Genomic DNA, 57671 nt, shown 5'->3' with positions numbered 1-57671 from the left:
TTGAATACTTCCGACTCCCGTAAATAAAGGTTTTCGGCTGTGTTTTTATAAGTAACCCCACTCATGTTACCCGCAATTCGAACCACCACACCGCCAGAGGAAGCCGAAGTAGGTCCACCATCCAGACTTTCCACTTCTTTCCAGACCGACTCGGTCAGGTTAAACTTGAGCTCGTATTCTTTCTGAAATTGCTTTTTTAATTGCTCCTTTAGCTTGGCTTCCATATCGGGGCTGGCACCCTCCAGTTTAACCCCGAAACCGTCCATCTTTCTAGACGACTGATAAGTGGCGTAGCCCTGGAAATTCTGAGCAAAAGCAGAAGTGCTCAGAAAAAACAGCATAGCAAAAAATAGATAAAGTGTTTTTATAGTCTTTTTCATAATACTTGAGTTTATCACTCTACAAATGAAGATAGACGCTGTAAAACATTGAGTTAAGCAGTGTTAACGTGTGTTAAGCTCAAAATTGAAAGTGAGTTCTGTGTGTATATTTGCCTTGTGAACGCTCTGAAACTCAAACGTATAATTTATCTCATTACGGCCACAGCCATAATTACCATTGCTACGCAGGTGTATCGGAATGTTCAGAACTATGACCTGAACAAAGAGCGGTTTATTCAAGATATGCAACGGGCTCTGGATGTGAGCATAGACAGCTATTTTGCCGATCTGGTTCGGCAAGATATAATGTATAGGCGACTGGATCCTAACGATACCCTTATGCCGGGCATCGTTTTTCGCGGAGCATGGACATCTTCGTCAGACTCGGTTAGAAAAACCACCGACTGGTCTGTTTTTCTGGATTCCCTAAGTCTCCAGAAAGGCAAGCTCTCAAAAGTAGAGTTAGACTCACCCGTTAAGAAATTTGGTGTCTGGCAAAACATGGCCCATTCTTCTGTGGCTATCTCCGATAGTATTTTGTTTAGTCAATCGCATACAGGCAATGTAGAAATCAAGGTTACTGATAGTCTGGAGCAGATTAAGGGCTTTGCCAAAAAAATAATCATATCGTTAACCAATAGCAATTTGAATCTCGAAGCTCTGAAAAGCCACCTGCAAGACGAGTTGAACCGAAGAAATCTAAGGGTAAACCATGTGATGGTGCTTTACAAATCAGTGCCGATAGGGCTAGAGGTGGTTGAAAGCAGTAATAAAAATGGGGCGATTACATTCAATAGGCCTAAGGTTGACACACTACTATCAGAGCCTGTCGATGATCTGGAAAATTACCCGCTCGATGTGTTTTCCAAAAGCACATTTCTAACTAAAAATCAGCGGCTGCAATTGAGGTTCGAAAATGCCTCTCTGGCTATTCTTAAAAGGGGAGGGCTGGATTTACTCATTTCACTGGTTATCTCTTTTATGGTTATTGGCTCCCTGCTGTATCTCTACAGGGTGATCAGCGAGCAAAAGGAGTTGGCCGAGATAAAGAACGACCTGATTAGCAATATTACTCATGAGTTTAAAACCCCAATTGCTACTATTTCTACCGCTCTGGAAGGTATTTCGAATTTCAATGAAGCCAACGATCCGGTGAAAACCTCCAAGTATCTGGATATTTCAAAAGATCAGCTCGGCAAGCTGAATGGTATGGTAGAAAAACTACTGGAAACGGCTTCCTTGGATTCCGATGATCTTGAAATTTCGCTAGAGGAAGTAGAGGTTGTGCCATTTACCCGGCAAATCTATGAACGCTATTACCTTATAAAAGGAGATAAAAAGCTGAGCTTTAAAACCGATTTGCTTGGCGAAACGGCTTTTCTGGATGTGTTTCATATGGAAAATGCTATTGGCAACCTATTGGACAATGCCATTAAGTATGGAGGTAATCAGATAGAGTTGGAACTTTCGGCCAGTACCGATAAAATAACCTGGCGAGTGACAGACAACGGGGGGCACATTGGTAAGCAGGAGCAACAGCGCATATTCGATAAATTTTATCGTATACCCACGGGCAATGTTCACAACGTAAAAGGTTTTGGAATTGGTCTTTTCTATACCAAAAGCCTGGTAGAAAAACATAGCGGAGAGGTAACACTTAGTGTGCAGCCCGGTAAAACCACTTTTATAGTAGAAGTACCCTATGGCAAAGCATAAGATACTTTTGGCAGAAGATGAGGTAGCCCTGGGCACCATAGTGAAAGAAAGCCTCGAAACCAGAGGCTATGATGTAATCTATTGTGCCGATGGCGAAGAGGCCAGGCTCAAATATGAGCAAACCGGTCCGGAACTATTGGTGCTAGACGTAATGATGCCCAAAAAAGACGGATTTTCTCTGGTCAGGGAAATCAGGAAAAAGAACGACCGCATTCCCATTATTTTTCTAACCGCCAAGAGCCGTACAGAAGATGTGGTGGAGGGGTTTGGCTATGGGGCCAATGACTACCTAAAGAAGCCATTTTCTATGGAAGAGCTAATTGTTCGCATAAAGGCACTGCTCAGCCGACACGCAGGAGGCCAACCCTCAGAAGACGTATCCATAGGGCAGTACACTTTTAACTTTTCGAGACAAACACTGCGTTTTCAAGATCAGGAAGAGCAATTGACGCACCGCGAAGCCCAACTGCTCCATGAATTATACCTGCATAAAAACGACCTGACAGAAAGGACCCTAATACTCAACACCCTGTGGGGGAGTGATGACTTTTTTAATGCCCGAAGCATGGATGTGTTCATAACCAAGCTCCGGAAAAAGCTTAGCCAAGATACTTCCATTCAGATTCTAAACGTAAGAGGCTATGGATACAAGCTCATTTGCTGAGCTGCCCATTACAGTAATAAAGTGCCTCCTGTCACTCTCTGCTTATCAAATCAGTTATTCTTTCTTAGATTGTAAGCCTGTAAAATGGCTACTCGAACCAGACAGTTTATTTCTGTAGCACTGCTCATGTGTTTTCTTGCCCCATTAGGGCTTAGCTATGCCATGCTTAAGCTCAAACAGTGGAAGTTGAGAGAAGACATTGAACATCAGATTCTGCTTGGGGTAGACAAAGGGGAGCTCATTCAGCTTACATTTACAGCTGAGCAGGCTGCTACGTTGAAATGGGAGCATGAGCGGGAGTTCGAATACCAGGGCCAGAGCTACGATGTAGTGGAAAAAGAAGAATTTGAAGGGAAAATTATCTACCACGTTTGGTGGGATAAGGCAGAAACCAAAATTAAGTACCAACTCGATCGCCTGGTGGCCATGGCCATGAAGCACGATCCTGATCAACAGCATAATCAGGTGCAAATAGAACGTTTTCTCAAAGGCCTATATCATTCGGTTATAGTTTCAGACCTACCCATCGGCTTTGGTTTTCATATCCATGAAGCCATGCAAGCTCCGGTTTTTTATCGGTCAATCTGTTGGAGTCCTCCCGTTCCACCACCCATCTATTGTTAAGCATTTCGGGTTTTTAAGACAACCTCACAAAGAGGCTTGTTTTATCAGTCGGCAAGACTGAACATGTTTAACAATTCACTTTTTAATCATGAAGAAAACTATTCTTCTGGGCTGGCTGTGCCTGCTTTGTTGCGTAGCCAAAGCCCAGGTTTTAACCGTGGTAGACCAGGAAAGCGGTCTGCCATTGGAGCTGGCTGTTATTGTCAGCGAAAAGGACAATACCGTTCTCACCACCAATGCCAAAGGCCAGGCAGATATTGCCGCACTGGAGGGGGCAGAACTTATACAGATACGCATTTTAGGTTATGCCACAGCAGAGTATAGCTTCGAACAGTTGGAAGCTATGGGTTTTCAGCTAGGCCTTCGTCCTACTAGTCTTTCGCTCGATCAGTTTGTTGTTTCTGCTACCCGATGGAGTCAGTCTTCTGCAGAAGTGCCTCAAAAAGTAATTACTGTCACTCCAAGAGAGGTGGCTTTTCAGAACCCTCAAACAGCGGCCGATTTGCTTTCGGTTTCCGGCCAAATATATGTGCAAAAGAGCCAGCAGGGAGGAGGCAGCCCCATGATTCGTGGCTTTGCTACTAACCGCCTGCTCTACACGGTAGATGGTGTGCGAATGAATACCGCAATTTTTAGAAGTGGGAATATTCAAAATGTAATTTCGCTAGACCCGTTTGCCATAGAAAGTGCCGAAATTGCTTTTGGCCCTGGTTCGGTTATTTATGGTAGCGATGCCATTGGGGGAGTAATGAGTTTTCAGACACTCACCCCACAGTTATCTTTAACCGGTACCCCACAGGTTAGCGGAAAAGCAGTTTTACGTTATGCTTCGGCCAACAACGAAATGACTGGCCATGTAGGCTTTATGTTGGGACTCAAAAAGTGGGCCTTTGCCACTAGCCTTAGTGCCAATGATTTCGATGACCTGAAAATGGGAAGTAACGGGCCTGACGATTACCTCAAAACCTACACGGTAGAAAGGAGAGGCAATGAGGATGTGGTGCTTACCAACTCCGACCCAAGGGTACAAAACCCGAGTGGTTATTCTCAGTTCAACATCACTCAAAAGGTAAGGTATAAACCCAGCCAATATTGGGACTTTCAATATGGGTTCCACTACTCAGAAACATCTGATTATGGCCGGTATGACCGGCACTTGAGAACACGCAATGGGGCGCCACGCTATGGAGAGTGGAGTTACGGGCCGCAAATCTGGATGATGAATAACCTAAGTGCCAGTCATCAGAGAAAATCCGGTTTGTATGATGCCGTTACGCTTAGACTCGCCTACCAGCATTTTGAAGAAAGCCGCAGAGACAGAAGCCTGAACAGTAATCAGCGATCGGTACGCGTAGAAAAAGTAGATGCTTATTCGGTAAATATTGACGCCAACAAGCGATTGAGTGACAAAAGTAAGCTGTTCTACGGGGTAGAGTGGGTGCTTAATGAAGTGAACTCTACCGGTTATGAGCAGAATATACAAGATGGCACTTCAACGGAAGGACCCTCGCGGTACCCTCAGGCCGAATGGACATCGTATGCGGCATACATTACTCAGGAATACAGTCCTACGGATTACCTGACCTTTCAGGCAGGCCTGCGCTATAATCGTTTTGGAATAGATGCAGCTTTCGATACCCGGTTCTATCCCTTCCCTTTCACGGAGGCCTCGCTGAACGAAGGGGCGTTGACAGGGAGTTTAGGAGCCATATTGCGTCCAGATGCTACTTGGGTAGTTAGTGCCAACATGGCTTCTGGCTTCAGGTCGCCTAATGTAGACGATATGGGTAAAATATTCGATTCGGAGCCGGGAGCAGTGGTTGTGCCCAATCCTGACCTGAAGGCTGAGACTGCATACAATGCCGATATAGGCATTGCTAAAATATTCTCAGGAGTACTGAAGGTAGATGTAACGGCCTTTTATACCTACCTGGACAATGCGCTGGTCAGAAGAGATTTTACTCTCAATGGAATGACTGAAATAATGTATGATGGAGAGATGAGCAGGGTGCAGGCCATTCAAAACGCTGCCGCTGCTGAGGTCTACGGTTTTCAGTTGGGAGCAGAAGTAAAACTACCGGTAGGTTTTAGTTTTAATACCATGTATAATTTTCAGCAAGGAGAGGAGGAATTAGATGATGGCTCCAAAAGTCCATTGCGGCATGCAGCACCCGCTTTTGGCGTGAGCAGACTCAATTATCTGGGCAACAAATGGAGGCTTAGCCTCTATGCCAACTACCACGAGGAAGTGTCTTTCCATGAAATGCCCGAAGATGAGAAAGGCAAAACAGAAATATATGCTGCCGATGAAAATGGTAACCCTTACGCACCGGCATGGTACACGCTCAATTTTAAAGCGCAATACAGTTTCAACGATGTGCTAACGGTAACTACAGGTGTAGAAAACATTACAGACCAACGTTACAGGCCATATAGTTCAGGTATTTCAGCTCCCGGCCGAAACTTTATGATTTCATTGCGGGCAAATTTTTAATACCCATGCCACATGGCATTGTCCAATGGGCGAGCAAGGATGTTTACACAAACCCTTGCTTGCCCATTTTTGCTTTTTGGACTGCAGTTTTTAAGAATCAGGGTGTTATATGGTCTTATTATCAGTGAGTTATGGGTGGATGACTCCTGGTTTTATCCAAAATTCCGACTAGCTGGTAAAAGCCTCTAATGGGATGGTTATCGTTTCAAATGTGGATTTATTGTCCGTGAGGGTGTTTTTTTGCACTCAGAACTTCGTAAGTGGCTACCAAAAAAAATCTTTTCACACTCAAAACCGCCATTTATAATAGAAATCGGCCGAAAATCTTTGCGTATTTCACCTATAAACTACTTATATTTGAAATACCTAACACCGTAAGAACTAACTTATTTTGACTACGTGTAATCCCAGATATAGGAGATTTCTCTCCTTTGTGGTATGCGCTAGCTGTATGCTCTTATTAATGCTTCAGACAAGTGTCGTAGCCCAAGAGAGAACAGCGAGTGGTCTCACTTTACAGTTCTTAAAATCCCAAACAAGCGGTTCTGTTGATGAAGTAGCCTCCAATGTGCTCAAGGTGGTGAACAGAACAGGTCGTACCTCAGTATTTAAAATAGAAATTGCTACTCCACCTAATTGGTCTCGCGTAAGGGCTGAAGACCGAGTTTATAACGTAGCTAACAACGACAGTCTCTTCATCCCCATTCGGGTGGTGCCTGAAAAATCGGCTACAGGCAATGTGAATTACTTTATTAATGCTACTGCACTTACCACCAACGGAATTCCATTGGCTTCCACGCCCTGGTCTATGCAAGTGGTAAAAGTGTCGCGTTGGTTCGCTTCAATCGTAAAGTCGGAGGTGTTTTTTCCGGCCGATAAAAAGGAGGCACAATTCCAGGTGAACTTAAAGAACAATGGCAACTCTGCAGAAGATGTGATGATTCTGTTCAATCCGGATGTGAAGGTGAAAATTCTGGACATGCAGGGAAATCCTTTTGCAGACAATTCGCTACCGCTTAAGCTCCCGGTTGATATTGATACCACCCTTACCTTTACTGCTCAGTTGGACGAAGAGGCCAAAAAAGAGAATTTCTTCACGGCTGGAGCCATAGATTCTGAGCAGACCGATCAGTCTGAGTATAAGGTCAATATTCAGGTAAAAGATGTAGCGGGTAACCGTGCAAGCTGGGGCGGAAGAGTAGATTTCAAGAAGCTAAATCAGGAACACAAGTTTAAAACAGCGTATGGTTCATCCACCATTCCAATCAACCTGGAGTTCAACACTTACAATGTGTTGTCGCAGTTCACGAATTTCAGTCTGGATCTTAGCGGGGAAGCCGATCTTGGAGAAGATCGCTTCCTTCGCTATTATTATCAGACCATCATATCCAGCAATAGCCTTGCCGGAACCCAGTTTTTAGGCTCCTATCGATTTGCTGAATATCGCACACCTAAATATTCTGTATCTGCCGGAGACATAGGGCAGAACATGGAGCTGTTGCTTAATGGAACTGGTGTAAAAGGCTCCTACTATTTCGATAAGGTGGGTGTTTCGGCCATTTATGTTACCCGGCCACAAAACGGCAATGTGCAAAACAACCTGAATAGCATGGGAGCATCAGTTCGGTACAGAGTTTTTCAAGGGCTCAATGCCACGGCCGAATTGGTAAATCAAGACGATCAGTTCAACCAGGTAAACCGCAACCTTGCTACACTCAGAGCAAACTATCGTTTACCCAACCAGAGCATTGTGGATGTTAAAGTAGGGTACTCTACAGAACTGCATGAGGGGGCCAGCGGAACCTTCTCTGTCCCGGGTTTTGGGGCTACGGCTCGCTACACCGGAAGAATACAGGGCGTTAGTCTTTCTGCACAAGGGCGGTACAACAGCCCCAACTATTCCTCGCAGTTCAGGGGTTCTGTAGATTTCAATACCAATGCCAGGTATAATTTGGGAGAAACTACTTATGTGGGCTTACGAGTGAATATGAACAGCCGTAATCCTGAGATATACAGCAAGGGTATTCTGTTTCCCAGAAGAGAATTTGTGCGCAATACCTTTGAAGGGCAGTATGGTTGGGCCACAGAGAACGGCAATTTTATGGTATATCCGCGCTATACCTATGAGGAAGTGTTGGACCTTAGAACATCGACCACCGGTATGGGATTAAGCTTTAGCACCAACAAAAGTTCAGATGCCCGCTTGTTTACCCGTTTCTTTTCTGGCTTTACCAAAGCACTCGACTATAACATGAAGCCATATCTGGTGTCTCGCTGGGAAAACACTTTGCGTTATAAAAACCTCAACGTTTCGGCCCGCTATTATTATGGCCCCTTTAATGTGCTGGACAACCTAAGGGTTGTGGAAGATGGCATAAATCCACAATCCTTGTTTTTGAGTGCTTTTGCTCAGCTAAATTTTACAAAGGCACGAATTTCTGTTCGTCCCATGTTCACTATGGCCTATGAGTCAGTTTTGGCCCGGTGGAGAGCCAATATGGCACCGCAAGTCACTTACTTCTCGAAGAGCGGCCTGGAGTTTAATATGACGGTTGAATATTTCAGTATCAAACAAGGAGAAAGCCCACTGGCCAATGTTTCTGAGTTTGGCACTCAGGCATTTAACCCGTTCAGCCAGTCCAATGCATTTCTTCGCTTTGGAATAAAAAAACAATTCAACCTGAAAAAGCCGGGCAAAAAAGCACATGACCTTGAGGTGGTGGTATTTAAAGACTTAAATGGAAACAACCTGAGAGACCAGGGGGAAGAGTTTGAGCGAAATGTGATTGTAAGAGTAAACGGGCAGGCGCTTATGACAAACCAGGATGGTGTGGTTTACTTTAGAAACCTACCGGAAGGGAAATATTTTGTAGAGACTGAGTTGCTGACCAATTCAGAGGGCTGGTTCAAATCTAAAGGCGTGGAGGTAGATGTAAACTCCAGTCAGGCAGTGTACATACCCCTGAAGCGAGGAGTGCAGATAATGGGGAATATCATTCTGCAAAAAGCACAGTACTCGGCACTAGGTGAGGGAGGAATGAAGCTTAACGGCATTCGGGTAACGGCTACAGACGCTACTGGCGAAAGCTACTCTACACTAACCGATTTGCAAGGTAGCTTTAGGCTCTATGTGCCTTTTGGCCAATATACTATTAAGGTGAATGAGCAGGCGGTAGATAGCCAGTTTGAGTTTGCCCAGTCTAGTTACACTTTAGACATCAACAACTTAGGAGGTAATTACCAACTGGCCTTTTACCTCATTGAGAAAAGAAGGCAACTGAACATTAAACGATTTGACAACAACTAACAATCAACATATGAGATCATTTTATCAACACAGTCGAACGCGGTGGGCAGCGCTGGTAGTAATGCTGCTTTGCCTTACATTTTTTGATGCTTTCGGTCAGAAAATCTCCACTTCTCCGACAAGGTTGAACTACAAGGTTAGCCCTGGTGGGTCATCAACAGGACTTATAACTGTGACCAACAATGCCGACCGTAGACAAACCTTTACTGTAGATTTTGGAGACTTTGATGCTTCACGTGCGGGTAAGAGTAAGTTCATGGAAAAAGGAACCTTGCCTCGCTCTTGTGCAGATTGGTTGAGCGCGACTCCCGCACTTTTTGAATTAGATCCGGGAGAATCGCAGCAAATCAGAGTAGTGATGGACGTGCCACAAGATTCCAGTGCATTGGTTGCACGATGGGCAGTGGCCTACATCCGGTTGAGTGAAGAAAAACAATCGACTCAGGAAAACAGCGATGGGCTAATCGTTAACCTAAACCAGGCCTATCGTTTTGGGGTGTACATTTTCCAAACTCCTCCAAATGCTGTTTTCGCTAAAGGAGAGTTGATCGACTTTACTCAGCAAGAAGACCAATTGGTGCTTCGACTAAGAAATGTGGGAGAGACTTTTCTCAAATGCAATTCTTATGCGGAGTTTACCAACCTGCAAACGGGTGAGATAACGCGCCTTAAACCACGCAACTTTACGGTACTACCCGCTAGCAATCGCGATGTCACATTTATTATTCCTAAAGATTATCCTCCGGGCAGGTATTCTGTTTTGGGTGTGTTGGATTATGGCAATAGGGATGAAGTGGCAGCCGCAGAAATTGAAATAGAAATTAAAGAAAAAAGTAAAGAATAGATGGGCGCCCTCAAAGCTCTCACATGGCAGAACTCTACGGCTTCGCTTACCGAAGCGGTAAAAAAAGTTGAGAAATTTTTGAGGGATATTTGTATATATGAATATAAGTCCATATATTCACATGTCTAAACTTTTAACCTAAACATTAATACTCATGAAAAGATTAGTAAACTTTAAGGCATTTGTCGTAGCGGCAGTTTTTGCCTTAGCTCTCGGAAACCAGGCAAATGCTCAGGTTTTACCAGACGACAATGAATTCGTGTATGTAGCTATGGACTTGCAAGGTGTTTTGGACCTTACGCTGGCTACAGACCCTAACGTAGAATTCACCTTTAATACCATTCCTAGCTACGTAAACGGTATCATCAAGCCAAACGTAACTGAACTTCGTGTTGAGTCTACTGTGCCTTGGGATCTTTACGTACAGGCCGAAACTGCTAACTGGTCTCAGTTGCAGGCATTCTCAAGCGCAGGTACTTCAACAATTCCTTCTACTTTGTTAGAGGTAAGAATTATAGATGGTGCCGGAAACTCTGCTTTGAACAACTTTACTTCTTTGACAGATACTCGCTTGGACATTGTAGGTACTGTAGCTGCCGGTGACGGTATTGCTGCTGGTTCTTACCTAACAACTCCTGACACTCACTTCTTCAGAGTAGACTACAGAATTATCCCTACTCTGACAGCACAATATCAGGCTGGTTACTATGGTTTGAACGTGATCTACACTTTGGCAGAAGACCTTTAAGAAATTAAGAAATACAGTTTTACTAAGACGTAGTAAATAAGTTAGTTCGATTTATGTTGATTGGTAAAAGGGGTAACAGTTCATGTTACCTCTTTTTGTATTACTTTATTCCATATTTTTGTATATGAGCAGAAGGGTAACCTTTCTGATTGTTTTTCACCTAATTGCCTCTTATTGTTTTGCCCAGACCCTGGACATTTCTATTACAAGAGGTACCGATATCGATTTTACCTTTAATACCATACGTCAATACACCAATGGTATTATTCGTCCCAACGCCACAGAGTTTAGAATTGAGTCTACTGCCGAGTGGGATTTGTATGTAGGCACCCAAACTACCACACCCGGTCAGTGGGATTTGCTCACCTCATACTCCAGTGCAGGTTCCTCTACAGTACCAGTCTCAATTTTAGAAATAAGGGCAGTTAGCCCAGGTGGAACTTCTCAGCAAAATACCTTCTTTCAGTTACAGGATGTGTCCAACCCGGTTTACTTAATAGGTTCGGCAGCCGATGATGCTCGGGTAAACTCCGGAGTAGGCACCAATGCGCCTGGTGATGGCTCAAACGATCCTTTTACCCACCGTTTCCGAATTGACTATAAATTAACTCCCGGTATGGGATATAGACCGGGCGTTTACTCGCTCACCGTTGTGTTTACCCTGGCCGAAGACCTTTAGCGGTCTTTCTGTATTCTATTTTTCCTTCCTCTTTTATTCCCCTTTCTCAAGCTTTATATTCGACCAAAAATTGAATCGATATGTCTATTAACGTTGACCTACTAAAGCGAATTTGTGAAGTAGCTGGTGCTCCTGGGTTCGAAAAGCGCGTACGCGAGATGGTTATTGAAGAAGTGAAGAACCATGTAGACGAGTGGAGGGTAGATAATATGGGCAATGTAATCACGGTAAAAAAGGGTAAGAATAACCCGGAAGGAAAGAAAGCCATGGTAGCTGCCCATATGGATGAAATTGGCTTTATAGTTACTCATATCGATGACAATGGCTTTGTGCGCTTTCATACGCTGGGGGGCTTCGACCCTAAAACACTAACTGCTCAGCGAGTGATTATTCATGGCCGGAAAGATGTGGTGGGGGTTATGGGAAGTAAGCCCATACATGTAATGAGTCAGGAAGAACGAGGTAAAGTGGCTAAAACTTCTGACTACTTTATTGACCTTGGAATGAAGAAAGAAGAGGTAGAAAAGTGGGTGGCTATAGGAGACCCCATTACCAGAGAGCGTGAACTAATTGAGATGGGCAACTGTGTAAACTGCAAGTCTATCGACAATCGGGTTTCGGTTTTTATTCTCATAGAAGCGCTGAAACAACTTCAAAACCATCCGTATGATGTTTATGGTGTGTTTACCGTTCAGGAAGAGGTAGGCTTGAGAGGTGCCAATGTTTCGGCACACACTATTAATCCCGATTTTGGCTTTGGTTTAGATACTACCATTGCCTACGATTTGCCGGGAGCCCAACCTCACGAAATGGTAACAAAGTTGGGAGAAGGGGTGGCCATTAAAATTATGGATGCTTCCACCATTTGCGATTATCGCATGGTAGATTTCATGAAGAAAACGGCCACATCGGCCCAAATTAAATGGCAACCTGAGGTGTTGACTGCGGGAGGTACCGATACGGCCGGAGTGCAGCGAATGGGTAAGGAAGGAGCTATTTCAGGCGCTATTTCCATTCCAACCAGACACTTGCATCAGGTGATTGAAATGGCCGACAAAGACGATATTCAAGGTGCTATTGATTTGCTAATTGCTTGTTTAGAGGGGTTGGATGGCTATGATTGGAGTCATTAGCCCCCAATACACTCAAGGAGATTGTTTACAAGCATGTTCAGATCATGTTGCCAGCTTGCCACAGTCCGATTAGGGGGACGTAATGATTGAGCGACCTGATTTTCTAGTTCCCTGGTAGAATGGTTCTGTATTCCCTGTCAAATAAGACTTATGAAGGTAGTTATTAGTCTCCTCTTCTTTGGTGGAGGCTTTATTCAAACTTAATGTTCCAACTATTTCGAAAAGCTTCTTGTTTTGGGACCACACATGAGTTTTTAGGGTTGCTATTCGAGACAAATACGGGGATTAAGTCACCTGGTTGGTTATTCACGAAGGACAAGTCGTCTGTTTTTGACTCACCTACCATTCTCTGGCCATTGATTTCATATTCGTAGAGCACAGAAACACTCCGGCCAATATTTGAAAACGGTAGACCTCTTTTTTGAATGGATGATATAAGTCTACCCTGCATCAAATTTCCATGTTTGTATAGCTTTATCTCTTTCAATAGGTGATACACAGAGTACGCTAGGAATGGTGCTCCAACAACTAGAAAGGGGAATAGGATGAGTAAGAAGAAGCCTTTCTCTAATTTGTATGGCTTTAGCCCGAGTATTATACTACTTCCCTGATATAGTTTAATATCAATTTCGGTTCCTACTCCGAAGTCTTGAATTTTTCGATCTTCAAGAACACGGTATTTAGACACTCTGTCCTATCCATTGTCATTGTAACTGTAGTGTATTATTGTTGGATGAACGCCATTAATTGATATATTATATTGAGTTTCAATATCAATGATTCGTGCAGTTTTGTCTACGCCTTTAGCGTGTATCAGGTCTAAGTCAACTTTCGGTACATCGTTATCAATAGAAGAAAATACAATCATCAAGATAATCACTACAAAACCCGGAATTAATATGGGTAGAATTCCCAAGACGGCTGATATTGGTCTCTTTTTTAGAATGTTGAGAACTGTAGAAAACCTCAAACTTCTAGATGCACTGCTCACGGAATAATCTTGACTTATTGATTTTGACAATAATATAAGTTTTAATCTCATCGATCGAGACGTGAAAGATAAAAATAGTCAGCTTGGTATGGCTGTATCAAGATCTATTCCTCTATGCTGACCTAATTGATCCAGGATTTTTGAGTTCATGATTTCCCATAAAAGAATAGAGCATTCCTTTGTAAGGAAACATTCTTGAGCAGCTGAAATTTCTTAATTCATCTTAGCATATGTTTTCTGAAATGCAGAACCTGTTACTTCTAAGGTCTTTTCAAGCTCTATATAGCCGAAAAGATAAGTCTAAGGGTGCAATTAAGATATCTTCCCCAGCTTATACCCTAAATAGGCTAGAGTCATGCCCACCACCACACTTAACCCAACATATAGAATAGCCTGAAGAGGTTTTTCTCCTAGCATAAGCTCATTGCTTTGCATAGCAAAAGTAGAGAAGGTAGTGAAACCACCGCAAAAACCGGAAATGAGTAGCAGATTGGTGTCTTCGGAAAGGTACTTTTCACTTTGTGCCCAGCCCATAAACAGGCCAATAAGAAAACAGCCCACTATATTAACCACAAAGGTGCCGTATGGAGCAAAGCCTTCTAGCTGCTTGTGCAATCCTTCTTGAATAAAGTAGCGCAAGGCACTGCCTACTCCACCACCTAAGGCCACTAAGAGCAGGTTTTTAATCATTCTTTCACTTCTTTTTTGGGAGCTTTTTTCTTCACGTATTTATATACCTTGTCATAGTCGCTATTTTCCTGGTTTGTAATTTTTACAAACCCTTTGTTCATAAAAACCAGCTTTAGCTCTCTAAATTCAGTTTTATTCGTTTCAATAATAGTTTCTTGCCAGGCACCAAGGTCTTTGATGGGCTGAACCGTTTTAAAGAAGCGAAAGGGGTAATAAATATGCACCAGATCGTGGCTTATTTTAATGACCTTATAATTGAATAGCAGCTTGTATATAAGAATGGAGGTACACAACAACAATATACCCAGTACTATATATCTCCACACGCCATCGGGTTCGGCTAATACTTGGCGCATAAAATAGAGCGACCCAAAACCGCAGATAAGGGTGGACACTCCCAGGGCAAAAATGGTGTTCCTTTTAGGACGGGAAACGATCATAGCTTCGAATTAATCAAATCTTGCCTGAATTGGGAAATGTGCTCCCTTATTTCAGTAAAGAATTCACGAAATTCTGTTTCAAAAACGGAGTAGTGCTCGGTAAGATCCTGGATGGCAAGCTCAAGTTTCGAGTTGAATTTGGTTCTACGGGAAAGGCCGGTGAGCGACCTGTGTAAACCTTCTTTGCGGGCATAATTGGTCAGCCAATCGCCTTTGATCATGTAGGGTAGCATGTGTTGGCCGCGTGGAGGAATGAACTCGTAGTTGGCCTGAAGAAGCTCGTATTTTTCCTGAGCAAAGGCCCATAGTGGTTGGCTAGAGTATTCATTGAAGTTTTTGGCCAGAAAATGGTCATAATACATGTCCACGATCACTCCTGCATAATGCCTATACTTTAACCGGAGTTTATCCTTGCTAAGACCAACGATTGGATGGTGGTCTGTGTAGTGGTCTATTTCGCGGTGCAGTATCACGCCCTTTGCCACCATCTCCGGCAAATGGCCCAATTGGCTTCCTTTCACAAAGTCACCCATAAAGTTGCCGACAGTTAACTGTGCGTTGGGGCCTGAAAGATAGAGGTGCGCTAAAAAGTTAATAGGTTTTACGTTTGTTAAGACTTTCTGAAAATATTCTTGATTTTAAGATAGTCAACAAAATACACCATACGAATAGTTATTGTGTCAAAGTTGGGCGCGGAAAGCGTATTACCAAAGTTATCGAAGAAGTCGAGTTGAGTGTTCAGGTCGTCTGTACCAATAGATCGTTTCCAGATTACCCGCACTTCACTACCTGGCAAAAACTGCCAGTTGTATTCCATGTCTATGTTAAACTGGTTGAAGTTGCGGTTGTGGAGTGGCTCTCCTGTAGTAGAGTCGGTTCCGGTATAATCAATGTCTTGCAGTCTATCGTCTTCTGTAAGTTCAAGGAAATCGTTGTACTCAACCCGGCTCCAGTAGTGTCTCATTCTAAAGGTGATTCCCATGCGATTGGTAAAGATGTAGCTAGAGGATAGTGTATTAGTGAGGTTTCTCACATTTCTAATTCCAAATACCACATGCTCCAGTGCTCCGCTGTTGTCATAGATTCTTCTCACATAGCCTCTTTCATTTTCACGGAACGAATAGTCTACATTGTGGTTAATTTCTACTCTCGTACCCATTCGCAGGCGAGCGCCAATATTGGCAGAATTGTCTACCTGATCCCAGTCGGGTCGTTTCCAAAACCTTAAACGTCCGGAGAGTCGAAAGTTCTTTCGGCTATCGGTGTTTAGGCGGGCTCCAAATGAGTAACTTTCCGGCCGCTTGAAAATGTAGCCCGGTACACGAGCTTCAAAGTAGTCGTTGCTCTCTACCGGGTTGGTGTTGGCATCTACAGAGAAACCCCAGAAGTTTCTAAAACTACCTCCAAAGTTTGCACTTACCTGAAATTCTGAGAACATGTTGGGGTTGTACAGTTTGTTGTGTTCGAGACGAACTCCGTAGCGATAGTCGTTGAATATGCCTTTGGGTTCAAACTGTAAATAGGAGAGGTTTAGCTCATGGTCTATTCGGTTGGCTCTTCTTAAAAAGCCCAGGTCGTTAATGTCGTAGTCGTCTGTTTCTACATTTCGGTTAACACCAAATTGAAAATTGCCACGGGTTTTAGAAAAGCCTATGTTGTATTTATACCCGGTCTTTCTGTCAATGTTGTTGTTTTCGATATTATGCGATGCAATCTGGCTATAGGCATAAAAACCCCGAACACGCCAGGTGAGCGATTCGTCATTGAGGTTGAAATTTAAGCCCGTTACGTTGGCATCGTCAGCATTTTTTCCTCGCAGAACGTTGGTGTTGGTTAGTGTAAGGCTGGAGTTGTTTTTAAGGTTTTGATCCAGCACAATTACATTAAAGTTTGTGAGCGGATCGGCTTCTACCTCCCGAACAGCTCCCGTTTCAGTATCCTGAACAGTAATGAAGGTGCGCTCGGTTAAGGCATTAAAGAAGCCAATGCCAAGACCGCTGTTGGTTCTTCCTGTAATTTTAGAGGCATTGATAAGCTGAGCGGCCTGCGGTCTTACTATTATAGTTTCATTGTCGTTCAATTCTTCGGTAAGGTTCCCAAATGTGCTACCAATTCTTCTGGAATAGAAAAGGCCCGCTTTGTTAAATAGCTCCACACCTTCAGTGAAAAACTGGCGGTTTTCATCGAACCGAACTTCGAAGGGCGAGAGGTTGAGCACCTGATTATCTGACCGCACTCCACTAAAATCGGGAATTAGAGTTGCATCCAGGGTAAAGGCATCGTTTATACCATACTTAATGTCCATTCCCCCATTGAATTGAGGCTCTACAAAGCCAGTAGCCGTAGAGCGGCTTACTACTGTAGACACATAAGGGTAAAAGAACAACCTGGTGGGTGTTTCTATGTTTCTAAGGTTTTTTACCACTCCGGCCTGGTTTAGAAAACCATCAATTTGAGGATCAATAGGGTTCCAGAACGAGTCTTCATTGAGAGCGGTAGATTTTCTGAAGAAGTTAATACCCCACTCCTGCACCTCTCTGGAATTAAAGCGAAGTACAGCATAAGGAATCTTAAACTCGGCCGTCCAGTGATCGTCATTTATTTTGGTGTCCGACAACCATACTGCATTCCAGTCGTTGTCGTTGCGCCATATTCTTTCATTACCACCATTAGAATAAAGGGCATCGTACTGAACGCCCGCCACGGTTACAAATAGGCCTACTCCATTGAGACCGGCCTTAAAAGGGTCTATAGCAACACCAAAGTAGTCGGAGTTGCCTATGTTATCTCGGTTAGTGAGTATATTGAAAACCTGGTCCCGATCTTCATAAATCTTTGCCGCTATATAAACAGCTTCGTCATCATACATTAGCCGTACTTCTGTTTTGCGCTGAGAGGGAGCTCCCGGGTTTGGTCTGCGTTGTACAAAGTCTGTAAGCACAGGAGCCTCCTGCCAGGAAGCTTCATCGAACACCCCATCTATTTTTATCTTTTCGGTAGTACGAACAGCATTGAAGGATTTTGGTTGAACTTGCGCAACACCAAAATTTAGCGAAGTGAGTAGTAGCAGTAAAAGAATCGACCTTTTCATGTCTGGCAATAGCATTCCAATGTATGAACATGTAAAAGTCGCGATTGTTAATTGGGGGCTATATCAGAATTATCCAAATCGGTCTATTTTGGGTTTGAATGGTTACCGCTCATGTAACTATCTGTTCTACTGATATTTATTGAATTTTTTACTTTCTCCCCATGGCATTTTTTCCGTAAGGTTATGTTTGTGAATGCGGGTTTTCTGTTCGGTTATTCTTGCTAATTACCGAAGAAAGTTCGGTAGTGCATTGTGGTAAGGGGCTGCAGGGCACAACGATATTTTGGCTAAGTTTGCCGGAGCACATGAAAACACCTTACGATAGCGCCCTGAGCGATTTTTTCTCTGGTAACGAAGAGCATAAACTACTTCTTCACAACACTTATGGTCCGGCCGAAGAAATGCCATTGTGGTATTTTTTCAGGAGTTATGAAGAAATGCCTGATCTGGAAAAAATGGCCCTCTCCGTGTGCGAAGGTCGTGTGCTCGATGTAGGTGCAGGCACAGGTTGCCATGCCCTGGTGTTGCAACATTGGGGGCATGAGGTTGTGGCCCTTGATACCTCGCAAGAGGCTATGCGCATTGCAAAGGAATCAGGTATAGAAAATGCTGTGTGTCACGATTTTTTCAGCTATACAGCGGCTCCTTTCGATACACTTTTGTGTCTTATGAATGGCATTGGTTTTATAGGCAGGCTTAGCAGTCTTCGGGTTTTTCTCAAAAAGGCTTCAGAGTTATTGGGTGAAGAAGGGCAAATTATTGTGGACTCGAGCGATATTTCTTACCTCTACGAGGCTAGTGTCAAGCCTTTAGACTCCTACTATGGTGAAGTAAGCTTTCAGTATGAATACAGAGGCAAGAGGGGCGACTGGTTCGATTGGGTATATATTGATGCGGATACCCTGACTGTGGAGGCTGATGCGCTTGGCTGGCACACCTACATTCTACACGAAGAAAACGATCAGTATCTCGCCAGACTCATTCGAAAGAAATAGAGTCGTTTTTCGAAAAAAAATGCCATCAATAGATAGTTGCTTGCGACAAGCTTCAAATTCCTATATTTAGTTTTCTGAATAAATCTATAGGCAATGAATCGGTTAATAGTACTTGTTATCATCAGTTTATTTTATACTCAGGCATGGGCGCAACGCCAGCTAATTTATTGCGGGCAGTTGATTGATGTTGAGTTGGGCAGGGTGCAAAAAAACATGACCCTTGTAGTGGAAGGCGATAAAATTGTGGCCATCAACTCCGGCTTTTCCGCGCCTGGAAAAGACGACCGGGTGATCGATTTAAAAGGTAAGACAGTAATGCCTGGACTTATGGATATGCATGTGCACATTGAAAGTCAGAGCAGTCCGAATTCGCAAGTACAACGCTATACGCTCAATCCGGCAGATATAGCCTATGATGCTCAGGTATATGCCGAACGCACTTTAATGGCCGGTTTTACTACTGTTAGAGATCTTGGAGGAACCGGAGTCAATGTATCGCTTCGCAATGCCATTAATGCAGGAAAGGTGTTAGGTCCCCGCATTTATACTGCAGAAAAGACCATTGCAACCACAGGAGGTCATGGCGACCCTACTAATGGGGGAAAGGCTGAGTTAATGGGAGACCCGGGTCCCAAGGAAGGTGTGGTAAATAGTTATGATGAGGCCAGAAAGGCTATTAGGCAGCGGTATAAGAATGGAGCCGATGTAATTAAAATTACGGCTACCGGAGGGGTGCTTTCGGTTGCCAAGGATGGTCAGGGGCCTCAATTTCAAATGGATGAACTTAAGGGGATTGTGCAGACAGCCCGTGAATACGGTTTTGTGACGGCTGCCCATGCTCATGGCGATGAGGGAATGTACAGGGCTGTTGAGGCAGGTATTAATTCAATTGAACATGGCACTTTTATGAGTGAAAGAACCATGGATCTGATGATTGAAAAAGGCACCTATTATGTGCCTACCATTTCGGCCGGAAAGTTTGTGGTAGAGAAGGCACAGATACCGGGTTATTTTCCTCCGGTAGTAGTGCCTAAGGCTTTGGAGGTAGGCCCTCAAATACAAGACACATTTGCCAAAGCTTACCGAAAGGGGGTTAAGATTGCGTTTGGAACCGATGCGGGTGTTTTTCCTCATGGAGAGAATGGAAAGGAGTTTGTATATATGGTGGAAGCGGGGATGAGCCCCATGGAGACTATCCAGTCGGCCACAAAGACAGCCGCAGAACTGTTGCGTATTTATGATACGGTAGGCTCCCTTTCGGTTGGGAAACTGGCCGATATAGTGGCTGTGGAGGGAGATCCTATAAAAGATATCTCAGCCATGACTCGCGTGAGCTTTGTGATGAAAGGTGGGCAAATAGTTAAGCAATAGATCTTTACTGGTTGCTTTCAATAACCTGATAGTTTATACTGGAATAACCCAGACGGCTGTAGGCTCCAATGCCTTCTACCGTAACTTGAATTTGATTGGGCCTATCGGCATTGTAAAACGTTATTTTGGCCTGACCGTTTTCGCTAGTTACCACATTGGCATTCCAATATATGGTTGTTCTTAAGTCCGGCACAGGGTCGTTTTTTTGCTCATCGGTTTCGTATAGGGGTGAGTAAAATTCTTTGGTGTAATTGCGGTGCACCGGATGAACTATTCGATCGTTAATAGCAGGCTTAGGAATTACCACTCCGTTCTTAGTTCTCAGAATTACCTCCGGAAAGTTGAGCTCGTTGGGCTTTCCATCGTCTCCATGACCTAAAATCAAAGATGAGGGAGCAGGATAGCTTACTGATATAGATTCCAGGTTGCTCCAGTCAATGGTGTAGAGAGTTTCATAGGCTCCACCACGGGGTACTTCAACTTGACCTCTTCCCATGGGTTCTCTTACTGTGCGTTTGCCAACAGCTTGCATGCCGCGAGGGTCACAGTTTACCTTTATAGAAAATACATGTGGCCATTTTTTGCTTTTCAAAACATCGTTGATGGGAATTCTTGATCCTGAAAAGGGGTCGGAGTAATCGAGGTTTAATTTGGTGGCACCAATACCTTCTACTTCGTTGCTTACTTGTTTTATTAACTCAATTATATCGTTATCCGATAAATCTAGTTCTTCAATGGTTTTGGTTTTCCAGGGAAACTGAGTGTGAAAATCCTCTACATTACAGCTTCCTCGAGGTATGACAGTGCTGGACGTTACTTTGAAAGTACTCAGTAGAGTAGAATTATTGAATCGGCTCTTTGCCACCTTAAATTGTGGTTTATAAATCTCAAGAGGGGCATACGAGTTTTTCTCATGCCCTATTCCTCTAATGAGAGAACCTATTAATGCTTTACGTCTTTCCGTGTCTGAAACCAATTGTACTTTTCTCTTCCCTTTCTCTTGCCCTGCCAGAAATAGTAAGACAGAGTCTCCCTTACTTTTAAAAAAAGATGACTCAACAATGAAGCGTCCGCTCTCTCCTGAGCGCACAGTGTCAGGTTTTTCAGAGTATTTGGTAGCAATAAGTATTTCTACACCGGTAATGGGGTTGTTGCCAATAAAGGATAGGCTCTGGCCAACAATGGCTTCGGGATCTTTATAACGGCTTGGACTGTATTTTCGCCAGCCGTGAGTGAGCATTACCAGGTCGAGTGCTTCTAAGGCCCCGGGTTGGCCAGAAAAGTAGAAATTAGGAGTAGGGATTTTTCCTCTTAACTCGGCCGTAAGCAACAGTTGCGAAAGCAAATGAGGCTGTTGATTGTTAGGGGCTTTAGAGAACTCCTGATCGGTTACGGCCAAGGCAAAATTTCCTTTTACCGGAGCACCTGTTTCGTCTTTGACAGTAAGTGTCAGCTCTACCTTTTGGCGAGGAGAATAATCTTTTTTGTCGAGTTGAAGGTCTATGTTCAGTTTTCGTTCGGCATTAACAAATATGAGTCGCTCTGCAACGAGTTCAAGTGTTTTGCTCTGCACAGTAACCTTATAAATGCCTGCAATTAAATTTTGTTCAGGTACTCTCCAGGCCAAGTTCTCTTGCAAGGTAAAGTCTAGGTGCATAATAGTATCGGTCTGATTGCTCAGCGTAAGAAAGCCTTTCGTATTCATTAGGTTTTGGCTGGGTTTTATTGCTAAAACTCTATCATTGTTCTGTCGCTTGAGGTGTAGGGCAATACCGGTTAAATGGCTCTCTGGTAAATAGTAGATTTCTTCTGGCTGAGGGGAGTTAGCTATGACCACTGAATATTCTTTGTGGAGTTCTGGCATGAGTTCAAAACTTCCCATGCCCGCGTGGGTGCTCTTGAGAGTATCCAGTATTGTGCCTGTTTCATCTTTCAGATATCCTTCGAAATCGAAAGGGCGGCCTGTTCGATCAATAGCTTTAAAAGCAATGTGGTTTATGGTCTTGGCAATTAGGTGGCCGCCTTCCGGAAAGAACTGTAAGTCTATCTTTTCTTCATGCTCTGCCGGAAGAGGAACATAAAGATGAACGGGTTTGCTTAGTGATGCTTCATCGACCTGAATCCATAGGTGAGAGGGAGTTGGTATAGATTTTTTGGAAGAACCGAGAAACACCCTTGCTGCCCCTGTAGTATCCGTCTTTATTTTTCCACTTTCAACAGTCACTCCGTTGGCCAAAGCTCTGTAGGTAAGGTTAAGCTGAGCAACCGGTTTGTCATTGTCAATTCGGGCATAAACATCCACAGGGTTGGCGGCATCTTTACTAAACCTGCTGTATCTGGGAAAGGCCAGTAACTTGTACGCATCGGGCTCAATACTTCTTACAAAAACCGACTTTGAAAAATACAGGGACGAGTCTGAACCAACCATTTGCCCCGAAACACCCATAAGCGTATAAAGTCCCTCTTCGGCCGGGGCAATTAGGTAACCGTCTGACATGCCATTGTAAACCGGCCAGCTTGTATCGGCTTTTTTATTGCCCAAACTATCGGCTAGCAGTACATGGTAGGCCAAGCTGCGGTCAGATAGTTGGTTGTCTATACCCACTACAAAGGTTTTAAACCAAATGGTGTCTTCGGGGGCATAGATATTCTTATCGGTGCTTATGTAGCTCTTTTCAATGGTTTGAGCGCTCAAAGGCCATAGGGCAAACAGGAATAGAGCCAGTGTATGTATGTGCTTCATGCTCATTGTGTGGCTTGAGTAACTGGTTGGGGTCAATATCGCAACCATAAGTTACAAAATAAAACAATGAGAAGATGGAATATGTATAATCGAATACTGTTGCGCTAGCTCGAAGACTGATTCTTTTTATAAAAGTGGGAGAGCAGGGAAAGTATGTTTCCGAAGTGTTCAATCTGAACCATAGTGTCGTCCGGGATATGGCGGCCGTTCATGCGGGCAATTAATAGCCCAAGAACCCCGTTGAGGCAAACCTGAACAGGGTTTGAGATTAGCCCTTCAGAAGCTTCAATGTTTTCGCGAATAGCCGGGCGCGCTGCATTGAATACTGCACGGTAATCTTCATTTTCTGACAGTAGCCTAATACTAAGCTCAGACAGTTGTTCTACAATCTGTTGCACTTCTGCCAGGTGACCTTCTTTTTCTAGCTTCTCCTTCTTCATTTGAGCAATTACCTCAGCATACCAGTCAATGGCCTCTTCTCGCTGGGCTTCAGTCATCTTTTCATCGGGGATATTTCCAAAAACATGAATTTTTATTTTCTCAAGATCGAAATCAAAGTTTCGAATGAGCATCTCGGTCTGGTACATGTAAATGATGTATTCCGAAATGTTTTCCTGTTTTTTCTTGTCGGCCAAAAGCATGCGGCAAAAGTAGCCAATATGGCCGTGATGCCGAATATATTTCATCATCTTCTGGGGTATAGCAGCCCAAAACAAATGGGCACATGCCGCTTAAGTGGCAGCCTGAGCAGTCATTCTAAAATGAGTGGTAGTCAGAATCTTAAAATGCATCAACTTTTTCTATTTTTGCGGTTCGTTTAGAGGTATATGAAGAGAATTCGGAATTTCTGCATCATTGCGCACATCGACCATGGCAAGAGCACCCTGGCCGATAGGTTGTTGCAGTACACAGGTACTGTGTCGGAAAGGGAGATGCAAAATCAACTGTTGGATGATATGGATTTGGAGCGCGAGCGAGGTATTACCATTAAATCGCACGCCATCCAGATGAACTATAACTACAAGGGTGAAGAGTATGTTCTTAACTTAATTGATACTCCCGGCCACGTTGATTTTTCTTATGAAGTGTCGCGCTCCATTGCTGCCTGTGAAGGAGCACTGCTTATTGTAGATGCCTCGCAGGGTGTAGAAGCACAAACCATTTCTAATCTGTATCTGGCCCTGGAGCATGATCTGGAGATTATTCCTGTGTTGAATAAAATTGATTTGCCGGGAGCCATGCCCGAAGAAATGACCGATCAGGTTGTTGAATTACTCGGTTGTGCGAGAGAAGATGTAATTCTGGCTAGCGGTAAAGAGGGGATTGGTGTAGATAAAATTTTGGAGGCCATAGTAGAAAAAATTCCGGCACCCACCGGAGATCCTGACGAACCCCTTCAGGCCATGATTTTCGATTCAGTCTTCAACTCTTTCAGAGGAATTGAAGTAATCTTCCGCGTTTTCAACGGAACTATAAGAAAGGGAGATAAGGTAAAGTTTGTGAATACGGGCAAGGTATACGATGCCGATGAAATTGGTATTCTCAAATTAAAACAGTCTCCACAGCAAGAAATTAAGGCAGGTAATGTAGGTTACCTCATTTCCGGTATTAAAGTGGCCAAGGAGGTAAAAGTGGGTGATACCATTACCCATGTCGATAGGCCTACTCAGAAAATGGTAAAGGGTTTTGAAGATGTGAAACCCATGGTTTTTGCCGGAATTTATCCGGTTGACACACAAGACTTTGAAGAACTGAGGGCTTCTATGGAGAAACTTCAGTTAAATGACGCCTCGTTGGTATGGGAGCCTGAAACTTCGGCAGCACTAGGTTTTGGTTTCCGATGTGGTTTTCTGGGAATGCTGCACTTAGAAATTGTGCAGGAGCGATTGGAGCGGGAGTTTGACATGACGGTGATTACAACCGTTCCGTCTGTTCAGTTTCATGCCATAATGGGCGATGGCACGGTGAAGAAAATCAATGCACCCTCCGAAATGCCCGAGGCCAATAAGATGTCTCACATGGAAGAGCCGATTATCCGTGCTCAAATTATTTCCAAGTCTGAGTATGTGGGAGGTATCATGGGGCTGTGCATGGAAAAGCGCGGTATCATTAAAAACCAGGTTTACCTTACCTCAGACAGAGTAGAGCTAACCTTTGAAATGCCTCTGGCCGAGATAGTTTTCGATTTCTTCGACAAACTCAAAACCATTTCCAGAGGCTACGCTTCATTAGACTATGAGTTGATAGGCTTCAGACAGTCCAACCTGGTAAAGCTGGACATCCAGCTCAATGGAGACAAAGTAGATGCGCTTTCGGCTATAGTGCACAGAGACAAAGCCTATGAGTGGGGAAAAAGGCTCTGCGAAAAACTAAAGGATCTTATTCCACGGCAGATGTTTGAAATTGCGGTACAGGCATCGATTGGTACAAAAGTAATAGCTAGAGAAACTGTAAAAGCCATGCGTAAAAACGTGTTGGCCAAGTGTTACGGAGGAGATATTACGCGTAAGCGTAAATTGCTTGAAAAGCAGAAAAAAGGAAAGAAAAGAATGCGTCAGGTAGGTAATGTGGAGATTCCGCAAGAGGCCTTCATGGCGGTTCTGAAGTTGGATTAAAAAGCGTAAGTAAGTCAGCTATCCGTTGAATGAAATACGTTCAAGCCGATATTAATGATTTGAAGAAGTAAACCGAGCACTGTGCACCAAGCACCAAAAAACTTAAAATGAAGTTACTCGATGGAAAAGCCACAGCTCAGCAAATAAAAGATGAGCTGACCGAAAAAGTAAATGAAATAAAAGCAAAAGGAGCAAAAGTGCCTCATTTAGCGGCCGTATTGGTTGGTGAAGATGGTGCCAGCAAAACCTATGTAAACGCCAAGGTAAAAGCCTGTGAGGCTATCGGCTTTGGTTCTACCCTTATTCATTTGCCGGAAGAAACCTCTGAAGAAGAGGTGCTGGCCACGGTAGACCGACTGAACAAAGACTCTGAAATTGACGGGTTTATTGTTCAGGTACCTTTGCCAAAGCAAATCGATGAACAGAAAGTTGTAGAGGCTATTTTGCCAGAAAAAGATGTAGACGGATTCCATCCGACCAATTTGGGTAAAATGCTGTTGGATCTGCCCACACTTTTACCCGCTACGCCTAAGGGAATGATGCTTCTTTTGGAGAGAAATGGTATTGAAACCAGTGGCAAACATTGTGTAGTGATTGGGAGAAGCCACACCGTTGGTACGCCCATAAGTGTATTGATGAGTCGCAATTCCAAGCCCGGAAATGCTACGGTTACCTTGTGTCATAGCCGAACCAAGAACTTGGCGGAGGTAACCCGACAGGCCGATATCCTTATTGTAGCAATTGGCAGGGAAGGTTTCGTTACTGAAGATATGGTGAAGGAAGGAGCTATTGTCATCGATGTGGGTATACATCGAGTGCCCTCCGATAAGACTAAGTCAGGCTTCAAGCTCAAGGGAGACGTACGGTTCGATGAAGTAGCACCAAAGTGTAGTTACATTACCCCAGTTCCGGGAGGTGTAGGGCCGATGACCATCGCTTCACTGCTTTGGAATACCTATTTGGCCAGTCAGAAATTAGTATAACTGAAATCCAACACTGCCGTCAGTCCCTTGCTGTGGGAATATCTTCCATGAATAGCAGTTACCTGATCGGGTTGGGAATGACGTTTTAAAGAGATTCAATAGTAAAGCAGTTTCAACACCTGCTATAAAAAATTGTCTATGAAAGAAAGTAAACAAACAGCCGAACTCCACGGCAAGCTTCCTGTAATGGAAGCATTTTACACCATCCAGGGTGAAGGTCATTTTACAGGAAACCCAGCCTATTTTGTTCGGTTGGGAGGATGCGATGTTGGCTGCGTATGGTGCGATGTAAAGGATAGCTGGGATGCATTGCGCTGGCCCCTTCATTCCATCGATGAGATTGTTGGCGGTGCAAAAAAATACAAAGGGAAGCTTGTTGTAGTTACCGGAGGGGAACCCCTCATGTACAACCTTAACACATTAACCGATAGGTTACGGGCAGAAGGGTGCCATACAAACATTGAAACATCAGGGGCTCATCCACTCAGCGGAACATGGGATTGGCTCTGCTTCTCGCCCAAAAAGTTTATGCAACCCAAAGAAGAGTTCTATGCCGCAGCCGATGAGCTTAAGGTAGTGGTGTACAACAAAAGTGACTTTAAGTGGGCGGAAGAGCACGCTGCCAAGGTTAGACCGGAGTGTTTACTTTATCTACAACCCGAATGGGACAAGTCAGACAAGATGCTTCCGCAAATAATTGATTACGTAAAAGACAACCCTCGCTGGAAAATTTCGCTACAAACACATAAGTTTATGCATATTCCTTAGCGTTGAAAAAAGCCGTTATTATTTCATTTCTGTTATGCTCCACTTTGTGTTGGGGGCAAATCGACTACCACACCAAGAAAAAAAAACTCGTTGAACAGTACCAACAGGCCGAAGAACTGGTTCGTATAGGTAACCTTTTTAAATCGGCAGAAATTCTGAACGAGGTACTCAACAAGGATCCTGGTTTTGATGAAGCGATCGTATTGCTGCATGAGGTTTTACTGAAGAGAGATGAGCCTCAAAGGGCGGTGGCACTTATTGCTGCCAAACGAGAGGAACTAGAAGCACCCTACCTCAATAGACTTTTGCTGTTTCAGGCCAATTATGCCTATCAATTGGGAGAATATACTCAGGCACAGCTATATATAACACAGTTGGGTCATGAAGTATATGGAGTTGGGGCTGAGCAGGTTGAGTTTCTTAAAACATCTATACAGTTTTCCCTAGAGCAAGTGGCAGACCCAATGCCGCTCACTTTCGAAGAGCTTCCTCATCCCATTAATGCCTTCGAACAGCAGTATTTTCCATCCATTACCAGACATGGGCAATTGGTTTTTACTACTCGTGACAATAATGGGCGAGGGGACGAAAATATATTCTTTAGCCAGTTGACCGAAGGAGGCTGGACCAAACCCGCAAACATATCAGATCAGATAAATACAGACAGGAACGAGGGTACAGCATCTATTTCTGCCGATGGCAGAACATTGGTGTTCACCAGTTGTAACAGGCCTGACAATATAGGTAGCTGCGACTTATACGTTTCGTACAAACAAGGGCAGCAATGGTCAGCGCCTGAATTGTTAAATGAACGCGTAAACAGCCCCGAGTGGGATTCTCAACCCTCGCTTACAGCCGATGGAGCAACCCTCTACTTTGTGAGTCTTCGCCCGGGAGGAATGGGCAAACAAGATATTTGGATGAGTAGAAAGGAAGATGGAGAGTGGCAGCAGGCTGTTAATTTAGGAGAAGATGTCAACACTCCGGAAGACGACTGTTCACCATTTATCTACCTCGATGGACAAACACTTATATTCTCCACCAAGGGGAGGGTAGGACTTGGAGGATACGATTTATTTAAAACGTTGAGGCTGGCCGATGCAAAATGGAGTGTACCGGAGAACCTGGGGTACCCCATCAACGATGCCTTCGATCAGGTTGGCTACTGTGTATCGGCCGACTTATGGGCCTATTTTAGTGCAAGCGATGCCAGCGGTAGTTTGAGGCTGAAGCGATTCAAAATTCCTGAAAATGTGCTGCCCCAAGTAGAGACGCCAAGGGCGTTTGGTCGGGTAATTGATGCAAGAGATGAACGTCCATTACAAGCCAAAGTAGAGCTTCTCAATAACTCGGGCCTGATTGAGCTAGAAACCGAAGATGGGGTGTTTGAATTGCAAAAGGCCAACCAGGTGAAAGCGAAAAAGACCGGTTATCGAACCCAGCTGGTGGAGTGGTCTGAGTTCATTACAGACTCCACCATTCGAATGGAACCCTTCGCAGTAGGTCAGGCGCTGCTCAACGAACCCATACTCTTCGACTTCGATAGTTTTGAGTTAAAGCCAAGTGTAAGTTCTCAATTGATGAGCGTTCTGGAACTGCTCAAAGCTCACCCGGAATTAGATATAGAAGTGCAGGGCCATACAGACAGTATAGGAGGGCATGCCTATAATCAACAGCTTTCTGAAAAACGGGCATTGGCTGTAGCCGCCTGGTTGCAAGCCCATGGCATTGGCCATAATAGAGTTTTCATTTCTTCATTTGGAAAAAAACGCCCAATTAGCCCGGAAGTAGACCCTCAAAGCCAGCAAAACAACCGTAGGGTAGAAATTATTATACGAACGGTTAGAAAATAAACCGCCTGATTACCAAGTGTTTATTTGTGTATGTACATTTAAAAATCTTTCTCTTAGCCCGATAATATTGTTTTGTCTGCTTAAAGTTATAAATTCGCCAATTGAACATTTGGGGATGAGTATTTTTATCCATAAAACCCTAGTGGCTTTAGGGTAAGTTCTTTCTCAGTTGTTCGTAACTGTATAGGATTAATTCAATTTAATCATAGACAAACTATTTATTATTAAACTAAACTAACAAGGGATGAAGAGAATTTCATTGTCTTTGGTCTCCTTGCTGTGCTTATTGTTTTCTGGTGTGGCCTATGGTCAATCCAGAACGGTAACGGGAACAGTAACGGGAGCAGATGATGGTCTTGCGCTACCGCAAGTGACCATTATGATCAAAGGGACCACAAACGGTACTACTACCGATTTTGAGGGTAATTACCGCCTGGAAGTTCCCAGCGCGGAAACTGTCTTGGTATACAGATTCCTAGGGTACATCACCAAGGAAGTCACTGTAGGTAATCAAACAACTATTAATGTTTCACTAGAGCCCGATGCCGTATCTCTTGGAGAGGTAGTGGTAACCGGTTACGGTGAGTCTACAAAGAAGTCTTTCACCGGTACGGCCAAGACGGTGAAACAAGAGGATATTGAGTCCAAAAACTTCTCCAACGTATCACAGGCTCTTGCCGGTGAGGTGGCTGGTGTTACGGTAATCAATACTTCTGGTCAGCCAGGAACAGCTTCTACTATTCGTATTAGAGGTTTTGGCTCGGTTAACGGAAACAGAGATCCACTGTATGTAGTAGACGGTGTTCCATTTTCAGGAAGCATTAACTCTATCAACCCAGCCGATATCGCATCGACTACCGTGTTGAAAGATGCTACGGCTACTGCCATTTATGGTGCCAGAGGTGCTAACGGTGTTATCTTGATCACCACTAAAAGCGGTTCGGCTTCTAACAACTCTATAGAAATCGACCTGAAGTCTGGAGTTAACATGAGCCTGTTGCCGCGTCAACAAACCATCAAGTCTCCTGAGGAATACATTGCCCTTACCTGGGAGAGTTTGTACAACAGAGGTGTGGCTACCGGTGAGCCCGATCCTGAGGCATATGCTAATGCACGCTTGTTCTCAGGTGGAGGTATTGCTCCATTCTATAACATGTGGAATGTGGCCAATGGAGGTGAACTTATCGACCCTAACACCAGAACAGTGAGACCTGGAGTAACCCGTAGATACAACCCGGAAAACTGGGAAGACTATGGTTTCCAGAACTCGTCAAGAAACGAGGCAAACATTCGATTGAGTGGTGGTAGCGAAGACACCAAGTACTTTACTTCTTTCGGTTACTTGAATGATGTGGGGTATATTGTTAATTCGGACTACGAGCGTTACTCAACCCGACTCAACCTTACCCACAATGTAAAAGAGTGGTTGTCAGGTTCCGTAAACATTGGTTATGCCCTTTCCGAAAACCAAACCAACGGTCAATCGAGTAACTCAGGAAGCATCTTCTGGTTCGTAGATAATCTTCCTCCAATTTATCCACTGTTTCTAAGGGATTCAGAGGGCAATATTGTGCAAGACCCAATCTTTGGAGGCAATCAGTATGATTATGGTGATTCCGGTAGAGGTTTTGGTGCGCTTACTAACTCTATTGCCGATGCGCATTTTGACAGAAATGGAAGCAAGAGACATGAGTTGAACGCCAACTTTACTTTTGATGCTCAAATAACACCGGAGCTTTCTTTCCAGTCTAAGTTTGGTGCTCAATACTACAATAACAGAGCTACCTCATTGAGAAACCCATTCTATGGTTCTGGAGCATCTCAGGGAGGTTCATTGTTTAGAACAGATACTGAGCTTTTTGTTCAAAACTTCCTGAATTTGGCTCGATATGAGAAGAGCTTTGGAAATCATTCGATTGAAGTTCTGGCCGCTCATGAAACAAATAGCTTCGACCAAACATTTGCTTCGCAAAGCAAAGAGAAGGCTGTTTTACCTTACCTGGCAGAGTTCAATAACTACATTATTGTTTCTTCGCCTCCAACATCCTTTAAGAACAGCAGCCGCTTGGAGTCTTACTTTGGCCAAGCCAACTACAACTATAAAGAGAAGTATTTCTTTAGTGCCTCACTAAGACGCGATGGTTCTTCCCGATTCGTGAATAACAAGTGGGATACCTTTGGTTCTGTAGGTGCTTCCTGGATTATGTCTGAAGAGAACTTCTTCCAGGATGCTCTGCCATTTGTTGACTTCTTTAAACTGAAGGCCAGCTACGGAGTGAGTGGTGATCAGGCAGGTGTAGGTCTGTATCCAGGATACAACACCTTTAATGTAGACAACCTGAATGGTGCTATTTCAATTTCTGAAAGAAACATTGGTTTCCCTAACCTTACATGGGAGACAGCCAATCTATATCAGGTAGGAGCCGAGTTTACCATTGGTAGAGTGTTGGACGGTTCTATCGATTACTATATTAAGAATACGACCAACCTGATTTTCAACAGAAACGTGGGACCATCTGTAGGTTATGCTACAGAAACTGTTAACGATGGACGTTTGAGAAACTCAGGATTGGAGTTTGACCTGACTACTCACATCTTTAATAAGAGCGACTTTAAACTGGACTTTACCGTAAATGGATCGTTCCTGGGTAATGAGCTTACTAAAATGCCTATTGACCCGGCCACGGGTAAAGAAAAGGTACTCGACATCAATGGTGCTTACGGTAGAACCGCAGGTCGATCTCTCTTCGATTTCTACATGAGAGAGTGGGCTGGTGTAGACCCACAAGATGGTAGAGCCATGTGGAACCTCTATTATGACGATGCCAACAATGATGGTATCTATGATAGTGGTGAAGAGATCGCTTCCCTATATGAGTATCTGGTAGAAAACCCTGACGCTAATGTTCAGAAGACTACAACAAAATCTTACTCCGATGCGACTCAGAAATTCCTCGACAAATCGCCAATTCCGGTTGTGAGTGGTGCTTTCAGACTGGCAGCAAGTTACAAAGGAATAGACTTGAGTGCTCAGTTTATATATAGCCTTGGTGGTCATGCGTATGACGGAGCCTATGCCAACCTAATGGGGAACCCTCAAGCGGGTAACCAAAACTGGCATGTGGATATCAGAGACAGATGGCAACAGGCTGGCGATGTAACCAATGTGCCAAGACTCTCGGATAACTTCGACACAAACGTAAACAGCCAGTCTTCTCGATTCATTACATCTACCAACTTCTTGTCTTTAAATAATATTAGAGTTGGTTACAACTTGCCTCAGGCTTGGTTGAACGGTACAGGATTGAAAGCAGTTAGTGTTTCTGGTTCTGCCGATAACCTGTTCTTGCTCAGCGCCAGAGAAGGCTTTAACCCTTCAACTTCAGAAACTGGTGCTTCTAGTATTTACAGATACGACCCATTAACAACGTTCACTCTTGGTTTGAGGGTTAGATTCTAAAACAATGAAGAACATGAGAAATAAAATATATTCTATTCTATGTGGCTTTGCTATGCTCAGCATGCTGGGTTGTAGCGAAGACTACCTTGAAGTGCAACCATCTGAGTTCCTAACGGCAGAGCAGGTTGCGGAGGCTGCGGCCAATAACCCTGAGGTTATTGCCGGTAGTATGAGCGGTATTTACACGCTCATGTTTCAGGCGTTCACAGGAGGAACCGGTGGACATGACGATTTTGGGCAAAAAGGATATGACATCTTCAGCGATATGCTGTCTGGAGACCTTGCGCTCACTGTAAGTACCTACGGTTGGTATAGAACTATTACGGAATTCCAGGCCACACAGGACTTTACGTTCAATGATAACTATCAGGTTTGGAGATACTACTTCCGACTCATTCGTTCGGCCAATTTGGTAATTGACGCCTTGGGTGGTAACGATGCTACTCCCGAAATTGCCGAAAACCGCTATATCATGGGTCAGGCGAAGGCTATGAGAGCTCATTCGTATTTCTATCTGGCTCAGTTCTTCCAGGAAGGCCTCGATCTTTCTGAAGAAATACTGCCGATTTACGATGATCCAAGTTTGCCTAACCAGCCTAAGAGCACTGCTCAGGAGGTTTACAATCTTATTGTAGATGACCTGACAGACGCTATTTCGCTTTTGGACGGATTCAACCGTAGCGCCAAAACACAAATCGATAAAAGTGTGGCACAGGGTATCTTAGCTTACGTTCATGCAGCATTGGGCAACTATGCTGAAGTGAAAACCCTTACAGCTGATGTCATTAACTCAGGTACCTATCCTATCATGGATGCCACTGAAGTTCTTGGTGGATTCAATGATGTGAATACTCCGGGTTGGATGTGGGGTGTAGATATTACCACCGACAATGGTATCAACCTTGTGTCGTGGTGGGGTCAGATGGACCGCTACACTTATAGCTATCAATGGGCAGGTGATAGAAAAGCTTTGGATCAAGGTCTGTTCGATCAGATTCCGGCAAATGATGTGAGAAAGGGACAGTTTTTGAACAACCCTAACAGCAGCTACCATCTGGTTGCACAGAATAAGTTCTATGACCCGGCACGTGTAACCGGTGGACAGAGAACAGTAACCACAGACTATATCTATATGAGAGTGGCAGAGATGTACTTGTTAAATGCAGAGGCCGCAGCGAAAACCGGTGATTTGATTACGGCAAGAAACTCTCTGAAGGCTCTTTTGGCTGAGCGTTTTACAGACCCATTGGATTATGCTTATGTAGATCTGCTTACTGGTCAGGCCTTGATTGATGAGATTTATCTGCAGACCAGAATCGAGTTCTTTGCTGAAGGTAAGTCATACTTGGCCATGAAGAGAAATCAGGCTACTATAGTAAGGGGCTCTAATCACCTCTCTTTCGTTGGTGAGCCTATTCCTTATGATGATGACCGACTGACCTTTGAAATACCTCAGGCGGAAATTCAGAACAACCCCTTCATTAACTAAATAGGAGCTGAATTACTTAATATGTAAAAGGGAGCTATCGGCTCCCTTTTTTAGTAGAAGGATATGAGGTTTACGGCAAAAAAAATGTCGTTCATTCCTCAATTTTTTTTAAAAAAATGCCGCCAAATATTATTTGCCATAATTGTTTATTTTCAAAACAAGCCATCTGGGGGTATTCAGGTCAGGAGAAATTATAGTTGAGAATTGCTAATTGTTGTAAATGAAAAACTATTCAGAATATTTATTTTTTTCGAAAGCATAATGTTTCAAATTGATCTTTAATTTTTAATAAAAATCTAACACACTATTGTCAACCAAAAGTTAATTTTTGTTAACGCTACCTTAGCCTATAAAGACCCTTACTCATCGGAATAAAATTTTTTGATTGACCTCAAAAGTGCCGTTTAGCCAAAAATAGAGCACATTTTCATGCTGCTCAGACTCCCCATTTTGTTTCGTCATTATTATTAATTGATGACATTTTATTTTATGTTTGACTTTCTAAACAAACTTTTTAATCAACTATTAAACTAAAAACGAAAGCAAAATGAAGAGAATTTTACTGACTTGTTTCTCGTTGGTGCTGATGGTTTTAACCACCTCAGCATTTGCACAGAGCAGGATAGTTACCGGTAAAGTTACTGGTTCAGACGATGGTCTTCCATTGCCTGGTGTGACTATCTTGTTGAAGGGTACGACCACAGGTGTACCTACTGAAGCCAACGGAGAGTATCGCATTGAGGTGCCAGGTCCGGATGCTGTTTTAGTATTCAGATTCTTGGGCTATGTGACTCAGGAAGTGGTAGTAGGGGACAGATCTGTGATCAACGTGCCTCTATCTCCTGACGTGGCTAACCTGGGAGAGGTTGTTGTAACTGGTGTGGCGGCAGCTACTCCGGCTAAAAAACTTCCTTTCACAGTAAGTTCTGTTAACGAGAAAGTATTCCAGCAAGTACCTGCTACTGACGTTGGATCTGCACTTGCAGGTAAAATTGCTGGTGTAAGGGTTCAGCCAAGTAACGTACCTGGTGGAGGACCAGCTATTCAGATTAGAGGTAACACCTCTCTTGCCAGAGGAAGTTCACCACTTATCGTATTAGATGGTGTATTCGTTGAAGGATCTTTGGCAAACATTAACCTACAGGATGTGGAGCGTTTCGAAGTATTGAAAGGTGCTTCTGCGGCTACTCTTTATGGTTCACGTGCTGCTAATGGTGTAATTGCCATTACTACTAAAAGAGGTAGAAACCTTGAAGTAGGAACTACTGAAGTATTTGTAAGAACTGAGGTGGGTAACCAAAACGCTTACAACTCAAGATCTCCTGAGAAAGCGGTTAATCACCCATTCCAGATTGACCCGGCTACTGGTGATTTCCTTTTGGATAACACTGGTACTGCTGTTGACGATCCAAGTGGTATCTCTGATGGGGAGTTCCCTAGCTACAGAGATCATATTAAAGATTTCTTCCAGGGTTCAACTTTCCTTACTCAGTATGCAAGATTGAGTACAAGAGGAACTTCAGGAAACATGGTGGTTTCTGCTGAGTACCAAGACCAAACTGGTGGTATTAAACTACACGATGGTAGCCAGCGTTACAACATTGCCTTTAATGCTGACCAATACTTGGGAGACAAACTCACTTTGTCTACCAGTATGAAGTTCATCCATCAGAAAAATGACAACCGTCCAAGAAACATCAGAACTTTGACCATGATGGATCCAAGTGCTGATCTTTTCGCTCCTAACGAAGAGGATGGTTCTCCTTACAACTACAATGCTAACCGTTTCTCTCCAACGTCAGAATTTAACCCATTCTATCAGTTGGCAAATCAGAGAAATGAGTTTGTTAGAAGAAGATTTGTTGGTTCTGCTGCATTGAAGTACGAAATCATTAGAGGTCTTCAATTAGAAGGTCAGTTCGGTTTAGATACTTGGATGGATAAAACGAGATTCTATCAAGACATTGGATACCTAGCTAACCAAGGTGTTCCAGGTGTAGGTAACCTTTCTCGTTCATTTGATGACTACCAAGCAATCAACACATCTATTAAGTTGACATATGCTAAGAAGTTAGGTGACTGGAATATCCGATCAAACGCCTTCTTCTTGTATGAGCAAAGAGGTGGTACTGGATTCAATATTAGTGGTTCAAACCTTGGTATCCCTGGTTTCGATGATATTGATAACGTAACTCTTTCTCCAAATGATGGTATCCCTTACCTAAATGGTGACTCATTCGATCAAGATCTTATCGTATCGAACAGTTTCTCATTCTCAGTAGGTGGTGACTACCTTGATAAGTACCTTTTCGATATCGTGGTAAGACGTGACGGTAGCTCATTGTTTGGTGAGGATAACCGTTGGAATACTTTTGCTCGTTTCTCAGGTGGATGGAGATTCACTGAGGACTTGGATATCCCTGGTGTTCAGGAAGGTAAGATTAACGCATCATGGGGTCAGGCAGGTACTCTTCCTAACTTCGATGATAGATTCGAGATTGCCACAGTTACCAACGGTAATGTAAATAACCCTACTAATTTACCTAACCCACTTATCGGTCCTGGTATTACAGATGAGATTGAAATTGGTTTGAACGTTGAGTTCCTTGACAGATTTACTGCCGCTGCTTCTTATTCTAAGCAGGACAACAGAAACCAGATTCTTTCTGTACCTCTTTCTGCTGCAACCGGACGTAGCTCTCAGGTGCAGAACGCTGGTACCTTGGAAACTAACACTATAGAATTCACATTGGGTTATACTGCCATTCAGAAGAATGACATGAACCTTGATTTCAACTTGATCTTTGACAGAACTCGTCAGGAAATCACTGAATTCGACAGACCAAGATTCCCTACCGGATTGAACATCTGGGATGTAGGAAACTCTCCAACAACCATGTTCGGACGTAAAATTGCTCGTTCTGTAAGTGATTTGACCGTTCTTGATGATGGTACAGTGGCTAACGTTTCAGGTGGTTTGACTCCTGCAGACTTCAAGGTAAACAGAGATGGTATCTTGATCGTTGCTGCTAACGAATTTACTGCTAACGAGGCTGCTGTATATATTACAGATGAGTCTGGTGTGCAGAGAGATGACTTGTTGATTGGTGATGCTCAGCCTAACTTTAACATGGCTATGCAAACAAACTTCAACTACAAAGGGTTATCAGTGTTCATGTCATGGGAATACCAGAACGGTGGAGATACTTACTACCAAGGTGGTCAGTGGTTGGCTAGAGACAGGTTACACCCAATGTTTAGCCAAGGACAGTATCCTGAAGGACAAAGACAGTACAACACTTATTTGTTGACTATTTATAACGTAAACAGAGCAACTGACTTCTGGGTTGAAGATGCTACGCACCTGAGACTAAGAGAGCTTTCTGTTGCTTACAATTTTGGTTCGGCTCAACTTGCTAAAATTGGATTGGATAATGTGTTCAAGAGAATGAACGTAAGCTTGATCGGTAGAAACTTGTTGCTTCTTAGCAAGTACCCTGGATACGATCCTGCTACCGGTGGCTTCAACTCTAGAGTTGATGACTTCAACTTCCCTCTTGTAAGGACATTTACTGGTTCAGTTTCGTTCACTTTCTAATAATTAAAAACAGTAAAGAACAATGAAAAAAACGTTCAAAAAATTAGGAGTAATGATGGTGGCCTTGGCTGTCGTTCTTACTTCGTGTGAAGATTTGGAGGTTGAGAACTTAAATGACCTCGATAGTAGGGCAGTTTATGCTGATGCAACTTCTCTTCCTAGCGTAATTGACGGTGCGTTCCTTACCTGGTGGCAAGGAATTCAGTTGAGCTCGCCTAACATGCCTGTTTCGGTGGCGGCTCAAACATTGAGTTCAAGCTGGGGTAACTGGGGTATGCAAGATTTGGGTACTATTCCAAGAGCCCCAATCCAAAACACCGTGACCTATAACAACCGAGCGTTCATGACAACGCCTTGGTATAACCTTAACAACGCTCTGGCTCAGGCCAATGAAGTGTTAAGAGTATTGGAAACAGAGTTTAACGGCTCTATTCAGGATAATCAAGGTAATGACCTGACAGCTCAAACTGTGGCTAACGCCAAAATGCTTCAAGGTCTTACTCTAGGTTGGTTGGGTCTTATTTTCGACCAGGCCTTTATAGCTGACGAGTCTTTGAGTGCTGAGGATCTTGCTGCTTTAGAGATGAGTCCTTACACTGATGTGATCGAAGCTGCTGTGACTAAGCTGACTGAGGCTGCTACTATGTTTGCCGCAAACAGTGGAACTACTCACACTGCGATCAACGGTTTGAATTATGATAACACTGGTGCTGCTCAGTTCTGTAGAGCCTATGCCGCTAAGCTTTTGGCTTACAAAGCCAGATCTGGTGCTGAAACCGCTGCTAACGATTGGAATAGAATTCTTACTTTGGCTAACGGTGGTACTACTGCAGACATTTCACCTGCTGGTGATGGTCAGTTCTGGTGGACTAGAATTCTAATTCAAGGACAGTTCCCTCTATGGTCTAGAGTTTCACAACGATTGATCAACATGATGGAAGGTGGTATCGGTGGTCCTAGTACCAACGATCCTAATCATCCAACAGCTCCATATCCATGGCCTGATGGTACTAGCACTCTTCCTGAGATTACCAATCCAAGAGATGCTAGAATCACTAAGTACTATCAGTACAATACAGGTGTGCAGTTCCAGTCAGCAAGAGGTTATTACTTCTTCTCAAGCTACAATTTCAGAAAGTATCCTGATTATTTGGCCGCTTTCTTAGGACCTATGCCTCACTTGACTTTGAATGAGCAAAACTTAATCAAAGCAGAAGCATTGATCAGAACTGGTGGTGATAAGTTGCAGGCTGCGGCTTATATCAACAACACCAGAGTAGATAATGGTGAACTTCCAGCTCTTACTGGTTTAGAGTCTAATGCTGATATGCTTAAGGCACTTTACTATGAGCGTTTGGTAGAGTTTACCTGGGATGGCGCGTTGAATGGTTGGTTCTTCAGAAGAATGACTACTGTAGATCAGTATCAGCTTCAGCCGGGAACTCCTCAGCAAATGCCTGTTCCTGCTCAAGAACTTGAGATTCTTGGTATTGATGTGTACACTTTTGGTGGTGTATAAGACCATATTTAGATAATTTTAAGCCCCGGTTTACCGGGGCTTTTTTATTTCCCTTTAATCCATTTATTGATGATGACTAAAATAAGATTGGCCGTATTATTAATCTTTTCTATTAGCCTGGCTATGAGCTGTAATTCTGGAGGAGATAAAGTGAAGTATGTGCTAGCCGAAACAGTTGAGATAGAGTATTATGATACACTTAAGAAAGATGAGTGGATTTCTATTGATGGTGTTACTTTTAAACACTTAGACACGTACGAGGCATTGAAGGAGGACTCCATTCCGGAAAATGAATTCTACACCGTTGATATCCTTCCAACAACTCTCCAGCAGATTTATATTCCCGGTGCTGAATCGCACGAGTTTCTCTCTACCTATGGCGATGCTCAGGTGGTATTTGAGCTTTTTAAACATTTAGCAGTGAAGAGCGATGAACAAGGCAATCAGATATATAAGTTTGCTGGTCACTCGTTAGACATGTCACGTGGTAAGATGACCCTTATGAGGCATGATGGAAAGAAAATCAAGGTGAGCACCAGTGAGGGATATGGTGCCGCTGTGCGTAAAGTGGAATGATATTTGATGATTTTACGACTGCTAACTAAACTATATAACTATGAGACTTTCAATTATTACAGTTTTATTCTGCCTTTCTGTAGCTGTCCAGGCACAAACTAAGAACCCGGCAGATACAACGGTTTACTTTTTTGGCAACTTTGAGCTCAAGAGTGGACTGCAAGTTTTAACTGACACTGACTCGTTGGTTGTATCAAAGAAAATGTTGGTTAGTAATTTGTCAGCTGTGCAGGCAACCAATAAACAATTGTTACTAAGAGTAGCCAAGGAACAGCTAGGAGCTAAAGCCATGAGGTTAAAGAACCCTAATACGAGCAAGCTAATTCACTTTTTTGCCACTAAGCCTGAAATGGAAGAAGCCGTTCGGCAGCTCAAGTTTTCAAATGAAAATAGTTTATATTACCTGAGAGACTTTGAATTTATCAAAGAGGTTGGGCTGCAAGGGCCCGGCAATCCGGTGATAAAATAATTGAGTCATAGAATTGACAAAAGCCCTTTGCCATTGTTTAAGTATGGTAAAGGGCTTTTTTTATGAAAAGAATAGTTTTCTATGCTATTACTCTCCTTACTCCTATCATTCTGTTAATTGCGTTGGAGCTTTTACTCAGAATGTTTGGTTATGGAGAATCTCCTCAGCCGCTCTTTGTAACAGACAAATTTGATAGTGGATATTGGACGCTTAACCCAAGATTTGCAGAGCGTTACTTTAGTGACCAGGCGTTTGCAACCGCCCCACAATACGAGGTTATGGAAAAGGCTAAAGGAGACTCTACGTTCAGGGTTTTCGTTCAGGGAGCCTCATCCTCTGCAGGCTTTCCGTATCACAATGCCTCATTTCCAAAGCTCTTGGAGCAAAGACTGCAAGCACAGTACCCCACGCTTAATGTAGAAGTCATTAACACCAGTCTAGTAGCTACGAATAGTTATGCTATGCTTGACATGGCCAATGAGATTATCAATGCTCAGCCCGATATGGTCATTATTTATGGCGGCCACAATGAGTATTATGGAGCCCTTGGAGTAGCTTCTACCCAGTCAAAGGGTAGTTCTCCGCGGTTGGTAAATACCTATCTCAGTTTAAAGAAGTACAGAATTGTACAGTTGCTTAGTAAGCTAACCCAGAGCATAAGGGCGAAGGCTAACTTGCCCAATTCAAGGTCCCATACGCTCATGGCCAGAATGATCAGAGAAGATGCTATCCCCTACGGGTCGGACCTTTATGTAAAAGGGTTGAAACAGTATGAGTTTAATTTGTCGAGGTTGCTCAATAAGTATCGCAGGGCGGGAGTTAGCGTGGGGCTCTCCACGTTGGTGTCAAACCTGGCAGATTTTAGCCCGTTTCTTTCGGAAAACGGTAGTGAGAGTGCCCTGACTTTATACAATGATGGTTTAGAGAAAAGAAGGAATGGTGAACTCGAGGAGGCGGTTTCCTTATTCAACAAGGCTAAAGATATGGACTTGCTAAAGTTTAGAGCTCCATCAGGTATCGACTCCCTTATTATTCAACTCAGCGATAAGTATGAAGCGCGTTTGATTGACATAAAAGATGCTTTTGAACAATACAGTCCTGACCGATTAATTGGTGGTGAATTGATGCATGAACATGTGCATCCCAATTTAAAGGGGCAACGGCTGATGGCCGATAGAGCTTTTACTGCGGTTGCTCAAACAATTGCCGAACAATGGGGGCTATTTCCCTCTCAAGGAGGTGGCTTTCAATATGCCATTGCTCCGGCCGATAGTCTTTATGCCGAAATACTGATAAGTCAACTATTGCTCGACTGGCCATTTAACAGAGGTGATGAGTCACAGCGCATAGACCCCGGCTCAAGAGCAGCTCAGGTTTTTTCAGGAGCTATTTCATGGGACCAGGTTTTACTCGATAGCTATTATTCCCAGTTGGGGAGTACTCCGTACCAGGCCCTGCAAACGGCAAGAGTAATGCTTCAGGATTCGCCTCATAGAGAAGAACCTTACCTTTTAACAGGAGAAGCCTACCTCCGTTTGGGGCAGTTCGAAAAAGTTGAACAGCTTCTGTCTGCCATGCCAAAGCAATTACAGTCTGTAAGAATTACCACCCTACGGCAGAAAAACGCTATAGCCAACGATCAGTTCTATCTGGCGGCAGAGTTGACCAAAGAGTTGCTTAGTCAGAAACCCAAAGACTATCTCTTGTCCAATCAACTCAAGAGTATTGAGTCAATTATTCTTTTGTTGGAGCCTGGGAAGAAACTGCATGAAATGCCTGAATCAGTCCTGTTAGATGCTTTAGAGGGATATATTTTCCTTGAAAAATCAGAAGCCGCGCGGCAATTGCTAGGCAGTCTGAAAGTTGGCAGAGACTCAAGCGAGAGGTTATTGTCGTTAGAAAGAAGGCTTGGTAGTATCTAGATTATTTGGTTCTTGATATTAGTGTCCGAATGAATCGATACTTTTTCTACATAATTTAGGATTATCGGTTAAAGTTGCTCTGTTTCTGAAAATTATATTCTAATCCCTTTTTTTGAGTTCATAACTTTTTTTAAGTTGTCTGTTAGGCAAGGTTCAGCTTTGCCGTGTCAACCTTAAACTAAGCTGTGAATAATCGATATCTGACAAGTCTTGTTCTTGCCATCAGTGTTGTTGTATGCATTGGTTGTGGCAAAAAAAGTGGAAGAAATGCCATCTTTCAGTCCATAGATACGCGCTCCTCCGGACTAAATTTTCAAAATATCCTTTCCGAATCAGATTCAATCAACGCCTATACTTTCCTATATATCTACAACGGTTCAGGTGTTGCAATTGCCGACCTAAACAACGATGGCCTTAAAGATGTAGTGATGGCCGGAAATATGGTTCCTACTACAGTATATGTGAATAAAGGTGATTTACAATTTGAGCCGCTTGAACTCCCTCTGCAAGGAGTAATTCCTTGGGTGCATGGAGTGAGCATTGTAGATATTAACAATGACGGCCTTCAAGATATTTATTTAAGTGTGGGGGGGATAAAAAAATCTGCGCAGGCCGCTAACAAGCTTTATGTAAATAAAGGTGATATGCTTTTTGAGGAAGGAGCTGCGCGCTTTGGTTTGGCCGACACTTCACTGACCACGCATACGGTGTTTTTCGACTATGATCAAGATGGCGATTTAGATGCTTATCTTCTTAATTATGAGAATAACCCCAATAAAGACCCCAATGTTATACGGCCAAAGAACCTCTCGGGCAATACCGTAAGCCAGGATAGGTTATACAGAAATGATGGCGAGATTTTTAAAGAAGTGTCTGCACAAGCAGGGATAATACATGAAGGCTATGGATTGGGTATTCACACCTCAGACTTTAATAACGATGGTTGGTTAGACATTTATGTTAGCAATGATTTTGCCTATGACGACCTTCTGTATATCAATCAACAAGATGGTACCTTCAAAGAGTCTTTAAACCTATATTTTGAACATACCAGCAACTTCGGTATGGGTATAGATCTGGCCGATGTAAACAATGATGGAAAACCAGATTTGTTACAAGTAGATATGCTTCCTGAAGACAACAGAAGACAGAAAAAGCTCCTGAGCGGAATGAACTACGATCGGCAGCAGATGCTATTGGCAAGAGGTTATCTGCCGCAATACATGCGCAACACACTGCAACTGAACACAGGGAAGGAGAAGTTTCAGGAAATAGGCTATCTGGCTGGTATAAGTACAACAGACTGGAGTTGGAGTCCGCTTATTGCCGACTTAGACAATGATGGTCTTAAAGATATTTACATTACTAACGGCTATGTAAAGGATGTTACGGATGTTGATTTTAGAGATTATGTAGTTAATGAAACCAGAAAGAGAAACAGAGTCTTTGATCCTCAGGTGCTTATAGGAGCACTGCAAGACCTTAAGGGCGAGAAGGTATTAAACTATGCTTTTAGAAATACGAATGGGCTTCAGTTCTCCAATGTTTCAGAAGAGTGGGGCATAACCCAGCCAAGCTTTTCTACCGGAGCAGCCTATGGCGACTTGGACAATGATGGCGATTTGGACTTGGTGGTAAACAACTTGAACGACCCGTCTTTTCTTTACGAAAACATGAGTTCTCAGAAGTTTAAGAAGAACTATCTGCAAATAGACTTCAGTATAGACGGCAACCAACAATTGGCCATTGGAACAAAAGTGGTAGTTGCGCTTAATTCAGGAGAAGAACTAATGGCCGAGGTTAACCCTTACAGAGGCTTCCAATCCAGCGTAGACCCGACCGTTCATTTGGGCCTTGGTGAGTCCTCTTCAATAAAGGAAGTTAAGGTGATTTGGCCCGACCTTTCGGAATCTGTTCTTAGTGATGTTAAGATCAACTCCCGAATAACAGTTGAGAAAAATAAAGTAGAAATAAAGAAGTCTGCGCCTTCAGCCAATGTAGCCCAGGCCTTTGTAGATAAAGCTGAAGAAAGAGGCATAGACTTTACTCATCAAGAGTCTCCTTATGTAGACTTTAAAAGAGAAGCAATGCTGCCGCACAAACTATCGACCGAAGGGCCTGTTACCGCATTGGGCGATGTGAACAACGATGGCCTTGAAGATTTCTACATTGGAGGATCGGCAGGTCTGCCGGCTGCAATTTTCTTGCAAAAGCATGGAATACAAGGAGCTACTTTCGAAAAACGCCTCATCGAAGATCAGAAAGAAAGTGAAGATGCCGGAGCCTTGTTCTTTGATGCAGATTCTGACGGTGATCTTGATTTATATGTGGTAAGTGGTAGTAATGAATTTCCTGTAGGAGACGAACGATACCTCGACAGACTCTATTTAAACGATGGTAATGGCAACTTCGTGCGAAGCAAAGAAAGTCTTCCGCTGGCTTACTATAGTGGCAGTGTGGTGGTAGCTAATGATGTAGACGGAGACGGAGACCTCGACCTGTTTATTGGTGGCCGATCACTACCCCAGAATTACCCAAAGCCAGGCACTTGTCAATTGTTAATTAATGAGAAAGGCAAATTCATCGATAAGATTGATGCATACGCACCATCGCTTAAGAATGTAGGGATGGTAAAAGACGCTAAATGGGTAAATCTATTAGGCGATGAGAAAAAGGAGCTGCTGGTGGCCGGTGAGTTTATGCCCCTAATGATCTTTGAAGTGGCTAATGGTATTATTAAACCCAGAGCCAGTATAAGCGGGCTGGAAGATTACGTGGGTTGGTGGAATACCATAGAAGTTCTCGATGTTGAGGGAGATGGTGACATGGATATAATTGCAGGAAATCTAGGGTTGAATAGCAGATATAAGGCATCTGCTACAGAGCCATTGAGCGCATATGCCAGTGATTTTGACGGAAATGGAACACTCGATGCCGTGCTTACCTATTACAATCAAGGTAGGGAGTATCCGTTGGCCGACCGGGCTACAATTACTCAGCAAATGCCTCCCATAAAGAAGAAGTTTACCAATAATCTTAAATACGCTGAATCGACTATAGATAAAGTCTTACCACAACCCGTGTTAGAAAGAGCTTATCAAGTAAAGGCGACACATTTTCAGAGCTCATACTTTATAAATAATGGCGATGGAACCTTCCAAATGAAGGAAATGCCACTTCAGGCACAGTTTACAAGAGTTAACGACATGCTCATTTTTGATTACGATCAAGACGGATACCATGATATCCTACTAGCCGGTAATTCTTATGGCACCGAGGTATTTACCGGTAATTATGATGCGCAAACCGCACTTCTTTTGAGAGGTAATGGAAAGGGTGAGTTTGAGGCAGTGCCACTTTTCGGTTCAGGCTTTATAATGGAAGGAGCCATAACCGCTGTAGAGAAAATTAGTATAGATGGCGACTCACACATCCTTACACTTCTTAATGCAGACAAGGCTCATCTTTTTAGGGTAAACTCGGTAGACTGGTTAAGTCAGTCTAAGCTTTGATTCCCCTTTTCATAGTTATCCGGTATCTTTGGCACCAAAACAACAACAATGATCATTGTAACAGGTGCCGCAGGGTTTATAGGGAGCTGTCTAATTAGCAAGCTCAATCAAGAAGGATTCAATAATATCATTGCAGTCGATAAATTCGACACCCCCGCTAAGAACAAAAACCTGAAAGGAAAGAAAATAACTCAGCAGGTAGAGAGAGGTTCATTCTTCCATTGGTTAGACCAAAATCATAAGCAGGTTGAGTTTGTTTTTCATTTAGGAGCGCGAACCGATACTACGGAGTTCGACATGGAACTGCTCAATGAATTAAACCTGAACTACTCCAAACAGATGTGGAATAAGTGCATTGAGTATCAGATTCCATTAGTTTATGCCTCATCTGCCGCTACTTATGGTGGTGGAGAGCATGGGTATAATGATGATCATTCCGTTATCGAAAATCTTGCCCCACTAAATCCCTATGGTATCTCTAAAAATGAGTTCGACAAATGGGTGCTGAAACAGGAACAACAGCCGCTCTTTTGGGCCGGGCTCAAGTTTTTTAATGTGTATGGTCCCAACGAATACCACAAAGGCAGAATGGCCTCCGTGATATTCCATGCATTCAATCAAATTGGAAATACAGGCCAAATGAAATTGTTCCGATCCCATAATCCGGACTTCAAAGACGGTGGTCAAATGCGCGACTTTGTGTACGTTAAGGATGTGGTAGAAGTATGTTACTTCCTCATGCATCACCGAAAAGACTCGGCCATTTACAACCTGGGGAGTGGAGAGGCCAGAACCTTTCTAGATCTCGTAAATGCCACATTTAAGGCCATGGACAAAGAACCTGTAGTGTCTTTTATCGATACCCCGGCAGACATAAGAGATAAATATCAATACTATACCCAGGCCAATATGGATAAGTTAAAAGCCATTGGCTTCACAAGACCATTTACTCCTTTAGAAGAAGGAATTGACGACTATGTAAAGAACTATTTGCAAAACGATAATTATTGCTAGCTTGGGCAAAGATGCTAATACGCATTGAATAATGTTAGTGAAGCCCTATGAACCAAATTAAAGAGCTCTTTCAGTTTATGGCTACCCGAAAAAGGCTTTGGCTGGCACCCATAATCATCGTTTTGGTATTGCTAGGCCTATTGATTGTTTTTGTAGAAGGTTCTGCTGTAGCACCATTCATATATAGTATGTTTTAATTCCATCCGCAATGTATGTGCTCGGTGTTTCAGCTCTTTATCACGATTCGGCAGCCTGTATTATTCACGATGGAGAAATACTGGTAGCTGCTCAAGAAGAACGATTTACCAGGCTAAAGCATGACTCCACATTCCCGGTCAATGCCATTCGGTTCTGTTTAGAATACACTCATTTGAGCCTGGAGCAGATAGACCATGTGGCTTTCTATGAAAAACCATTATTGAAATTCGAGCGAGTACTGGAAAACTTTTTCGATATAGCTCCTAAGGGAGTATGGGCCTTTGTTCGCTACATGCCTGCGTGGGTAAAGCAAAAAGTTTTTTTCAGAAAGTATCTCAAAGACAAACTAAAAACCATAGACAAAACAGCAAAAAAACTGCCCACTGTTAAGTTTGTTGAACACCACCTGTCTCATGCGGCCTGGGCCTATTACACATCTCCCTTTAAAGATGCCGCTGTGCTTACAATCGATGGTGTGGGTGAATGGACTACCACTGCTTTATACCGGATACAAGATGGAGCTATTCAACTTATAAAAGAGCAGCATTACCCACATTCCCTTGGCCTTCTCTATTCTGCATTTACCCAATACCTGGGGTTTAAGGTGAATGATGGAGAGTATAAAATGATGGGCTTGGCCCCTTATGGCAACAGTGAAAGCTATACCTATAAGAGAGCAGAAGAAACCATCAAAAAACATCTGGTAAGGGTGTTTCCAGACGGTTCAATTCGCTTGAATATGGAGTTCTTTTGCTTTCAGTTGGGGAGCCGAATGATTCATCAGAAACGATGGGAACAGATGTTTGGACTGCCAATGAGAAATAGTGCAGATCAAATCAGGCAAGAACATTGCGATTTGGCCCTGGCCATACAGAACTTTACTGAACAGGTTGTTTTAAAGTTGGTTAGCCATTTAAAGTTAGAAACCGGAGAGGAGAACCTTTGTCTGGCAGGAGGTGTGGCGTACAACTGTGTGGTCAATGGGAAAATAATAGAGCAAGAAATTTTTAAAAGTGTTCATGTGCCTCCCGCTGTTGGCGATGCAGGCTCGGCCGTGGGAGCCGGCTTTTTGGTCAGCAGCTTGTTAGGCCATGTGGCAAAAGATACACGCTACCTCAAAAATGAGATCTCATTTTTGGGGCCTCAGTTTACCAACACTGAAATTTCGTCAGTTTTGCGGTCGGTAGACGGTCCAACAGTGCCATACCAGACTGGTGAACTTTTAGATAGAGTAGTGGATGACCTGATACAAGGTAGGGTAGTAGGCTGGTTTCAGGGGAGAATGGAATTTGGTGCTCGGGCACTCGGCTCCCGGTCTATTTTGGCCGATGCTGCCAACCCGGGCATTCAGGAGCAGCTCAATAGAAAAATAAAGTATAGAGAATCGTTCAGGCCTTTTGCAGTCATACTCCTAGAAGAAGACTTGCAAGACTACTTTAACCTGAATCAGCCAAGTCCTTATATGGCTATTGTAGCCCAGATAGCCGAGCAATGGAGAAAGCCAAGACCGCATAACTACGAGGCTCTTACCATTAAAGAAAAGTGTCAATGGGTAAATTCGAGCTTTCCCGGTATTGTACACGTAGACTACTCCAGCAGAATACAAACGGTAGATAAAGAAACCAACAGGCTTTTATATGAGCTATTGCTTAAGTTTAAAGAAAAAACCGGGCATTCGCTTTTAGTAAACACAAGCTTTAATGTAAACAATGAACCTATTGTTTGTACTCCTCAAGAGGCCTATCAATGCTTTTTGAGTACTCACATGGACAGCCTGGCAGTTGGTAATTTTTACATCACTAAAGAAAACGACCATGTTTAAAATGCCTAAACCTACGAACCCCCACGCTATGGTTCTGGGCTTTGTGGCCGGCCTGCTGGTTATTAACTACTTTGTTGAAAAGGAGTGGATCACATATCTGGTTATAGCCACTTCCGTTTTGTGTAGCATTTCCGGCAAACTAGCCCACGCACTGGCAAGCTTGTGGTTGGGTCTTGGGCACCTGTTGGGTAGAATTAACGGAGCCGTTTTGCTTAGCCTTTTATATCTCCTTATCCTTACTCCATTGGCCTTGCTCAGAAAGTTGGTGGATAGGAAAAAAAGGAAGAGAGGCGTAGAGCAAGCCCAAACAGCCTTTGTGTCCAGATCGCATCTATTTACAGGTCAGGATATTGAGTTACCCTGGTAGGTAGTAATCTTTCCGATTAGACATGTCCCTTGCTCAGAAAACACTTATATTTGCAGCCAATTTTAGAAAGTATGGTTTACGTCAGTAGAAAAGAACATTTCACCGCTGCACACAAGTTGTATAATCCCAATTGGAGCGATGAAAAGAATCAGGAGGTTTTTGGTCCCTGTGCCAATGCCAACTGGCATGGCCATAATTTTGAGTTAATCACCACTGTAAAGGGTATGCCAGATCCGGAAACCGGTTTTGTAGTGGATTTAAAACAACTTTCTGAGCTTATTAAAGCTGAGGTGATCGATAAGCTCGATCATAAAAACCTCAACCTCGATGTAGATTTTATGAGAGGTAAAATGGCGAGCTGTGAGATATTAGTGATGGAGATATGGAAAATTTTGGCACCCAAGGTAGATGCCATTACTCCACACGGCAAGCTTCATTCGTTAAAGCTCTACGAGACCCCAAGAAACTTTGTAGAGTACTTCGGGGAATAAGAGTCGATCGGCAAAAGAAACCTGAAATAGATTGGGTTAAACCTCGTTCGACTTCTTACGCCACCTTAAGTTTCTTGAACTTAGACTTCTCGAACTTCTCTCTTGCGTATTTTTTGTCAATAACCAGCTCCTGTGTTTCAGGGTCAGAGGGCAACTCAAACATAGCATCGGTCATAATTGCCTCACAGATAGAGCGAAGCCCCCTGGCACCAAGCTTGAACTCCAACGCTTTTTCGACTATATAGTCAAGCGCACTTTCTTCGAACACCAGCTTTTTTTCTTCCATATCAAAAAGCTTGGTGTACTGCTTTATCAGAGCGTTCTTAGGAGCTGTTAGAATATTTTTGAGAATCTCCGGATCCAGAGGATTCAGGTGAGTGACAATAGGAAGCCTACCGATCAACTCCGGAATCAGACCAAAGTTTTTAAGGTCTTGAGCATTTACATATTGGTGAAGGTTGTCGCGATCAACCTGCATCTGTTCATCCTTACCTACAGCAAAGCCCAGAGGCTGAGTGTTCAATCTGTTGGCAATGTGTCGCGAAATACCATCAAAAGCACCACCACAGATAAACAAAATGTTGTCTGTATTTACCGAGATCATTTTCTGATCAGGGTGTTTTCTTCCTCCCTGAGGGGGGACATTTACGGCCGTTCCCTCTAAAAGCTTTAAAAGTGCCTGCTGAACACCTTCACCGCTAACATCGCGCGTAATGGATGGATTATCCGATTTGCGGGCTATTTTATCAATCTCATCAATATAGATGATTCCTCGTTCGGCAGACTCAACATCATAGTTGGCCGCCTGGAGAAGTCTGGTGAGAATACTTTCAACATCCTCTCCAACATAACCAGCTTCAGTAAGAACTGTAGCATCAGCTATGCAAAAAGGAACCTGAAGTATTTTGGCCAGCGTTTTAGCAATGTAAGTCTTGCCCGTACCTGTTTCACCAACCATGATGATGTTGGACTTTTCAATCACAACATCATCATCGTTAGATTTTTGAATAAGCCGCTTATAGTGATTATAAACAGCTACAGAGATTACCTTCTTGGCTTCATCCTGACCTACCACATACTGGTCAAGATACTTCTTCATTTCAACCGGTTTAATTAGGTTGAATTTAGGAGAGTCTTCAGAAGACTTCGTTTTAAGTTCTTCCGAAAGAATCTGGTTGGCTTGAGTAATACAGTGATTACATATATGGGCATGAATACCCGATATCATCAAGTCAACATCTTTTTTGTTGCGTCCGCAAAACGAACAAGTAACCTCTGCCATAATCTTTTATTTTCTTGAGAGTACCTCGTCAATAAGACCATACTCTTTAGCTTCAGCCGCACGCATCCAATAATCTCTATCAGAGTCTTGCTCAATTTTCTCGTAAGGCTGGCCAGTGTGTTTTGATAAAATGTCGTACAAGTCCTTTCGTAGTTCCTGCATCTGCTTTAGGGTAATTTCCATGTCTCTGGACTGCCCCTGCATACCGCCACTTGGCTGGTGAATCATTATTCTTGAGTGAGGTAAAGCGGCTCTTTTGCCTTCCGCTCCGGCACTCATTAGCACTGCAGCCATAGAAGCAGCCATACCGGTACAAATGGTAGCCACATCGGGCTTAACAAACTGCATGGTGTCATACATGCCCAAGCCGGCATATACAGACCCACCAGGGCTGTTGATATACATGGTGATGTCTCTTTGAGGATCTACCGACTCCAAAAAGAGCAACTGTGCTGTAATAATGTTCGCAATATTATCGTCTACCCCCATGCCTAAAAAGATGATTCTGTCCATAATAAGTCTGGAGAAAACATCAATTTCTGCAAATCGGGTCGGTCTTTCTTCAATAACCGAACGAGTCATGTTCTCTACCCAATTCGTATAAGCATCGAATGTAGAACCCTGAACTCCCTGATTATGAATAGCGTATTTTCTGAATTCGTCTTTGTTGATCATTAGTTTAATTCACCTTAACTGAACAAAATTAAAAAAAAAGCCCTTCCGAGAAAGGACTTTCATTTAACATCTTGCAAGTACCAAAGGTTCGCTTACTTATTAACGATTTCCTTGAACTCGTCCAGACTAACTTTTTTCGACTTAATTTCGATCTTCTCTTTGATGAATTCGAGCACCTTTTCTTCCTGCACCTGCTCAGCCATTTTCATATAATTTTGACCGTTTTCGCCTTGTAGGTAGTGCTCAACAAACGAATCCATCTGATCGGCCAGCTGTCCTAATCCTGATCCTCTAAATTGAGCCTCAATCATTTTTTGCGTGGCTGCTTTAATGTCCTCATGCTCAGGCTTAATCTCGTTCTCCTTTGCTACCTGACCTGAAATGAGGTTCCATCTTAGCTGATCGGCATAAATGTCATATTCTTTCTCCAGGTCAGCATCGGTCACTTTGCCTTCACTAGAAAGCTTCAACCAATCTTTAAGGAACCCATCGGGAAGGGCAATCTTGGTATTCTTAATTAGCTCGTCCTGAATGGTTTTATTTAACCAAGCCGTGGTTTCTCTTGAGTAATTTTCAGATATAGTATCGGCTACTTTAGCTCTGAATTCTTCCTCGTTCGAAACAGTATCCGGGCCGAAGGTTTTGTCGAATAACTCCTGATTCACCTCAGCCAATTCTCTTCGGTTTACATTCTTAACTTCAAAACTGAAGTTTAGGTCCATGCCTTCGATTTCATCAGGTGTTTTTCCTAAATGAGCGGCTTGCTGACTTTTCTCTTTGAAAAGTTTGCCCAAATCGAGAGCAATCACATCGCCCTTCTTTTTGCCTACAAACTTCTTAGCATTGGTTTTGGTAAGTACAGAAGGATCGAAAGTAGTGTCATGGCTAAAGTCCGTGCCTTCTTGAGTTAGGGTGCCATAAAGCAAATCTCCTTCTTCGCTCACTTCCGGGTTAGTCATTTTTCCAAACTGACTTCTGACATCGTCAATGGTTTGGTCAATAACCTTGTCGTTTACGTCAATCTCGTACTCGGTTACTTTTACCTTTTTTGTTAGGTCTACTTTAAAGTCGTCAACAAGACCAATGTTGTACTCGAACTCAAAGTCCACCTGATTGTCCCAGTCTACCGATTCAATTTGCTGCTGGTTGGGAATTGGCTCTCCCAAAATTTTAAGCTCATTATCTCTAATGTAGTCTTGGATAGCATGACCTACCATATGGTTGATTTCATCAACCAAAATAGACTTGCCGTACATTTTCTTGATAAGACCCTGTGGAACCTTGCCCTGTCTGAAACCTTTGATCTGGGCTTTTTTGCTATAGTCCTTGATCTTTTCGTTTACTTTCGATTGATAATCAGCTTCGTTTAATTTAACTTTAATAGAAGCGACATTCGAATCTTTTTTGTCTAAAGTAATGTCCAATGCTTTACTGTTTTTGTCAATAAATAAAAACCCTCAAATCTTTCGACCGAGGGTTCAATTTGTGCGGATGGAGGGACTCGAACCCCCATGCCCGGAGGCGCTAGATCCTAAGTCTAGTGCGTCTACCAATTTCGCCACATCCGCTGGCTGTTTCGAAATGGATTGCAAAGGTATAGGAATTCCTTTTGAAGTCAATAAATTGTTTGCATATTTTTTTAACACTTATAACCTTACTTCTAGCTAACTTTACTTTATGATTGCAGTTGATGTTGAAGCGGAACGAAAAGAGATTCTTAGAAGGTATAGAAGACTGCTTAGAAAGGCCAAGCCCTTTCTGAAAGATAATGATGCCAAACTCATTAAGAAGGCTTTCAATTTGTCGCTGGATGCGCACAAAGAGATGCGCAGAAAATCAGGAGAGCCATATATCTTTCATCCACTGGCAGTAGCCGAAATCTGCGTTGAAGAGATTGGTCTAGGTACTACATCCATTATAGCGGCACTTCTTCACGATGTGGTAGAAGATACCGAGATTGAGCTCGATGAAATAAAGAACTCCTTCGGTCCAAAAGTGGCCAAAATTATCGATGGTCTCACCAAGATATCTGGAGTGTTCGATCATGGTAGCTCTCAACAGGCCGAAAACTTTAGAAAAATGCTGCTTACCCTTTCAGAAGATGTTAGGGTTATTTTGGTGAAGTTGGCCGATAGGCTACACAATATGCGCACATTGGGTAGCATGCCTCGTCATAAGCAGCTCAAGATAATTTCTGAAACTATTTATCTATACGCCCCCTTAGCCCACAGATTGGGTCTATATGCCATTAAGTCGGAGCTCGAAGATCTTTGGCTCAAATACACCGAACCGGAGATATATCAGGACATTGTAGAAAAGATTGCCGAGAGCAAATCGTCCAGAGCTCGTTTTATTAAAGGCTTCATTGCCCCAATATTGGACGAACTCAACAAGACAGGTCTAAAGTACGAGGTGAAAGGCAGGCCAAAGTCAATCTACTCCATTTGGAATAAGATGAAAAAACAGAGCATACCTTTTGAAGAAGTGTACGATCTGTTTGCAGTCCGCATAATTCTCGATACGCCATACGATCAGGAGAAGTCGGCCTGTTGGCAAGTATATTCCATAGTAACAGATTTTTATACACCCAACCCCGACAGGCTACGAGATTGGGTAAGCACCCCCAAGGCCAATGGGTATGAATCGCTCCATACTACCGTAATGAGCCGCACCGGTAAGTGGGTTGAAGTACAGATTAGAACTCAACGTATGGACGATATCGCAGAAAAGGGGTATGCCGCTCACTGGAAGTACAAAGACGGAATGAGTCCATCTCATGAGTCTGGTCTGGAAATGTGGATTCAGAAGGTCAGAGATATGTTGGAGCAAAACGATACCAATGCCATTGAATTTGTGGACGACTTCCGCTCCAACCTCTTCAACGAAGAAGTTTTCATATTTACTCCTAAAGGAGACCTCAAGATACTGCCTAGTGGCGCAACCGCACTGGACTTTGCTTTTGATATACACACCGAAATTGGGGCCAAATGCCTCGGAGCAAAAGTTAACAACAAGCTGGTACCACTCAATTACCAGTTAAAAAATGGAGATCAGATTGAAATACTTACCTCAAACAAGCAAAAGCCCAATGAAGATTGGTTGAGGTTTGTTGTTACCTCCAAGGCTAAATCCAAGATTAAAGACACCCTTAAAGAAGCAAAAAAACAAGCAGCCATAGACGGAAAGGAAATTGTGCAGCGCAAGCTCAAGCAAATGAAGATACCCTTCGATGGCGATGTGGTTAACCAATTGAGGGCATACTTCGATGAAAAAACAATTATTGATTTTTATTATAAAGTAGGCCGCGGAATAATTGACCCCTCTCAAATAAAAAACTTCAGAGACTTTAAAAAAGAACGTACAAAGTCCCTTAAGGTCAAGGCCGAAGAGTTTGAGTTTACAGACGACATTAAAAAGGCCGAGCATGGCGGTAAAGACATACTCCTTATAGGAGAAGATATGGATGTGCTGGATTATCGCTTTGCCAAATGCTGTAACCCCATTCCGGGAGACGATGTCTTTGGGTTTATCACCGTCAATGAAGGGATAAAAATCCATCGTACCACTTGCCCCAATGCTCCCGAACTACTTTCACGCCATGGCAACCGCATTGTAAAGGCCAAGTGGATGTCTCAACAACAAAATGCCTTCTTGGCAGTGCTCCGCATCATAGGTACCGATAGGGTAGGATTGATGAGAGACGTAACCGATATTATCTCAGGCGAACTTAAAGTAAATATGCAGTCCATCAGCATTGACACCGAGACAGGAATTTTCGATGGGCAAATTCGGTTATACGTAAACAGCACCAAGCACCTCGATGAACTCATAAGAAAACTAGAAAAGGTTACTGGTGTGATGAGAGTTACGCGCTACGATTCCACTCATGAAATCTAGCTGCGGCTATTCCATAAACTATTTTATATTTGCACCCTAACCCGGAGTAATGGCGCTTAATCCAAAAGTATTCGATCAGGTAAAACAGATATTTACAGCCTACCTGGAAAATAAGACGTTGCGTAAAACGCCCGAACGATTCGCCATACTCGAAGAAATTTATACAAGAGACGGTCATTTCGATGTTGAATCTCTGTACATCAGTATGAAAAACAAGAACTACAGAGTTTCCCGGGCCACTGTATATAATACACTCGATCTGCTCGTTGAATGCGATCTGGTTACCAAACACCAGTTCGGTAAAAACATGGCCCAATACGAAAAGTCATACGGTTTTAAACAGCACGACCACATTCTCATGATGAACTCTTCTGAAGTTATTGAGTTTTGCGACCCAAGAATCCAAAACATCAAAAACACCCTGGAAGAAATGTTCGATATAGACATCATGCATCATACCCTGTACTTTTTCGCTAAACCAAGGGCCAAAAAAGCCAAAATCGACTAATCATGACATTTAAGAGCTACGAAAACCAGGGAGTCATTGTACTCCAAATAGAAGGTAATTTAATTGGCGAAGAAGTAGGGTCAGGTCTGCTCGATGCTGCCAACGATGCCATTAACAATGGGCTCGTACAGTGTGCAATAGATATAGAAAAGGTGAAATACATTAACAGTAGTGGTATCGGTGTACTCATTACGTTGCTCACTAAGTTTAGAAATCAAGAAGGAGAAGTCATTATTGTAAACCCTTCAGAACACGTAAAAAAGCTGTTAATAATTACCAAGCTCACAGCAATCTTTAAAATAGCCGACTCAGTAGAGCAGGCCGTTAACGAATTAATTTCCTGATAGAATAAATAAATAATGAAAGTAGACGTCTTATTAGGCTTACAATGGGGAGACGAGGGAAAAGGTAAGGTTGTAGATTACCTTGCTCCAAAGTACAATGTAGTGGCAAGATTTCAGGGAGGGCCCAATGCAGGCCACACGCTAGAGTTCGATGGCCACAAACACGTCTTGCATCAAATTCCATCAGGTATATTCAGAGAGCAGATCCTCAACATTATTGGTAATGGAGTCGTGCTAGACCCGGTGATCTTTAAGAAAGAGATAGAAGGTTTGGCCAAGTTCAATATAGACTTTACCAAAAACCTCTTTATCTCAAAGAAAACTCAACTCATTTTGCCCTCACATAAATTGCTGGATGCTGCCTATGAGCATTCTAAAGGAAAAGATAAAATAGGTTCAACCTTAAAAGGTATAGGGCCTTCATATCAGGACAAAATTGCCCGAAACGGACTGAGAGTTGGAGATATACTGGCTCCTGGCTTCGAAGATCGCTACAGAAACCTCGTCAATAAACACGAGAGAATACTTCAGCATTATGACTTTGAGTATGACCTCAACCAGGTAGAAAAACCATTCTTTGAGGCAGTAGAGTTTCTGAAGAACTTCACTCTGGTTAATTCAGAATATAAGATTAACGAATGCATACGCTCCAATCAGACAGTGCTGGCGGAAGGAGCGCAAGGATCGTTGCTAGACATCGACTTTGGGAGCTACCCCTATGTAACCAGTTCCAATACAATGACAGCCGGAGCCTGTACGGGTTTGGGAGTAGCTCCCAAAAACATTGGAGAGGTGTTCGGTATCTTCAAAGCCTATTGTACGAGAGTAGGAGGAGGGCCATTCCCTACCGAGTTGTTCGATAGTACTGGTGCTGCCATACAAAAAGAAGGCAATGAGTTCGGAGCCACCACCGGTCGGCCACGTAGGTGCGGCTGGTTAGATATTCCGGCACTCAACTATGCCATCATGATTAACGGAGTGACCCAACTTTTTATGATGAAGGCAGACGTTCTTTCCTTTTTAGACGAGATCAAAGTGTGTACGGCATACAAGCTCAAAGACGGAACCCTTACTCAGGAAATGCCATTTCAGTTGCTCGATGAAGAAGTAGAGCCGGTCTATGAAACGTTACCTGGTTGGAGAAAAGATCTTACCAAAGTAAAATCTTATGGCGATATGCCAGACCAACTCAAGCAATACATAGAGTTTATTGAGTCTAAAACTAATACTCCAATAAAGATAGTTTCGGTAGGGCCTGACAGAACTCAAACCGTAATCCGTTGATAACTAGAGTTATCTAAAAATGGCTCAAAAACTTTTTAAAATATTTTCGAAAAGGACTTTATAGATCAAAAATAATCTCCTACTTTTGTCCTCCCGTTTGCAAGGAACGGGGGGA

Annotated in this window: 42 protein-coding genes and 1 tRNA gene (1 of these 43 running past the window's edge); 32 read left to right on the top strand and 11 right to left on the bottom strand. The window is 43.2% G+C overall.

Annotation, left to right across the window (positions count from 1 at the left end; all coding sequences use genetic code 11):
• Positions 1-380, bottom strand: partial view of a GLPGLI family protein gene (locus B3O12_RS02140; RefSeq protein ID WP_189631480.1) — the start only. It extends 481 nt beyond the left edge of the window; the window shows 380 of its 861 coding nt (coding positions 1-380); the start codon lies at positions 378-380; its stop codon lies off the left edge, out of view.
• A gap of 117 nt (positions 381-497) precedes the next feature.
• Between B3O12_RS02140 and B3O12_RS02135 the strand changes: the two genes are divergently transcribed.
• The 9 genes from B3O12_RS02135 (at position 498) to B3O12_RS02095 (ending at position 12589) form a co-directional block, all read left to right on the top strand.
• Positions 498-2096, top strand: a complete 1599-nt coding sequence (locus B3O12_RS02135) for a sensor histidine kinase (RefSeq protein ID WP_286755119.1) — start codon at positions 498-500, stop codon at positions 2094-2096.
• Positions 2083-2760, top strand: a complete 678-nt coding sequence (locus tag B3O12_RS02130; RefSeq protein WP_286742546.1) for a response regulator transcription factor — start codon at positions 2083-2085, stop codon at positions 2758-2760. The genes B3O12_RS02135 and B3O12_RS02130 overlap by 14 nt, the downstream gene beginning before the upstream one ends.
• 84 nt (positions 2761-2844) lie before the next feature.
• Positions 2845-3384, top strand: coding sequence for a hypothetical protein (locus B3O12_RS02125; RefSeq protein WP_286742545.1), 540 nt, complete (start codon positions 2845-2847; stop codon positions 3382-3384).
• Positions 3385-3472: 88 nt separating this feature from the next.
• The gene (locus B3O12_RS02120; protein ID WP_286755117.1) at positions 3473-5878 is read left to right on the top strand and encodes a TonB-dependent receptor plug domain-containing protein; all 2406 of its coding nucleotides are present in this window, start codon (positions 3473-3475) and stop codon (positions 5876-5878) included.
• Between the two features lie 463 nt (positions 5879-6341).
• Positions 6342-9185: a hypothetical protein gene (locus tag B3O12_RS02115; RefSeq protein WP_286742540.1), complete on the top strand. Its 2844-nt coding sequence runs from the start codon at positions 6342-6344 to the stop codon at positions 9183-9185.
• Positions 9186-9195: 10 nt separating this feature from the next.
• Positions 9196-10029, top strand: coding sequence for a fimbrial biogenesis chaperone (locus tag B3O12_RS02110; protein ID WP_189631474.1), 834 nt, complete (start codon positions 9196-9198; stop codon positions 10027-10029).
• A gap of 154 nt (positions 10030-10183) precedes the next feature.
• Entirely contained in the window at positions 10184-10777 is a 594-nt protein-coding gene (locus B3O12_RS02105; RefSeq protein WP_189631473.1) for a hypothetical protein, read from the top strand.
• A 124-nt stretch (positions 10778-10901) separates the two neighbouring features.
• Complete coding sequence (locus tag B3O12_RS02100) at positions 10902-11456, top strand: hypothetical protein (RefSeq protein WP_189631472.1); 555 nt, start codon at positions 10902-10904, stop codon at positions 11454-11456.
• Between the two features lie 80 nt (positions 11457-11536).
• Positions 11537-12589: a M42 family metallopeptidase gene (locus tag B3O12_RS02095; protein WP_189631471.1), complete on the top strand. Its 1053-nt coding sequence runs from the start codon at positions 11537-11539 to the stop codon at positions 12587-12589.
• A 1303-nt stretch (positions 12590-13892) separates the two neighbouring features.
• Here the strand turns inward: B3O12_RS02095 and crcB are convergent.
• The 4 genes from crcB to B3O12_RS02075 are packed head-to-tail and all read right to left on the bottom strand — an operon-like array spanning position 13893 to position 17801.
• Positions 13893-14270, bottom strand: coding sequence for a fluoride efflux transporter CrcB (crcB, locus tag B3O12_RS02090; RefSeq protein ID WP_286755116.1), 378 nt, complete (start codon positions 14268-14270; stop codon positions 13893-13895).
• Positions 14267-14710 (bottom strand): hypothetical protein, encoded by a 444-nt coding sequence (locus B3O12_RS02085; protein WP_286742520.1) that lies wholly within the window; start codon positions 14708-14710, stop codon positions 14267-14269. The genes crcB and B3O12_RS02085 overlap by 4 nt, the downstream gene beginning before the upstream one ends.
• Positions 14707-15306, bottom strand: a complete 600-nt coding sequence (locus B3O12_RS02080; RefSeq protein WP_422662577.1) for an ACP phosphodiesterase — start codon at positions 15304-15306, stop codon at positions 14707-14709. The genes B3O12_RS02085 and B3O12_RS02080 overlap by 4 nt, the downstream gene beginning before the upstream one ends.
• 14 nt (positions 15307-15320) lie before the next feature.
• Positions 15321-17801 carry a DUF5916 domain-containing protein gene (locus B3O12_RS02075; RefSeq protein WP_286755114.1) on the bottom strand — a complete coding sequence of 827 codons (2481 nt, stop codon included), beginning with the start codon at positions 17799-17801 and terminating at the stop codon, positions 15321-15323.
• Between the two features lie 305 nt (positions 17802-18106).
• Between B3O12_RS02075 and B3O12_RS02070 the strand changes: the two genes are divergently transcribed.
• Positions 18107-18796 (top strand): class I SAM-dependent methyltransferase, encoded by a 690-nt coding sequence (locus tag B3O12_RS02070; protein ID WP_189631466.1) that lies wholly within the window; start codon positions 18107-18109, stop codon positions 18794-18796.
• A 93-nt stretch (positions 18797-18889) separates the two neighbouring features.
• The gene (locus B3O12_RS02065) at positions 18890-20167 is read left to right on the top strand and encodes a metal-dependent hydrolase family protein (RefSeq protein ID WP_286755113.1); all 1278 of its coding nucleotides are present in this window, start codon (positions 18890-18892) and stop codon (positions 20165-20167) included.
• A gap of 4 nt (positions 20168-20171) precedes the next feature.
• Here the strand turns inward: B3O12_RS02065 and B3O12_RS02060 are convergent, their stop codons facing one another.
• Positions 20172-22910, bottom strand: coding sequence for a hypothetical protein (locus tag B3O12_RS02060; RefSeq protein WP_286755112.1), 2739 nt, complete (start codon positions 22908-22910; stop codon positions 20172-20174).
• 104 nt (positions 22911-23014) lie between these two features.
• The gene (locus B3O12_RS02055) at positions 23015-23599 is read right to left on the bottom strand and encodes a DUF4924 family protein (protein WP_286755111.1); all 585 of its coding nucleotides are present in this window, start codon (positions 23597-23599) and stop codon (positions 23015-23017) included.
• Between the two features lie 138 nt (positions 23600-23737).
• Here B3O12_RS02055 and lepA point away from each other — a divergent pair, with 138 nt between their 5' ends.
• From lepA to B3O12_RS01970, 17 genes are all read left to right on the top strand, one after another.
• Positions 23738-25525, top strand: coding sequence for a translation elongation factor 4 (lepA, locus tag B3O12_RS02050; RefSeq protein WP_189631462.1), 1788 nt, complete (start codon positions 23738-23740; stop codon positions 25523-25525).
• Between the two features lie 107 nt (positions 25526-25632).
• The gene (gene folD / locus B3O12_RS02045; protein WP_286755110.1) at positions 25633-26508 is read left to right on the top strand and encodes a bifunctional methylenetetrahydrofolate dehydrogenase/methenyltetrahydrofolate cyclohydrolase FolD; all 876 of its coding nucleotides are present in this window, start codon (positions 25633-25635) and stop codon (positions 26506-26508) included.
• Positions 26509-26646: 138 nt separating this feature from the next.
• Complete coding sequence (locus tag B3O12_RS02040) at positions 26647-27276, top strand: 7-carboxy-7-deazaguanine synthase QueE (protein WP_286755109.1); 630 nt, start codon at positions 26647-26649, stop codon at positions 27274-27276.
• A 2-nt stretch (positions 27277-27278) separates the two neighbouring features.
• On the top strand, positions 27279-29129 hold the full coding sequence (locus tag B3O12_RS02035) for an OmpA family protein (protein ID WP_286755108.1): 1851 nt from the start codon (positions 27279-27281) through the stop codon (positions 29127-29129).
• 244 nt (positions 29130-29373) lie between these two features.
• On the top strand, positions 29374-32589 hold the full coding sequence (locus B3O12_RS02030; RefSeq protein ID WP_189631459.1) for a SusC/RagA family TonB-linked outer membrane protein: 3216 nt from the start codon (positions 29374-29376) through the stop codon (positions 32587-32589).
• A 13-nt stretch (positions 32590-32602) separates the two neighbouring features.
• Positions 32603-34078 (top strand): RagB/SusD family nutrient uptake outer membrane protein, encoded by a 1476-nt coding sequence (locus B3O12_RS02025; protein WP_286755106.1) that lies wholly within the window; start codon positions 32603-32605, stop codon positions 34076-34078.
• A gap of 547 nt (positions 34079-34625) precedes the next feature.
• A complete protein-coding gene (locus B3O12_RS02020) occupies positions 34626-37676 on the top strand; it encodes a SusC/RagA family TonB-linked outer membrane protein (protein WP_286755104.1) in 3051 nt (1016 codons plus the stop codon).
• Positions 37677-37698: 22 nt separating this feature from the next.
• On the top strand, positions 37699-39195 hold the full coding sequence (locus B3O12_RS02015) for a hypothetical protein (protein WP_286755102.1): 1497 nt from the start codon (positions 37699-37701) through the stop codon (positions 39193-39195).
• Between the two features lie 69 nt (positions 39196-39264).
• Positions 39265-39771 carry a hypothetical protein gene (locus tag B3O12_RS02010; RefSeq protein ID WP_286755101.1) on the top strand — a complete coding sequence of 169 codons (507 nt, stop codon included), beginning with the start codon at positions 39265-39267 and terminating at the stop codon, positions 39769-39771.
• A 40-nt stretch (positions 39772-39811) separates the two neighbouring features.
• Positions 39812-40240 (top strand): hypothetical protein, encoded by a 429-nt coding sequence (locus tag B3O12_RS02005; RefSeq protein ID WP_286755100.1) that lies wholly within the window; start codon positions 39812-39814, stop codon positions 40238-40240.
• A 62-nt stretch (positions 40241-40302) separates the two neighbouring features.
• Entirely contained in the window at positions 40303-42162 is a 1860-nt protein-coding gene (locus B3O12_RS02000; RefSeq protein WP_286755099.1) for an SGNH/GDSL hydrolase family protein, read from the top strand.
• Between the two features lie 185 nt (positions 42163-42347).
• Positions 42348-45674: a CRTAC1 family protein gene (locus tag B3O12_RS01995; protein ID WP_286755098.1), complete on the top strand. Its 3327-nt coding sequence runs from the start codon at positions 42348-42350 to the stop codon at positions 45672-45674.
• Positions 45675-45722: 48 nt separating this feature from the next.
• Positions 45723-46688, top strand: coding sequence for an ADP-glyceromanno-heptose 6-epimerase (gene rfaD / locus B3O12_RS01990; RefSeq protein ID WP_286755097.1), 966 nt, complete (start codon positions 45723-45725; stop codon positions 46686-46688).
• 47 nt (positions 46689-46735) lie between these two features.
• Positions 46736-46885: a DUF5989 family protein gene (locus tag B3O12_RS01985; RefSeq protein WP_286755096.1), complete on the top strand. Its 150-nt coding sequence runs from the start codon at positions 46736-46738 to the stop codon at positions 46883-46885.
• 11 nt (positions 46886-46896) lie between these two features.
• Positions 46897-48708: a carbamoyltransferase family protein gene (locus tag B3O12_RS01980; RefSeq protein ID WP_286755095.1), complete on the top strand. Its 1812-nt coding sequence runs from the start codon at positions 46897-46899 to the stop codon at positions 48706-48708.
• A 1-nt stretch (position 48709) separates the two neighbouring features.
• Complete coding sequence (locus B3O12_RS01975; RefSeq protein ID WP_286755094.1) at positions 48710-49075, top strand: SxtJ family membrane protein; 366 nt, start codon at positions 48710-48712, stop codon at positions 49073-49075.
• A gap of 71 nt (positions 49076-49146) precedes the next feature.
• Positions 49147-49566, top strand: coding sequence for a 6-pyruvoyl trahydropterin synthase family protein (locus B3O12_RS01970; protein ID WP_286755093.1), 420 nt, complete (start codon positions 49147-49149; stop codon positions 49564-49566).
• A 55-nt stretch (positions 49567-49621) separates the two neighbouring features.
• Here the strand turns inward: B3O12_RS01970 and clpX are convergent, their stop codons facing one another.
• The 4 genes from clpX to B3O12_RS01950 form a co-directional block, all read right to left on the bottom strand.
• Positions 49622-50848, bottom strand: a complete 1227-nt coding sequence (clpX, locus tag B3O12_RS01965) for an ATP-dependent Clp protease ATP-binding subunit ClpX (RefSeq protein WP_189631447.1) — start codon at positions 50846-50848, stop codon at positions 49622-49624.
• 6 nt (positions 50849-50854) lie between these two features.
• On the bottom strand, positions 50855-51523 hold the full coding sequence (locus B3O12_RS01960; RefSeq protein ID WP_189631446.1) for a ClpP family protease: 669 nt from the start codon (positions 51521-51523) through the stop codon (positions 50855-50857).
• Between the two features lie 92 nt (positions 51524-51615).
• Positions 51616-52947 carry a trigger factor gene (gene tig, locus B3O12_RS01955; RefSeq protein WP_189631445.1) on the bottom strand — a complete coding sequence of 444 codons (1332 nt, stop codon included), beginning with the start codon at positions 52945-52947 and terminating at the stop codon, positions 51616-51618.
• A gap of 62 nt (positions 52948-53009) precedes the next feature.
• Positions 53010-53091, bottom strand: a tRNA-Leu gene (locus B3O12_RS01950).
• Positions 53092-53200: 109 nt separating this feature from the next.
• Between B3O12_RS01950 and B3O12_RS01945 the strand changes: the two genes are divergently transcribed.
• From B3O12_RS01945 to B3O12_RS01930, 4 genes are read left to right on the top strand one after another with little or no spacing between them, the layout of a single operon-like run.
• Entirely contained in the window at positions 53201-55420 is a 2220-nt protein-coding gene (locus B3O12_RS01945) for a RelA/SpoT family protein (protein WP_189631444.1), read from the top strand.
• Between the two features lie 49 nt (positions 55421-55469).
• Positions 55470-55928, top strand: a complete 459-nt coding sequence (locus tag B3O12_RS01940; RefSeq protein WP_189631443.1) for a Fur family transcriptional regulator — start codon at positions 55470-55472, stop codon at positions 55926-55928.
• 2 nt (positions 55929-55930) lie between these two features.
• Positions 55931-56272, top strand: a complete 342-nt coding sequence (locus B3O12_RS01935) for an STAS domain-containing protein (protein ID WP_189631442.1) — start codon at positions 55931-55933, stop codon at positions 56270-56272.
• Positions 56273-56287: 15 nt separating this feature from the next.
• Positions 56288-57556 (top strand): adenylosuccinate synthase, encoded by a 1269-nt coding sequence (locus tag B3O12_RS01930; protein ID WP_286755092.1) that lies wholly within the window; start codon positions 56288-56290, stop codon positions 57554-57556.
• Positions 57557-57671 lie beyond the last annotated feature (115 nt).

Source organism: Roseivirga sp. UBA838, from assembly GCF_002296035.1.
GTDB lineage: Bacteria > Bacteroidota > Bacteroidia > Cytophagales > Cyclobacteriaceae > Roseivirga > Roseivirga thermotolerans.
Note: the sequence above shows the minus strand (reverse complement) of the source record. Positions and strands in the feature narration are given on the sequence as shown.

What these genes read in the sequence shown, in the direction of transcription:
- crcB (WP_286755116.1), bottom strand. Translation starts at nt 14,270, where the DNA reads ATGATTAAAAACCTGCTCTTAGTGGCCTTAGGTGGTGGAGTAGGCAGT.
- B3O12_RS01970 (WP_286755093.1), top strand. Translation starts at nt 49,147, where the DNA reads ATGGTTTACGTCAGTAGAAAAGAACATTTCACCGCTGCACACAAGTTG.
- B3O12_RS02070 (WP_189631466.1), top strand. Translation starts at nt 18,107, where the DNA reads ATGAAAACACCTTACGATAGCGCCCTGAGCGATTTTTTCTCTGGTAAC.
- B3O12_RS02125 (WP_286742545.1), top strand. Translation starts at nt 2,845, where the DNA reads ATGGCTACTCGAACCAGACAGTTTATTTCTGTAGCACTGCTCATGTGT.
- B3O12_RS02115 (WP_286742540.1), top strand. Translation starts at nt 6,342, where the DNA reads ATGCTTCAGACAAGTGTCGTAGCCCAAGAGAGAACAGCGAGTGGTCTC.
- B3O12_RS02110 (WP_189631474.1), top strand. Translation starts at nt 9,196, where the DNA reads ATGAGATCATTTTATCAACACAGTCGAACGCGGTGGGCAGCGCTGGTA.
- B3O12_RS01985 (WP_286755096.1), top strand. Translation starts at nt 46,736, where the DNA reads ATGAACCAAATTAAAGAGCTCTTTCAGTTTATGGCTACCCGAAAAAGG.
- B3O12_RS01945 (WP_189631444.1), top strand. Translation starts at nt 53,201, where the DNA reads ATGATTGCAGTTGATGTTGAAGCGGAACGAAAAGAGATTCTTAGAAGG.
- B3O12_RS02040 (WP_286755109.1), top strand. Translation starts at nt 26,647, where the DNA reads ATGAAAGAAAGTAAACAAACAGCCGAACTCCACGGCAAGCTTCCTGTA.
- B3O12_RS02065 (WP_286755113.1), top strand. Translation starts at nt 18,890, where the DNA reads ATGAATCGGTTAATAGTACTTGTTATCATCAGTTTATTTTATACTCAG.
- rfaD (WP_286755097.1), top strand. Translation starts at nt 45,723, where the DNA reads ATGATCATTGTAACAGGTGCCGCAGGGTTTATAGGGAGCTGTCTAATT.
- B3O12_RS02025 (WP_286755106.1), top strand. Translation starts at nt 32,603, where the DNA reads ATGAGAAATAAAATATATTCTATTCTATGTGGCTTTGCTATGCTCAGC.
- B3O12_RS02105 (WP_189631473.1), top strand. Translation starts at nt 10,184, where the DNA reads ATGAAAAGATTAGTAAACTTTAAGGCATTTGTCGTAGCGGCAGTTTTT.
- B3O12_RS02120 (WP_286755117.1), top strand. Translation starts at nt 3,473, where the DNA reads ATGAAGAAAACTATTCTTCTGGGCTGGCTGTGCCTGCTTTGTTGCGTA.
- B3O12_RS02015 (WP_286755102.1), top strand. Translation starts at nt 37,699, where the DNA reads ATGAAAAAAACGTTCAAAAAATTAGGAGTAATGATGGTGGCCTTGGCT.
- B3O12_RS02010 (WP_286755101.1), top strand. Translation starts at nt 39,265, where the DNA reads ATGATGACTAAAATAAGATTGGCCGTATTATTAATCTTTTCTATTAGC.
- B3O12_RS02085 (WP_286742520.1), bottom strand. Translation starts at nt 14,710, where the DNA reads ATGATCGTTTCCCGTCCTAAAAGGAACACCATTTTTGCCCTGGGAGTG.
- B3O12_RS02055 (WP_286755111.1), bottom strand. Translation starts at nt 23,599, where the DNA reads ATGATGAAATATATTCGGCATCACGGCCATATTGGCTACTTTTGCCGC.
- B3O12_RS02000 (WP_286755099.1), top strand. Translation starts at nt 40,303, where the DNA reads ATGAAAAGAATAGTTTTCTATGCTATTACTCTCCTTACTCCTATCATT.
- B3O12_RS01960 (WP_189631446.1), bottom strand. Translation starts at nt 51,523, where the DNA reads ATGATCAACAAAGACGAATTCAGAAAATACGCTATTCATAATCAGGGA.
- clpX (WP_189631447.1), bottom strand. Translation starts at nt 50,848, where the DNA reads ATGGCAGAGGTTACTTGTTCGTTTTGCGGACGCAACAAAAAAGATGTT.
- lepA (WP_189631462.1), top strand. Translation starts at nt 23,738, where the DNA reads ATGAAGAGAATTCGGAATTTCTGCATCATTGCGCACATCGACCATGGC.
- folD (WP_286755110.1), top strand. Translation starts at nt 25,633, where the DNA reads ATGAAGTTACTCGATGGAAAAGCCACAGCTCAGCAAATAAAAGATGAG.
- B3O12_RS01935 (WP_189631442.1), top strand. Translation starts at nt 55,931, where the DNA reads ATGACATTTAAGAGCTACGAAAACCAGGGAGTCATTGTACTCCAAATA.
- B3O12_RS02005 (WP_286755100.1), top strand. Translation starts at nt 39,812, where the DNA reads ATGAGACTTTCAATTATTACAGTTTTATTCTGCCTTTCTGTAGCTGTC.
- B3O12_RS02060 (WP_286755112.1), bottom strand. Translation starts at nt 22,910, where the DNA reads ATGAAGCACATACATACACTGGCTCTATTCCTGTTTGCCCTATGGCCT.
- B3O12_RS02095 (WP_189631471.1), top strand. Translation starts at nt 11,537, where the DNA reads ATGTCTATTAACGTTGACCTACTAAAGCGAATTTGTGAAGTAGCTGGT.
- B3O12_RS02100 (WP_189631472.1), top strand. Translation starts at nt 10,902, where the DNA reads ATGAGCAGAAGGGTAACCTTTCTGATTGTTTTTCACCTAATTGCCTCT.
- B3O12_RS01975 (WP_286755094.1), top strand. Translation starts at nt 48,710, where the DNA reads ATGCCTAAACCTACGAACCCCCACGCTATGGTTCTGGGCTTTGTGGCC.
- B3O12_RS01980 (WP_286755095.1), top strand. Translation starts at nt 46,897, where the DNA reads ATGTATGTGCTCGGTGTTTCAGCTCTTTATCACGATTCGGCAGCCTGT.
- B3O12_RS01930 (WP_286755092.1), top strand. Translation starts at nt 56,288, where the DNA reads ATGAAAGTAGACGTCTTATTAGGCTTACAATGGGGAGACGAGGGAAAA.
- B3O12_RS02075 (WP_286755114.1), bottom strand. Translation starts at nt 17,801, where the DNA reads ATGAAAAGGTCGATTCTTTTACTGCTACTACTCACTTCGCTAAATTTT.
- B3O12_RS02020 (WP_286755104.1), top strand. Translation starts at nt 34,626, where the DNA reads ATGAAGAGAATTTTACTGACTTGTTTCTCGTTGGTGCTGATGGTTTTA.
- B3O12_RS01940 (WP_189631443.1), top strand. Translation starts at nt 55,470, where the DNA reads ATGGCGCTTAATCCAAAAGTATTCGATCAGGTAAAACAGATATTTACA.
- B3O12_RS02030 (WP_189631459.1), top strand. Translation starts at nt 29,374, where the DNA reads ATGAAGAGAATTTCATTGTCTTTGGTCTCCTTGCTGTGCTTATTGTTT.
- B3O12_RS02130 (WP_286742546.1), top strand. Translation starts at nt 2,083, where the DNA reads ATGGCAAAGCATAAGATACTTTTGGCAGAAGATGAGGTAGCCCTGGGC.